At 66.2% G+C, this 57,671-nt stretch carries 46 protein-coding genes and 1 pseudogene (1 of these 47 running past the window's edge); 15 read left to right on the forward strand and 32 right to left on the reverse strand.

From position 1 onward, the window contains the following. Window positions 1-236: 236 nt before the first annotated feature. Window positions 237-1,796, reverse strand: coding sequence for a threonine ammonia-lyase, biosynthetic (ilvA, locus tag IRZ56_RS17815; protein WP_196146141.1), 1,560 nt, complete (start codon window positions 1,794-1,796; stop codon window positions 237-239). Window positions 1,797-1,977: 181 nt separating this feature from the next. Next, a complete protein-coding gene (locus tag IRZ56_RS17820) occupies window positions 1,978-2,424 on the reverse strand; it encodes a PACE efflux transporter (RefSeq protein ID WP_196146142.1) in 447 nt (148 codons plus the stop codon). A 310-nt stretch (window positions 2,425-2,734) separates the two neighbouring features. On the opposite strand from IRZ56_RS17820, the pseudogene wecB reads away from it, so the two are divergent. From wecB to IRZ56_RS17845, 5 genes and pseudogenes are all read left to right on the forward strand, one after another. Then, a pseudogene (gene wecB / locus IRZ56_RS17825) lies at window positions 2,735-3,646 on the forward strand (non-hydrolyzing UDP-N-acetylglucosamine 2-epimerase). After that, window positions 3,643-5,817: a cyclic di-3',5'-guanylate-activated glycosyltransferase NrfB gene (gene nrfB / locus IRZ56_RS17830; protein ID WP_196146143.1), complete on the forward strand. Its 2,175-nt coding sequence runs from the start codon at window positions 3,643-3,645 to the stop codon at window positions 5,815-5,817. The pseudogene wecB and the gene nrfB overlap by 4 nt, the downstream one beginning before the upstream one ends. Further along, a complete protein-coding gene (locus IRZ56_RS17835; protein ID WP_196146144.1) occupies window positions 5,814-8,810 on the forward strand; it encodes a phage receptor in 2,997 nt (998 codons plus the stop codon). The genes nrfB and IRZ56_RS17835 overlap by 4 nt, the downstream gene beginning before the upstream one ends. Next, complete coding sequence (locus tag IRZ56_RS17840; protein ID WP_196146145.1) at window positions 8,810-9,646, forward strand: DUF4434 family protein; 837 nt, start codon at window positions 8,810-8,812, stop codon at window positions 9,644-9,646. The genes IRZ56_RS17835 and IRZ56_RS17840 overlap by 1 nt, the downstream gene beginning before the upstream one ends. 74 nt (window positions 9,647-9,720) lie before the next feature. Continuing rightward, entirely contained in the window at window positions 9,721-10,812 is a 1,092-nt protein-coding gene (locus IRZ56_RS17845; RefSeq protein WP_196146146.1) for a sensor domain-containing diguanylate cyclase, read from the forward strand. A gap of 110 nt (window positions 10,813-10,922) precedes the next feature. Here IRZ56_RS17845 and IRZ56_RS17850 read toward each other — a convergent pair whose 3' ends face one another. Together IRZ56_RS17850 and IRZ56_RS17855 are read right to left on the reverse strand one after the other, a co-directional pair. Then, window positions 10,923-12,221 carry an ATP-binding protein gene (locus tag IRZ56_RS17850; RefSeq protein ID WP_196146147.1) on the reverse strand — a complete coding sequence of 433 codons (1,299 nt, stop codon included), beginning with the start codon at window positions 12,219-12,221 and terminating at the stop codon, window positions 10,923-10,925. A gap of 6 nt (window positions 12,222-12,227) precedes the next feature. Further along, on the reverse strand, window positions 12,228-12,929 hold the full coding sequence (locus IRZ56_RS17855) for a response regulator transcription factor (protein ID WP_196146148.1): 702 nt from the start codon (window positions 12,927-12,929) through the stop codon (window positions 12,228-12,230). Window positions 12,930-13,096: 167 nt separating this feature from the next. Here IRZ56_RS17855 and IRZ56_RS17860 point away from each other — a divergent pair, with 167 nt between their 5' ends. From IRZ56_RS17860 to mobA, 3 genes are all read left to right on the forward strand, one after another. Further along, window positions 13,097-14,272: an efflux RND transporter periplasmic adaptor subunit gene (locus IRZ56_RS17860; protein ID WP_196146149.1), complete on the forward strand. Its 1,176-nt coding sequence runs from the start codon at window positions 13,097-13,099 to the stop codon at window positions 14,270-14,272. Window positions 14,273-14,283: 11 nt separating this feature from the next. After that, a complete protein-coding gene (locus IRZ56_RS17865) occupies window positions 14,284-17,406 on the forward strand; it encodes an efflux RND transporter permease subunit (RefSeq protein WP_196146150.1) in 3,123 nt (1,040 codons plus the stop codon). A gap of 61 nt (window positions 17,407-17,467) precedes the next feature. Next, window positions 17,468-18,043: a molybdenum cofactor guanylyltransferase MobA gene (mobA, locus tag IRZ56_RS17870; RefSeq protein ID WP_196146151.1), complete on the forward strand. Its 576-nt coding sequence runs from the start codon at window positions 17,468-17,470 to the stop codon at window positions 18,041-18,043. Window positions 18,044-18,164: 121 nt separating this feature from the next. Here mobA and IRZ56_RS17875 read toward each other — a convergent pair whose 3' ends face one another. The 5 genes from IRZ56_RS17875 to peaA all read right to left on the reverse strand — a co-directional run bounded on the left by IRZ56_RS17875 (window position 18,165) and on the right by peaA (window position 24,490). Further along, the gene (locus tag IRZ56_RS17875) at window positions 18,165-19,835 is read right to left on the reverse strand and encodes an AMP-binding protein (RefSeq protein ID WP_196146152.1); all 1,671 of its coding nucleotides are present in this window, start codon (window positions 19,833-19,835) and stop codon (window positions 18,165-18,167) included. A 123-nt stretch (window positions 19,836-19,958) separates the two neighbouring features. After that, the gene (peaD, locus tag IRZ56_RS17880) at window positions 19,959-21,080 is read right to left on the reverse strand and encodes a quinohemoprotein amine dehydrogenase subunit beta (protein WP_196146153.1); all 1,122 of its coding nucleotides are present in this window, start codon (window positions 21,078-21,080) and stop codon (window positions 19,959-19,961) included. 32 nt (window positions 21,081-21,112) lie between these two features. Continuing rightward, window positions 21,113-21,436 carry a quinohemoprotein amine dehydrogenase subunit gamma gene (gene qhpC, locus IRZ56_RS17885; RefSeq protein ID WP_196146154.1) on the reverse strand — a complete coding sequence of 108 codons (324 nt, stop codon included), beginning with the start codon at window positions 21,434-21,436 and terminating at the stop codon, window positions 21,113-21,115. 1 nt (window position 21,437) lies between these two features. Further along, window positions 21,438-22,868, reverse strand: a complete 1,431-nt coding sequence (gene peaB / locus IRZ56_RS17890; RefSeq protein ID WP_196146155.1) for a quinohemoprotein amine dehydrogenase maturation protein — start codon at window positions 22,866-22,868, stop codon at window positions 21,438-21,440. 56 nt (window positions 22,869-22,924) lie between these two features. Further along, on the reverse strand, window positions 22,925-24,490 hold the full coding sequence (peaA, locus tag IRZ56_RS17895) for a quinohemoprotein amine dehydrogenase subunit alpha (protein WP_196146156.1): 1,566 nt from the start codon (window positions 24,488-24,490) through the stop codon (window positions 22,925-22,927). Between the two features lie 467 nt (window positions 24,491-24,957). Here peaA and IRZ56_RS17900 point away from each other — a divergent pair, with 467 nt between their 5' ends. Together IRZ56_RS17900 and IRZ56_RS17905 are read left to right on the forward strand one after the other, a co-directional pair. Next, window positions 24,958-26,451 (forward strand): aldehyde dehydrogenase family protein, encoded by a 1,494-nt coding sequence (locus tag IRZ56_RS17900; protein WP_196146157.1) that lies wholly within the window; start codon window positions 24,958-24,960, stop codon window positions 26,449-26,451. Between the two features lie 115 nt (window positions 26,452-26,566). After that, a complete protein-coding gene (locus tag IRZ56_RS17905) occupies window positions 26,567-27,886 on the forward strand; it encodes an alginate export family protein (RefSeq protein WP_230390439.1) in 1,320 nt (439 codons plus the stop codon). Window positions 27,887-27,967: 81 nt separating this feature from the next. On the opposite strand, the gene IRZ56_RS17910 is transcribed toward IRZ56_RS17905, so the two are convergent. The 4 genes from IRZ56_RS17910 to IRZ56_RS17925 are packed head-to-tail and all read right to left on the reverse strand — an operon-like array spanning window position 27,968 to window position 33,568. Beyond that, a complete protein-coding gene (locus IRZ56_RS17910; RefSeq protein WP_196146158.1) occupies window positions 27,968-29,260 on the reverse strand; it encodes an NAD(P)/FAD-dependent oxidoreductase in 1,293 nt (430 codons plus the stop codon). Then, window positions 29,253-29,930: a S8 family serine peptidase gene (locus tag IRZ56_RS17915; protein ID WP_196146159.1), complete on the reverse strand. Its 678-nt coding sequence runs from the start codon at window positions 29,928-29,930 to the stop codon at window positions 29,253-29,255. The genes IRZ56_RS17910 and IRZ56_RS17915 overlap by 8 nt, the downstream gene beginning before the upstream one ends. Beyond that, the gene (locus IRZ56_RS17920; RefSeq protein WP_196146160.1) at window positions 29,920-31,653 is read right to left on the reverse strand and encodes an ABC transporter ATP-binding protein; all 1,734 of its coding nucleotides are present in this window, start codon (window positions 31,651-31,653) and stop codon (window positions 29,920-29,922) included. Before IRZ56_RS17920 ends, IRZ56_RS17915 begins: the two co-directional genes overlap by 11 nt. Window position 31,654: 1 nt before the next feature. Then, window positions 31,655-33,568 carry a sigma-54-dependent Fis family transcriptional regulator gene (locus IRZ56_RS17925; protein ID WP_196146161.1) on the reverse strand — a complete coding sequence of 638 codons (1,914 nt, stop codon included), beginning with the start codon at window positions 33,566-33,568 and terminating at the stop codon, window positions 31,655-31,657. A 417-nt stretch (window positions 33,569-33,985) separates the two neighbouring features. On the opposite strand from IRZ56_RS17925, the gene IRZ56_RS17930 reads away from it, so the two are divergent. The 5 genes from IRZ56_RS17930 (at window position 33,986) to alkB (ending at window position 40,393) form a co-directional block, all read left to right on the forward strand. Beyond that, the gene (locus IRZ56_RS17930) at window positions 33,986-35,332 is read left to right on the forward strand and encodes a hypothetical protein (protein ID WP_196146162.1); all 1,347 of its coding nucleotides are present in this window, start codon (window positions 33,986-33,988) and stop codon (window positions 35,330-35,332) included. 32 nt (window positions 35,333-35,364) lie between these two features. Then, window positions 35,365-37,596, forward strand: coding sequence for an Ig-like domain-containing protein (locus IRZ56_RS17935; protein WP_196146163.1), 2,232 nt, complete (start codon window positions 35,365-35,367; stop codon window positions 37,594-37,596). A 15-nt stretch (window positions 37,597-37,611) separates the two neighbouring features. Beyond that, window positions 37,612-38,094, forward strand: a complete 483-nt coding sequence (locus tag IRZ56_RS17940; protein ID WP_196146164.1) for a curlin — start codon at window positions 37,612-37,614, stop codon at window positions 38,092-38,094. Between the two features lie 16 nt (window positions 38,095-38,110). After that, the gene (locus IRZ56_RS17945) at window positions 38,111-39,556 is read left to right on the forward strand and encodes a curlin (protein ID WP_196146165.1); all 1,446 of its coding nucleotides are present in this window, start codon (window positions 38,111-38,113) and stop codon (window positions 39,554-39,556) included. Window positions 39,557-39,748: 192 nt separating this feature from the next. Beyond that, window positions 39,749-40,393 (forward strand): DNA oxidative demethylase AlkB, encoded by a 645-nt coding sequence (gene alkB, locus IRZ56_RS17950; protein ID WP_196146183.1) that lies wholly within the window; start codon window positions 39,749-39,751, stop codon window positions 40,391-40,393. Between the two features lie 219 nt (window positions 40,394-40,612). Here alkB and IRZ56_RS17955 read toward each other — a convergent pair whose 3' ends face one another. The 19 genes from IRZ56_RS17955 to mnxG all read right to left on the reverse strand — a co-directional run. Continuing rightward, a complete protein-coding gene (locus IRZ56_RS17955; protein ID WP_084858975.1) occupies window positions 40,613-41,455 on the reverse strand; it encodes a CsgG/HfaB family protein in 843 nt (280 codons plus the stop codon). Window positions 41,456-41,483: 28 nt separating this feature from the next. Continuing rightward, window positions 41,484-41,903 carry a curli assembly protein CsgF gene (locus IRZ56_RS17960; protein WP_084858976.1) on the reverse strand — a complete coding sequence of 140 codons (420 nt, stop codon included), beginning with the start codon at window positions 41,901-41,903 and terminating at the stop codon, window positions 41,484-41,486. Beyond that, complete coding sequence (gene csgE / locus IRZ56_RS17965; RefSeq protein WP_196146166.1) at window positions 41,900-42,304, reverse strand: curli production assembly/transport protein CsgE; 405 nt, start codon at window positions 42,302-42,304, stop codon at window positions 41,900-41,902. Before csgE ends, IRZ56_RS17960 begins: the two co-directional genes overlap by 4 nt. Further along, complete coding sequence (locus IRZ56_RS17970) at window positions 42,301-42,828, reverse strand: type II secretion system protein (RefSeq protein ID WP_196146167.1); 528 nt, start codon at window positions 42,826-42,828, stop codon at window positions 42,301-42,303. Before IRZ56_RS17970 ends, csgE begins: the two co-directional genes overlap by 4 nt. Further along, entirely contained in the window at window positions 42,803-43,177 is a 375-nt protein-coding gene (locus tag IRZ56_RS17975) for a type II secretion system protein (protein WP_196146168.1), read from the reverse strand. Before IRZ56_RS17975 ends, IRZ56_RS17970 begins: the two co-directional genes overlap by 26 nt. Before the next feature lie 5 nt (window positions 43,178-43,182). Continuing rightward, complete coding sequence (locus IRZ56_RS17980; RefSeq protein ID WP_196146169.1) at window positions 43,183-43,656, reverse strand: type II secretion system protein; 474 nt, start codon at window positions 43,654-43,656, stop codon at window positions 43,183-43,185. Further along, on the reverse strand, window positions 43,653-45,524 hold the full coding sequence (locus IRZ56_RS17985) for a secretin N-terminal domain-containing protein (protein ID WP_328306126.1): 1,872 nt from the start codon (window positions 45,522-45,524) through the stop codon (window positions 43,653-43,655). Before IRZ56_RS17985 ends, IRZ56_RS17980 begins: the two co-directional genes overlap by 4 nt. Continuing rightward, window positions 45,521-46,030, reverse strand: coding sequence for a hypothetical protein (locus tag IRZ56_RS17990; RefSeq protein ID WP_196146170.1), 510 nt, complete (start codon window positions 46,028-46,030; stop codon window positions 45,521-45,523). The genes IRZ56_RS17985 and IRZ56_RS17990 overlap by 4 nt, the downstream gene beginning before the upstream one ends. Next, window positions 46,030-46,581 carry a type 4a pilus biogenesis protein PilO gene (gene pilO / locus IRZ56_RS17995; protein ID WP_196146171.1) on the reverse strand — a complete coding sequence of 184 codons (552 nt, stop codon included), beginning with the start codon at window positions 46,579-46,581 and terminating at the stop codon, window positions 46,030-46,032. Before pilO ends, IRZ56_RS17990 begins: the two co-directional genes overlap by 1 nt. Continuing rightward, on the reverse strand, window positions 46,568-47,110 hold the full coding sequence (locus tag IRZ56_RS18000) for a PilN domain-containing protein (RefSeq protein ID WP_196146172.1): 543 nt from the start codon (window positions 47,108-47,110) through the stop codon (window positions 46,568-46,570). Before IRZ56_RS18000 ends, pilO begins: the two co-directional genes overlap by 14 nt. Window position 47,111: 1 nt before the next feature. Beyond that, complete coding sequence (locus tag IRZ56_RS18005; RefSeq protein ID WP_196146173.1) at window positions 47,112-47,894, reverse strand: hypothetical protein; 783 nt, start codon at window positions 47,892-47,894, stop codon at window positions 47,112-47,114. After that, window positions 47,875-49,563, reverse strand: a complete 1,689-nt coding sequence (locus tag IRZ56_RS18010) for a GspE/PulE family protein (RefSeq protein ID WP_196146174.1) — start codon at window positions 49,561-49,563, stop codon at window positions 47,875-47,877. The genes IRZ56_RS18005 and IRZ56_RS18010 overlap by 20 nt, the downstream gene beginning before the upstream one ends. Window positions 49,564-49,631: 68 nt before the next feature. After that, entirely contained in the window at window positions 49,632-50,162 is a 531-nt protein-coding gene (locus IRZ56_RS18015; protein WP_196146175.1) for a response regulator, read from the reverse strand. 231 nt (window positions 50,163-50,393) lie between these two features. Continuing rightward, the gene (locus IRZ56_RS18020; RefSeq protein ID WP_196146176.1) at window positions 50,394-51,038 is read right to left on the reverse strand and encodes a SurA N-terminal domain-containing protein; all 645 of its coding nucleotides are present in this window, start codon (window positions 51,036-51,038) and stop codon (window positions 50,394-50,396) included. Window positions 51,039-51,050: 12 nt separating this feature from the next. Continuing rightward, complete coding sequence (locus IRZ56_RS18025) at window positions 51,051-52,520, reverse strand: ABC transporter substrate-binding protein (RefSeq protein ID WP_230390441.1); 1,470 nt, start codon at window positions 52,518-52,520, stop codon at window positions 51,051-51,053. 134 nt (window positions 52,521-52,654) lie between these two features. Beyond that, a complete protein-coding gene (locus IRZ56_RS18030) occupies window positions 52,655-53,320 on the reverse strand; it encodes an SCO family protein (protein WP_196146178.1) in 666 nt (221 codons plus the stop codon). Next, window positions 53,317-53,985 (reverse strand): SCO family protein, encoded by a 669-nt coding sequence (locus IRZ56_RS18035; RefSeq protein WP_196146179.1) that lies wholly within the window; start codon window positions 53,983-53,985, stop codon window positions 53,317-53,319. The genes IRZ56_RS18030 and IRZ56_RS18035 overlap by 4 nt, the downstream gene beginning before the upstream one ends. Then, window positions 53,982-55,958 (reverse strand): cytochrome D1 domain-containing protein, encoded by a 1,977-nt coding sequence (locus IRZ56_RS18040; protein WP_196146180.1) that lies wholly within the window; start codon window positions 55,956-55,958, stop codon window positions 53,982-53,984. The genes IRZ56_RS18035 and IRZ56_RS18040 overlap by 4 nt, the downstream gene beginning before the upstream one ends. A gap of 17 nt (window positions 55,959-55,975) precedes the next feature. Beyond that, window positions 55,976-57,671 carry the final stretch of a manganese-oxidizing multicopper oxidase MnxG gene (gene mnxG / locus IRZ56_RS18045; RefSeq protein WP_196146181.1) on the reverse strand. The gene runs 4,145 nt beyond the window's last position, so 1,696 of the gene's 5,841 nt are visible here — the last part of the coding sequence; the start codon falls outside the window, past its right edge; it ends in the stop codon at window positions 55,976-55,978.

Genomic DNA, 57,671 nt, shown 5'->3' on the forward strand with positions numbered 1-57,671 from the left:
CCCTCGCTCCGGCATTACTCCCGGTGGCAAGCGGCGAAGGGCCATCCATGGCCCTGCGCCGCTTGCCGGGCACCCACCTCCGTAACGCCTCCGCTCGGCCTCCTGACGTCGCGTTTGGCGGCGCCTGGACTATCGCGCATCGCAAGCGAAAGCAAAAGCAAAGGCCAGTCGGTTAATTTTGGGCCATCTCATTGGGGCTGCCATGCAGCCCATCGCGGGACAAACTTGCCCGACACCTAGCCCAGGAACAACCGATAAGCCGGGTTCTCGGTCTCGTCCCAATAGCGATAGCCCATCTCATCTAAGTTCTGGGGCAACCCGGCGAGCTCCTCGCCTGGAACCTCCAGCGCCGCGAACACCCGCGCCTCCGCCGCGCCATGGTTGCGGTAATGGAACAAGCTGATGTTCCACCGCTTGCCCAGCCGTTCGAGAAAGCCCAGCAGCGCCCCCGGCCGTTCGGGGAATTCGAATCGCAGCACCCGCTCCTGCGCCCCAGGTGCGGCATGCCCGCCCACCGTGTGCCGTACATGCAGCTTGGCCAGCTCGTTGTCGGTCAGGTCTAGCACGTTGTAGCCCTGCTCGCGCAGGCTGGCCAGCAGCGCCTGGCGCGGGTCGTGCTGTGGGTGGGTTTGCACGCCGACGAACAGCCGTGCCTCCTTGCCGGGGTAGTAGCGGTAGTTGAACTCAGTGATCTGGCGCTTGCCCAGGGCCTGGCAGAAGGCCCGAAAGCTGCCAGGGCGCTCCGGGATGGTCACGGCGATGATCGCCTCGCGCTGCTCGCCCAGCTCGGCACGCTCGGCCACATGACGCAGGCGGTCGAAGTTGACGTTGGCGCCGGAATCGATCGCCACCAGCGTCTGCCCGCTGATCCCTTCGCGGGCCACGTACTTCTTGATGCCAGCTACGGCCAGGGCGCCGGACGGCTCGGTGATCGAGCGGGTATCGTCGTAGATGTCCTTGATCGCGGCGCACAGCTCGTCACTGCTGACCGTCACCACTTCGTCGACGAAATGGCGGCACAGCTCGAAGCAATGGGCACCGACCTGGGCCACCGCGACGCCATCGGCGAAGGTCCCCACCTGCGGCAGGATCACCCGCTCGCCGGCGGCCAGGGCCGCTTGCAGGCAGTTGGAGTCCTCCGGCTCGACACCGATCACCTTGACCTCGGGACGCAAGTACTTGACATAGGCGGCGATTCCGGCGACCAACCCACCCCCGCCGACCGGGACGAAGATCGCATCCAGCGCGCCCGGGCGCTGGCGCAGGATCTCCATCGCCACCGTACCCTGGCCGGCGATCACGTCCGGGTCGTCGAACGGCGGCACGAAGGTCGCCCCCTCGCTGTCCGCCAGTCGCAGGGCGTGAGCCAGGGCATGGGGGAAGCTTTCGCCATGCAGCACCACATGGCCACCTCGAGAGCGTACGCCCTGGACCTTGAGCTCCGGCGTGGTGGTAGGCATGACGATGGTGGCGCGCATCCCCAGGTGCGATGCGGCCATCGCCACCCCCTGGGCATGGTTGCCCGCCGATGCAGTGATCACCCCTCGCGCCCGTTGCGCCGGGGTCAGCCGCGACAGCCGGGTGTAGGCGCCACGGATCTTGAAGGAGAAGGTCGGCTGCAGGTCTTCACGCTTGAGCAGCACCTGGTTGCCAAGGGCAGCCGACAGCGCCGGTGCCGGTTGCAGGGGTGTCTCGATGGCCAGGTCGTACACCGGGGCACTGAGAATGCGGCGAACCTGTTCCGACAGCAATTGCTGGGGCGAGGTCGTACGAGGGTTGACGCTGAGGCTGGTCATCGATGACTCCTGGTGATTTCAAGTACCCAGGAGCCGGAAAGAAAAAACCCGCCTCCAGGGCGGGTTCGGTGCACGTACGCGCTAGCCCGCCAAACGAATAATGGCGGTAATAATGCTGATGGCGCGACGCTGCGGGAATCTGTTCATGGGCAGGGAACTTATCCCGGCACCGGGCGCCACGTCAACACCCCTGCGAACTTTCCCGGGCCTCCTGAGCGGAGAGCGGCACGTCGAACACCTTGTCGAAGCCCCACTGGAACACGAAGGCATAGACGAAGAAGAACAGGAACAACGCCAGGTTGGTGAGCAAGGCCGCCCACAGGCTGATGTCCATCCAATACGCCACCAGCGGCAACAGGATCAGCACCAACCCGCCCTCGAAGCCCAACGCATGCAGCAGGCGGCGCAGGAAGGTGCGGCTGCGCTTGTCCTGGCGCGCCTCCCAACGTTCGAACACCCAGTTGTAGCCCATGTTCCAGCTCATGGCGATGGCCGACATGAGGATCGACAGCACCGTCGAATGGGCCATGCCGGCATCGAACATCAACGACAGCGCGGGTGCTACGCAAGCCACGGCGATGATTTCGTAGAGGATGGCCTGGACGACCTTGCGTGCCTTGCCTTGCATAGGGCAGCTCCTTGCTGATGAGGCCTACAAAGTTACAAGCAGAAGGCTACAAGTAAAAGCTAGTAATACATCTTGCGGAGAAAACGGAACAAAAGTACTAGAATAACCGATTCAGCAATTGATCACCCTTCCCTGGCATTCCGTGTCTCGTGGCCGATACGTGCCCTCTCCCGGATGCTCTGTCTGCCGCGCTCCGAACGTCTCGCGCCGGCGCGTGTCGATATTGGACAACACCACATTTGACTGCTTGTCTATGACGTGCTGCAGCGCGCGTCACTTCGTCCAGGGAATAGAACGGAGGATTCAAACCATGGCACATACCGTCATGATGGTATTCGGTACCCGCCCTGAAGCGATCAAGATGGCCCCCTTGGCCCGCGTACTGCGCCAATGGCCAGATATCGATCTGCACATCTGCTCCACCGGCCAGCACCGGGAAATGCTCGAGCAAGTCCTGACCGCCTTCGGCCTTGGCGTCGACCAGGACCTCAGGTGATGACCCACAGCCAGACCCTCAACGGCCTGTCCCGCGACCTGCTGGACAAGCTCGACAAAGCCTATGAACAGGTCAAGCCGCAGATCGTCCTGGTCCATGGCGACACCACCACCAGCTCCATCGCCGCCCTCGCCGCCTTCCACCGCCAGATCCCCATCGGCCACGTCGAGGCAGGCCTGCGCACCGGCAACCTCCGCCAACCCTGGCCGGAAGAAGCCAACCGCCGCCTGACCGGCGTGCTGGCCGACCTGCACTTCACGCCCACCCGCGACTCGGACGCCAACCTGATCCGCGAAGGCGTGCATCCCGACCAGATCGAAGTCACCGGTAACACGGTGATCGATGCCCTGTTGTGGATGCGCGACCACCTGGCCGCGCAAAACTGGCAACCCGCCGCCGATTCGCCGCTGATGAATCGGGCCGATGTGATCCTTACCGACTCCGGCGGCGTGCAGGAGGAAGCCCCGGCGCCTGGGCAAGCCGGTGCTAGTGCTGCGCAAGGTCACCGAGCGGCCGGCGGTGCTCAAGGGCGGCACGGTCAAGCTGGTGGGCACCGATACCGAGCAGATCGTCGCACAGACCAGCCTGCTGCTCGACGACCCCGAGGCCTATACACGCATGGCCCGGGTTTACACCCCCTTCGGTGACGGTCACGCCAGCGAGCGTATCGCCGAGCGCCTGAGCCGCTGGTTCGAAGAGCAAGCCGCCGGACGGGAAGACGCATGAGCCTGGCCTTCGTCGACTTCCTCGTCTATGTGCTGTTCGGCCTGAAGCTGCTGGCCATCGCCCTGGCCAGCCTGATGTTCCTGCTGGGCCTGGACGACCTGTTCATCGACATCTGCTATTGGGGCCGCAAGCTGATCCGGCGTTTTCGCATCTACGACCGCTTCGAGCCGGCCGACGAGAAACGTCTGTTCGAAGTGCCGGAAAAACCTCTGGCGATCATGGTCCCGGCCTGGAACGAAGTGGGCGTGGTCGGCGAGATGGCCCGCCTGGCCGCCTCGACCATCGACTACGAGAACTACCAGATCTTCGTCGGCACCTACCCCAACGACCCGCAGACCCAGGCCGACGTCGATGCCGTGTGCCTGCACTACCCCAACGTGCACAAGGTGGTCTGCGCGCGCCCCGGCCCGACCAGCAAGGCCGACTGCCTGAATAACATCATCGACGCGATCCTGCGCTTCCAGCAGGACGCGCGCATCGAGTTCGCCGGTTTCATCCTGCACGATGCCGAAGACGTGATCTCGCCCATGGAACTGCGCCTGTTCAACTATCTGCTGCCGAACAAGGACATGATCCAGATACCGGTCTACCCCTACGCACCGGAATGGAAAGGCTTCACCGCCGGGCACTATGTCGACGAGTTCGCCGAGAACCACGGCAAGGACGTGATCGTGCGCGAGGCGCTGACCGGCCAGGTGCCCAGCGCCGGAGTGGGCACCTGCTTTAGCCGCCGCGCCATCAGCGCCCTGCTCGAGGATGGCGACGGTATCGCCTTCGACGTACAGAGCCTGACCGAAGATTACGACATCGGTTTCCGCCTCAAGCAAAAGGGCATGAAGTGCATCTTCGCCCGGTACTCCATCACCGACCCAGCCCTGGCCCTCAAGCAGGAATGGCGCTGGGGCATGAGCCGGCGGTTCTCCCAGGTGATCTGCGTGCGTGAGCACTTCCCGCGCGACTGGCAACACGCCATTCGCCAGAAGTCGCGATGGATCGTCGGCATCGTGTTCCAGGGCACCAGCAACTTGGGCTGGAGCCGCAAGGGCGCACTCAACTACTTTCTCTGGCGCGACCGCCGCGGGCTGTTCGCCTACCTGCTGAGCTTTTTGGTCAACCTGTTGCTGCTGGTATTGCTGGCCATCTGGCTGGTGACCGCTATCGCCCCTGAGTCGTGGCGTTTCATGTCGATCCTGGGCGACAGCCAGCTGCTGTCCACCTTGCTCTGGCTCAACGGCCTGCTACTGATCAACCGCCTGTTCCAGCGCGGCTGGTTCGTCACCCGCTACTACGGCATCGGCGAAGGGCTGTTGTCGGCCCCGCGCATGATGTGGAGCAATTTCGTCAACTTCTTCGCCAACCTGCGGGCCCTGCGCCAAGTCATGGAAATGGGCGATTCGCGGCGCGTGGCCTGGGACAAGACCACCCACGAGTTCCCCGCCATCGCCTCGCCCGCTCGCACGCCCCTGGGCCAGCGCCTGGTGGCCAAGGGGCTGATCACCGACGAGCAGTTGCAACAGGCGATTACCAGCCCAGTGCGTCGGCGCCTGGGGCGCGAACTGCTGTTGCGCGGCTGGCTCACCAGCGAGCAACTGGTCGAAGCCCTGGCCGAGCAGTTGGACATGCCCTGGTCGCCACTGAACCCGTTCAAGGTCTCGCCGCAACTGATCGCTCAGTTGCCCCGCCGCCTGGCCACCCACTACGGCGTGCTGCCGGTGGCCGAAGAAGGCGATACCCTGGTGCTGGCCAGTGAAAGCCCGGTCAGCCAGGTCTCGCTAGGAGTCATCAGCCGCCAGCTCAAGCGCCCGGTCAGCAATCGCCTGGCCCCTCAGGGCCGGGTCGCCCTTGGCCTGCACCACCACTACCCCAGCCCCTGGCAGAAGGAAGAAACCCGGCAGATGCTCGCCGTGCTGGAGCGTAACCAGGACGATGCCGCACTGCTGGAGCGGGTATGCGTGCACCTGGTGATGCTCGGCGCCCTGTTGCAGGTACGCGGCATGGTGCCGGTGACCCTGTTCAACCAGGCGCTGATCGACTTCGACCCTGAGCACATGACCCTGGGTGAGCACCTGGTCGCCCGCGGCATCATCACCGAGGACGTGCTGCAGCAAGCCCTCGCCGAACAGGCCAGCGAGCAGCAGGCCGCCTATGACCTGACCCGGGAGGTGGCATGAAGCCCCGTCTTTCCCTGACCCTCACCGGCCTGTTGCTGTGCACCACCTCCCTGCCCACGCTGGCAGCGCCGATGAGCGACTTCCAGCGCTTTCGCAGCTTCCCGTTCATGGAGCGCAGCTACCGCGAAGCGCAGCGCGACAACTGGCAGGAGGTCGAACGCCTGACCCGCCACGTGCTGGAGCGGGTGCCCAACAACGACGAGGCCCGCGCCCTCCTGGTACAGGCCCTCACGCACCAGCGGCGCTACCAGGAAGCCGAGACACTGGCCGAACAGCTCGAAGATACGCCCGAGCATGCCGATGCCCTACTCGAGCTGCGCTTGAACTGGATCGAACAGGACTTGCCGCCTGCCGACCAGGTCGACGGTTGGATTGCCCACAGTGCCGGCAATCACCGGGTGCGCCTGCGGCAGGCCTATAGCCTTGGCCTGGCCAAGTCGCAGGGAGCGGCCCGTGCACTGGACTGGCTCAACCACCAGCCCCCCGGCGATGACGGCATGGTCCTGCGCCTGACCCGCGCCAATTTCGCCGAGCAGTTGCGCAACTGGAGCGAAACCATCGCCCAGCTGGAGCCTTTGGCCGAACAAGGCACGCTGCCCGCCGAGGACTGGCAACGCCTGGCCAACGCCTATGTGCACCAAATCGACGAACAAGGTCTGCAGAAGCTGTTGCCCAGCGCGCCGTCCGAGAAGGCAGCCAACCAGGCGCGCCTGGCCATGGCCAACCGTGCCATCGCCGTCGGACACAACCAGCAGGCGCAACGCTGGCTACAAACCCTGCCGACCGAGCAGCTGCAACAGCCCGAACAACGCCAGCAGTTGTGGGCGCTGGCCCGTGAAGGGGACGACGCCGCCTTGGTGCGCAAACTCAGCAATGAGCTGCAGCGGCCCTGCCTGGAAACCGTCGACTGGCTTTCCCGTCACGACCCGCAACAGGCCCGCGAACAGTTCGCAGGCTGCACTGCCAGCGCCGACCCACGCGCCCATGCGGTGCTCAAGCAGCGCCTGTATGGCGACCCGCCTGCGCCGCCCCAGCCACGCACCGCCGCGCAATGGGAACAGCGCTACCGCCAGACCGGCGACCTGGCCGCCCTCGAGCAGGCCAGCTACCTGTTGCTCGAACAAGGCCACCCGGACCGAGCCCGGCAATTGCTGATACCCGCCTATGACCGCCGCCATGGCCGCCTGACCCCAAACCTGCTGCAACGCCTGGGCAACCTCTACGCCCGCAGCGACGCGCCCTTGGACACCCAGCGCATGCTCGGCCTGGTGCCCCGAGTCGATGCCGGCACCCGTGCCCAATTGCTGGGCCGCCTGGCCGAGGCTGGCCAATGCGATGCCGTGCGCCAGGCCGTGCCGGCACCCACCGAAGCCGGCCAGTACCGCGCCCTGGGGCGCTGCGCCATGCCAGACCAGCCCGGGCAGGCGGTGGTCTACTACCAGGCCGCCGAACGCCTGGGCGACCAGGGCAACCGCCTGCCGCTGGCCTATGTCCTGGAGGCCGGCGGCGATTCCGAGGCCGCCGCGCCGATCTGGCGCAGCCTCCCCGCCGACGCCTGGAACGACAACGCGCGGATGACTGCAGCGCAGGGCGCGCTCAACGCTGGCGATGCCGATGCAGCCCGTGGCTATTGGGACGCAGCGGCCCACCAGAGCGCCGACGACTGGGCCCTGGGCGCCGCCATCGCCCGGCGTCAGGGCAACCCTGCCGAGGCCCTGGCGTTCCAGCGTCAGGCCCTGGCCCGTGCCCCCCGCGCCGAGCACTACTACGCGGCGGCCAACACCGCACAGCAGGCCGGCGACAGCGCCCAGGCCATGGCCTGGCTGGCCGAGGCCGTACGACTGGCCCCCGAGCAGCCACGCTACCGCGCCGACTATGGCATGCGCCTGGCGGGCTCGACCGACAAGCAGCAACGCCTGGCCGCCATCCCCTACCTGGAGCGGGTCACCCGCGACTTCCCCGAGGACTACCGTCTGGGCGAGACCCTGGCGCTGCGCTACGACGAAGCCGAGGACAGCGCCGCGGCACGCCGTGAGCTGCGCCGGGTCATCGACGTGGAACAGGTCCTGGTGGACGGTGACGACGAATACGGCAGCCTCGAGGCCCGCAAGTACCGCCAGCGCCGCGCCCATGAAACGCTTTCGCGGCGCGACACGATCACCCTGGCCAGCACCTGGTCGCCCGCCGGCACCTCGACCAACGACAAGTTCCTCGAAAACGGGGCGCGCAGCACCGAACGACGGGCTCGCTCGCAGAACGTACAGATCGCCATGTGGGACCATGCCCTGGGCGAAGAGCCCAGCCGCAACGGCAGCACCCTTTCGGTCTATGGCCGTGTGCTGTTCGGCGGCCAGAGCCGCACCGACTACGCCCAGAGCCTGGGCACCGGGGTCGGGCTGCGCTACAAGCCGTTCGGCCTGGCCAACCTCAACCTGTATGCCGAGCTCTATCACCAGCGCCAGGTCGACAGCGACCACTACAACGGGCTGAGCCTGGGCGAGCTGCTCAGCCCGGCCAAGGTGGGCGGCAACTGGGGCGACCTGCGCCACCATGCCGAATCGAGCAATGACCTGCTGCTGCGCGCCACCGCCTCGTTCCTCGACCAAGGCGACTGGCGCAACGACTGGCGGGTGGACGAGGACCAATGGAACGAGCGCTTCCTCTACCTGGATGCCGCCTGGTGGACCCGCGCCGGCGACCATGCGTGGTTGTCGCGCTACCAGCAAGGTCACGCCTGGAAGCTGCCCGGCAACTCGCCACAAACCGTCATGCCCTATGGTTTCCTCGAGTTCGCCAGCCAGGACCCGAGCAACGACTGGCGCCAGGACCTGCGCACAGGCGTGGGCGTGCGCTGGCAGTGGTGGTTCGATGACGACCGTTACAACGCCTACCGCGGTTCGCTGAAAGTACGTGCCGAATACCAGCAGTCGCTGGGCGGCAATCTCTACGAGCGCGCCAATGGCGTGCTGCTGGGTGTGGAGTTGACCTTCTGATGCGCACAATCCTGGCGATTTGCATGCTTGCCCTGTGCCTGCCGGCCGTGGCCGACCAGCGCCTGTTCTACCAACCACTCAACCGCGACGCCGCCTTGACGGCCAGCCAGTGGCAACAGCTGTGGCGGGATACCAAGGCCCACGGCGGCAAGACCCTCATCGTGCAGTGGACCGCTTATGGCGACAGTGACTTCGGCGGCGCCCGGGGCTGGCTGGCCAACAGCCTGCGTGAAGCTCGGGCCCAGGGGCTGGAACTGGTGCTGGGGCTGTACATGGACCCGGCCTATTACCAACGCCTGGAGGAACTCGATGGTGAAGGCCTGGCCAACTATTGGAAGGCCCAACTGGGTCGCGCCCTTAGCCAATACAACCAGGTCCGCCAGCATTGGGACCTACCCGTAGCGGGCTGGTACCTGCCCATGGAACTGGATGACCTGCACTTTCGCCAGGCCAGCCGCCGCGAAGCGCTGCATCGCCAGTTGCGGGCGTTCAACCGCCACCTGGACAAGCCGCTGCACTTGAGCGCCTTCAGCGCCGGGCACCTGGCGCCGCGAATCAATGCAGCCTGGCTGGACCAACTGGCCGACCTGGGCTTGACTGTGTGGTGGCAGGACGGCGCGGGTACCGGTCGCCTGCCTATGCAGGTACGCCAAGGCTACGAGCAGGCCTTGCCTTGCCGCGTCGGTATCGTGCGCGAGGCGTTCCGCCAGGTCAGCGCGCCAGACCAGCCATTTCGCGCCGAGCCGGCGCAGCCGGCGTTGGTCGGAGGGTGCCATGCCGAAGCGGTGTTTGCCTTGCGCTATCGGCCTTGGGCGCGCGCGCTGGGGTCGAACTGAGCGAAGGTCCATCTCGGAACAAGTCGGACCGCCGTACCGCAGCTCCCACAGGATCGAGGACCCCGCTGGCGATCATGTTCAAGACCATCGAAGCGCATGTGCGCAGGCAAGCGGTTCCGGCCGCCTTGCGTGCCGAGTTCCGCCAGCACGAATTCGAGGCCATGCAGCGTTTCTGCCTGCTGGTTTTCTGCATCAGCATCGTCATCTGGATGATCTTCGACCTGATCGTGAGCTACCTGGGCCAGCAAGGCTTCACCTGGCTCTCGGTGCTGTTCCTGGGCTTGCTGTGCGCCCTTACGGCGACACTCGGCGTCATCCGTAAAAGCCAGCATTTCGATTTGCTCAACGTGGCGTTCGTCGCCGCGATCACCCTGGCCATGCGCCTGGTGATCGACGGCATCCCCATCGCCTTGCGGCCGGTATGGCTGGTGCTGGGCGTGTCGACGGTGCTCTACAGCGTTTCGGTGCTGCCGGTACGCAGCTGGTCGTTCTTCTGCGCCATGGCGATCACTTGGGTGACACTCAACCCTTTCTACCACACCCGCATCGCTGTGCTGGAGCTCGAAGGCGCGATGCTGTTGAGCTATGCGGTGTTTCTTTGCGGCCTGGTCATCTACACCTACCTGCGCATGCGCCAAGCCAAGCTGTACAACTTCTACCTGTCCAAGGTATTGCTGGATCAGGCCTACCTCGACACCCTCACCGAGATTCCCAACCGCCGGGCCTTCATGGCCAGGGCCGAGCGCCACCTGCAGGGCGGCGCACCGGGGCAATACCTGGCGATGGTCGACATTGACAACTTCAAGCAGGTCAACGACCGATTCGGTCACGACACAGGCGACGAAGTGCTCAAACGCGTGGCCGGGCACATCCGCGCAACGATGGGACGGCATGAGTTCGCCCGGCTCGGCGGCGAGGAGTTCGCCATCTTCTTCCAAGGGTTGGAGCAGCTGGGCGCCGAGCGCGAGGTCGAAGCGCTGTGCCGTCAGGTGCGCGAAGATGCCAGCCAATACCCGGTGACCATCAGCATCGGCCTGGCCCGGGTCGACCATGGCGACACGCTGAGCATGGCGCTGGTGCGGGCTGACCAGGCCTTGTACGAGGCCAAGCACAGCGGCAAGGACCGCTTCGTGCTATGGACGGCTCGGCTGGCAAAAGGTGCCTAGCAGGCCCGGCCCAATCGCGGGGCAAGCCCGCTCCCACAGTACAACGCATAACTACTTGATTTTGCAGGCCCTTTGTGGGAGCGGGCGTGTTCTGCGATAGGGCGCTGCGGCTACGCCGCCGGCAAGCGAATCCTGAACTGCGCCCCACCCAGGGCCGACTGCGCCACGGTCAAGGACCCGCCCTGCCCTTCGATGGCTCTGCGGCTGATCGCCAACCCCAGCCCAAAGCCGCCGGTGTTGCGGTCGCGGCTGCGATCGAGGCGGTAGAACGGTTGGAAGATCCGCTCACGCTCCTCGGGTGGAATGCCGATGCCGTCGTCTTCCACGGTCAACAGGCACGCGCCATCGTCTTCACGGCGCAGCCGCAGCAGCAGGCTTTCATCGCAGTAACGCATGGCGTTGCGCACCAGGTTCTGCACCGCGCGCGCGGTCAGCCTGGGGTCCAGGACGAAGCGTGGCAGGTTGTGCTCAGCACGCACCTCCCACTGGATACCCCGGCCGTCGAGCTCCTCGGCGAACCCGCCGAGCACGCTGTCGACCAGTTCCAGCAACGACACCTCGACCCGTTCGCGCGCCTGGTCGGCATTCTGCAGCCGGCTGTAGGACAACAGCTCCAGCACCAGCTCATCCAGCTCACGCACATGCCCCACCAGCTCCAAAAGGCGCTTGCGGCTGGCCGGTGGCACTTCGTCGAACAGCAGTACCAGGCCGAAGTCCAGGCGGGTCAAGGGTGTGCGCAATTCATGAGACACCGCGTTGAGCAATTCGCGCTGTTGGTTGACGTGGCGCTCCAGGTCGCTGGCCATGGTGTCGAACACCCCCGCCAACTCACCGATGTTCGAGCGCGGCGAGATGTGCGTGCGTTCGGACATCTGCCCCTGCCCCAGGCGTCTGGCGGTTTCCTTCAGGCGCTCCAGGTCGCGCCAATGCGGCCATACCCACAGCAGCAAGCAGCCCAGCAGGGCCGCACCGATCAGCACCGTGACACCCCAGGACAGCAGGTTGATGTCGATCGGGTCGGGTGGGGTGTGCAAACTCACCAGCCATTGCGGGTCGAGCGGTGCCAAGGCCGTGTCGTAGTAGCCCCAGTCGCCGATGCGTATCACGTTCAGGCCATGTTCCAGGCGCGCCTGCTCCTCCACTGTAAGCCCCGCCTGGGCCATCGGCAGCAGCTTCACCTCCAGGGGGGCGAAGCTCTGCGCCAGGTCCTGCTCGACCGCTGGCCATTGATCGCGCGGCGCCTGGTGGAACTGGCGGACGATCAACGACTGCACGCCCTTGGTCTGCTCCAGGTTGTAGGCCATGAAGCGATCGTGGAACAGCGCGACGATGGAGTCCGGGATGAACAGGATCGCCCCGGCATAGGCGGCGATGATCACCAGGTACAGGCGCACCAGGATCTTGAGCATGGCGTATCAGTACTCCCACTCGACCCGGCTGAATAGGTAGCCCTTGCCCCAGACGGTCTTGATCTTGCGGGCTTCGCCAGCGTTATCGTCGAACTTGCGCCGCAGCTTGGAGATAGCCACGTCCACCGAGCGGTCGGTGCCGTTGAACTCGATGCCTCGCAATTGCTGGAGAATGCGATCGCGGCTGAGCACCTCGCCAGCGTTACGTGCCAGCACCACCAGCAAGTTGTACTCGCCGCTGGACAGCTCCACTTCATCGCCACGCCAGGTGACCAGGCGTTCGGCCAGGTCGATGCGCAGCCCGCCGACCTGGATCAAGTCGCTGTCCAGCCGGGGCTCGTTGACGCTGCTGCGACGCAACAGGGTACGCACGCGGGCCAGAAGCACCCGAGGCTCGCAAGGCTTGGTGACGTAGTCGTCAGCGCCCATCTCCAGACCCAGCACCTGGTCATGGCTGTCATCGCGGGCGGTGAGCATGAGGATCGGCAAGGTCTGCGACTCCTGGCGCAGCAAACGGCACACCTGCAAGCCATCCAGGCCCGGGAGCATGAGGTCGAGTACCACCAGGTCCGGCCGTTGTCGGCGGAACTCCTCCAGCACATGGTCGCCACGGGCGATCACCCGGACATGGAAGTCGTTGCGTTGCAGGTAGCTGGCGATCAGTTCGGACAAGGCGCTGTCGTCTTCGACCAAGAGAATGTTTGGCATAGGCGTAAAAGGCGGGAGAGCTAAGGATTGGCGATGAGGCAGGATATCGAATCCCACACACAGGCAATGCCGATTCTTACACTTTTTCACATTAGCCCTACAGAGCTTCACAGCCAGGCGCGCAGCGGTTGCCCTAGCATAGGCACTGTCATTTCTGGAAGATCCGTATGTCCATTTCCCTTCCCTTTCGCCTGCGCCCTCTGGCGCTCCTGGCGCTGCTGACCCTGTCGCTGGCCGGTTGCAACGACGCCGCCGACCAAGACGAACAGGCTCCCACCCCCCAGGTGCGGGTGGAAACGGTGCAGGTCCAGCCCCTGGCCATCAGCACAGAGCTCAGCGGGCGCATCCTCGCGCCGCGTACCGCGCAAGTCCGTGCCCGCGTGGCCGGCGTGGTGCTCAAGCGCGTGTACCGAGAGGGCAGCGACGTCAAGCAAGGCGACGTGCTGTTCCTGATCGACCCTGCGCCGTTCAAGGCCGACCACGACAGCGCCCGCGCGACCTTGGCCAAGGCCGAGGCCAACCTGTACCAGGCCCGCCTGCAGGAGCAACGCTACCGCGAGCTTGTCGACGACAAGGCGGTCAGTCGCCAGGAATACGACAACGCCCGTGCCGCCTATCTCCAGGCCAGCGCCGAAGTCGCCGAAGCCAAGGCGGCGCTTGAACGCGCCCGCCTGAACCTGGGCTATGCCACCGTCACCGCACCGATTTCCGGACGCATCGGCCGAGCCCTGGTTACCGAAGGCGCCTTGGTTGGCCAGAACGAGACCACGGCGCTGGCGATCATCCAGCAACTGGACCCGATCCACGCCGATGTCACTCAGTCGACCCGCGACCTCAACGCCTTGCGCCGCGCCATGCGCGCCGGCGAGCTGCAGCAGGTCGGCCAGGACCAGGCGCGGGCCACGCTGATCCAGGACGACGGCAGCGCCTACCCGCTGCCGGGCAAGCTGCTGTTCTCCGACATCAGCGTCGACCCGAGCACCAACCAGATCACCCTGCGCAGCGAGTTCCCCAACCCGGACCTGGACCTATTGCCCGGCAGCTACGTGCGCGTGCGCCTGGAACAGGCCGTGCAACCCAAAGGCATCAGCGTGCCGCAGCGCGCCATCCTGCGGGACAGCGCCGGGGTGCCGAAGGTGCTGGTCGTCGACCCACAGCAACGCATCAGCGAACGCCAGGTGGTGCTCGGCAGCGCCCAGGGCGACCGCTGGATCGTCAGCGACGGCCTGGCGCCCGGCGAGCGCGTGGTGATCGAGGGCCTGCAGCACGTCAAGACCGGCGACCAAGTCCAGGTCGCCCCGTCCCAGGATGGCCTGCCCATCGTCCAGCATAACGGCCAGTGAGGGCCTGATCCATGCCGCAGTTCTTCATCGACCGCCCGGTATTCGCCTGGGTGGTCGCACTGTTCATTCTCCTGGCCGGCGCCTTGGCCATACCGCAGTTGCCGGTGGCCCAATACTCCAACGTGGCGCCTCCCCAGGTGGAGATCTACGCCGTCTACCCGGGCGCCTCGGCGGCGACCATGGATGAAAGCGTGGTCAGCCTGATCGAGCAGGAGCTCAACGGTGCCGACAATCTGTTGTACTTCGAATCCCAGAGCAGCCTGGGCAGCGCCACCATCACCGCCACCTTCGAGCCGGGCACCCACCCTGACCTGGCCCAGGTGGACGTGCAGAACCGCCTGAAGGTGGTCGAGTCACGCCTGCCACGGCCGGTGACCCAGCAAGGCCTGCAGGTCGAGAAGGTGTCCACGGGCTTCCTGCTCCTGGCCACCCTCACCTCCGAAGATGGCAGCCTCGACGAGACGGCCCTGTCGGACATCCTCGCGCGCAACGTGATGAACGAGATTCGCCGCTTGAAGGGCGTGGGCAAGGCCCAACTGTATGGTTCCGAGCGCGCCATGCGGGTTTGGATCGACCCACAGAAGCTGATCGGCTTCAACCTTACGCCCAACGACGTGGCCACGGCCATCGCTGCGCAGAACGCCCAGGTGGCGCCGGGCAGCATCGGCGACCTGCCAGCGCGCAGCACCCAGGAAATCACCGCCAACGTGGTGGTCAAGGGCCAGCTGAGTACGCCCGAGGAGTTCGCCGCGATCGTCCTACGCGCCAACCCAGACGGCTCCACGGTGACCATCGGCGACGTCGCCCGGGTGGAGATCGGCGCCCAGGAGTACCAGTACGGCACGCGCCTGAACGGCAAGCCGTCCACCGCCTTCAGCGTGCAGCTGTCTCCCGGCGCCAATGCCATGGAGACCGCGACCCTGGTTCGGGCCAAGATGGAGGAGCTTTCCGGCTACTTCCCCGAGGGCGTGCGCTATGACATCCCCTACGATACCTCGCCGTTCGTCAAGGTCTCGATCCAGCAGGTGATCAGTACGCTGTTCGAGGCCATGTTGCTGGTGTTCGCGGTGATGTTCCTGTTCCTGCAGAACCTGCGCTATACGCTGATCCCGACCTTGGTGGTACCGGTGGCGCTGATGGGCACCTTCGCCACCATGCTGGCGCTCGGTTTCTCGGTGAACGTGCTGACCTTGTTCGGCATGGTCCTGGCCATCGGCATCCTGGTGGACGACGCCATCGTGGTGGTAGAGAACGTCGAGCGGATCATGGTCGAGGAAGGGCTGCCACCCAAGCAGGCCACGCGCAAGGCCATGGGCCAGATCAGCGGGGCCATCGTCGGCATCACCCTGGTGCTGGTGGCGGTGTTCCTGCCGATGGCCTTCATGAAAGGTTCGGTGGGCGTGATCTACCAGCAGTTCTCGGTGTCCATGGCGGTGTCGATTTTGTTCTCGGCCTTCCTTGCCCTGAGCCTCACGCCTGCCTTGTGCGCCACCCTGCTCAAACCGGTGGCCAAGGGCGAGCACCATGAGCGCAAGGGCTTCTTCGGCTGGTTCAACCGGCGCTTCGAAGGCATGAGCAACGGCTATCAGCGCTGGGTGGTGCACGCCCTGGCGCGCAGCGGTCGCTATTTGCTGGTGTACGCAGCGCTACTGGCGGTGCTCGGCTACGGCTTTAGCCAGTTGCCGACCGCGTTCCTGCCCACCGAGGACCAAGGCTACACCATCACCGACATCCAGCTGCCGCCCGGAGCCAGCCGCATGCGCACCGAACAGGTGGCCGCGCAGATCGAGGCGCACAACGCCGAGGAGCCGGGTGTTGGCAACACCACGCTGATCCTGGGTTTCAGCTTCTCGGGCAGCGGGCAGAACGCGGCGTTGGCGTTCACCACGCTCAAGGACTGGTCCGAGCGCGACGCCGACGACAGCGCCCAGTCGATCGCCGACCGCGCCACCGCGGCCTTCAGCCAACTGAGGGACGCGGTGGCCTACTCGGTGTTGCCGCCGCCGATCGACGGGCTGGGTGAATCCACCGGCTTCGAGTTCCGCCTGCAGGACCGTGGCGGCATGGGCCACGCGGCATTGATGGCGGCGCGTGACGAGCTGCTGGCCAATGCCCGCAAGAGCAAGGTGCTGGTCAACGTGCGCGAGGCCTCGCTGGCCGAGAGCCCGCAGGTGCAGCTGGAAATCGACCGCCGCCAGGCCAATGCCCTGGGGGTCTCGTTCGCCGACATCGGCGCGGTGCTCGATACCGCCGTAGGCTCCAACTACGTCAACGACTTCCCCAACCAGGGCCGCATGCAGCGGGTGGTGGTGCAGGCCGAGGGCGACCAGCGCAGCCAGGTCGAGGATCTGCTGAAGATCCATGTACGCAACAGCAGCGGCAAGATGGTGCCCTTGGGCGCCTTCGTTCAGGCCAAGTGGGTCAGTGGTCCGGTGCAACTGACCCGCTACAACGGCTACCCGGCGGTGTCGATTTCCGGCGAGCCTGCCGCCGGCTACAGCTCCGGCGAAGCCATGACCGAGATCCAGCGCCTGGTCGACCAGTTGCCGCCCGGCGCCGGCCTGGAGTGGACCGGCCTGTCATTGCAGGAGCGCCTGTCCGGCAGCCAGGCCCCCTTGCTGATGGCCCTGTCGCTGCTGGTGGTATTCCTGTGCCTGGCGGCGTTGTACGAGAGCTGGTCGATCCCCACCGCGGTGCTGCTGGTGGTCCCCCTGGGCGTGCTCGGGGCGGTCCTGGCGGTCACCCTGCGTGGCATGCCCAACGACGTGTTCTTCAAGGTCGGCCTGATCACCTTGATCGGCCTGTCGGCGAAGAATGCCATCCTCATCATCGAGTTCGCCAAGAGCCTGGTGGACCAGGGCCAGGATCCGGTAAGCGCCGCGGTACAGGCCGCCCGCCTGCGCCTGCGGCCGATCGTGATGACCTCGCTGGCGTTCATCCTCGGCGTGGTGCCGCTTGCGATCGCCACCGGGGCAAGCTCGGCGAGCCAGCAGGCCATCGGTACCGGTGTAATCGGCGGCATGCTCAGCGCCACCCTGGCGGTAGTGTTCGTGCCGGTGTTCTTCGTGGTGGTGATGCGCCTGGCCGGGCGACGCCAGGCCATGGACAGCCAGGCGCTGCCCCATCAACCCTGACTGGACAACGCCTGCGTGACATGGGAGGGTTCCCGGCATCGACTGCCTGGAACCCTTTTTCATGTCTACTGCCCTGCCCCCTTGCTCCACGCTGATTCTTGCCGGTGGCCGCGGCCAGCGTATGGGCGGGCGCGACAAAGGCCTGCTGCCCTGGCAGGGCGAGCCGCTGGTGGCGCATGTACAACGCGTGGTACGGCCGCTGTGCGACGACGTGGTGATTTCCTGTAATCGCAACCATGAGGCCTACCGGGCCTATGCCGACCAGTTGGTGTCCGACGCCGAGGCGGATTTCCCCGGACCGTTGGCCGGCGTGATCGCCGGGCTCGCAGTGGCGCGGCATGAATGGGTGATAGTGCTGGCCTGCGATGCGCCCCGGGTCGACCGAGCGCTGATCGAGGGCCTGCTGCGCTTGGCCGTCGAGCACGACAGCCCGGCCATGGTGCGCCAGGGTGGGTATTGGCAGCCGATGTTCAGTGTCTTGCCGCGCAGGGCGCTGCCCGTGCTGGAACAGGCCTGGCGAGAGGGTGAGCGCAGTCTGCAGAAGGCGCTGTTGCGCGGGGCGGTGCAAGGGTTCGAATGCCTCCAAGAGGATACCAGGTTGAGCAATTTCAACAGCCCCGAATGGCTGGAGGAATGAGCCGCTTGGGCGGGCCCAATCGCGGGGCAAGCCCGCTCCCACAGGGGGGACCAGCGCTAGGTTGCGGTGAGTTTGTGGGAGCGGGCTTGTCCCGCGATTGGGCCGCCACGACCCGCGCAGCTTACTGGCCGATTTCCGAGATACTGATCTCGCGCATCCTGAACTTCTGCACCTTGCCGGTCACGGTCATGGGGAATTCATCGACGAAGCGGAAATACCTGGGCACCTTGAAATGCGCGATGCGCGTCTTGGCCCACTCGCGCAGCGCATCCTCGCTGGCCGTGTGCCCAGGGTGGAAGCGGATCCAGGCGACGATTTCCTCGCCATACTTGCTGCACGGAATACCGATCACCTGTACGTCGGCCACTGCCGGGTGGGTGAAGAAGAACTCCTCCAGCTCCCGCGGGTAAATGTTTTCCCCACCGCGGATGATCATGTCCTTGCTGCGCCCGACGATGCGCACATGGCCCTGTTCGTCCATCACGGCGAGGTCCCCCGTGTGCATCCAACCGTCGGCGTCGATGCTTTCGGCCGTGGCCTTGGGGTTGTTCCAGTAGCCGAGCATCACGCTGTAGCCCCGGGTACAGAGCTCGCCGATCTCGCCGCGAGGTACGGTGGTGCCTTCGGCATCGATGACCTTGCTCTCCAGCCGCGGCTGGGTACGGCCCACCGTGGTCACGCGCAGTTCCAGTTCGTCGTCTGGGCCGGTCTGCAGCGACACTGGGCTGGTCTCGGTCATGCCGTAGGCGATCTGTACTTCGGCCATGTGCATTTCGCCGATTACCCGGCGCATCACCTCGATTGGGCAGGTGGCGCCGGCCATGATGCCCGTGCGCAGGCTGGACAGGTCGAAATCACCACGCTGTGGATGGTCGAGCTCAGCGATGAACATGGTGGGTACGCCATAGAGCGCCGTGGCCTTTTCCTCGGCCACAGCGCGCAGGGTGGCCAAGGGGTCGAAGGCATCGCTTGGGTAGATCAGGGTGCTGCCGTGGGTCAGGCATCCCAGGTTGGCCATGACCATGCCGAAACAGTGATACAGCGGCACCGGCACCACCAGGCGATCATGCTCGGTCAGCCCCAGGCTCTCGCCGACCATGTAGCCATTGTTGAGGATATTGTGGTGGCTGAGCGTCGCGCCCTTGGGAAAACCGGTGGTGCCGGATGTGTACTGGATGTTGATCGGGTCGTTCACATCCAGCTCTGCCTGGCGTTGGGCCAGTGCCTCGTGGGTGACTTCGCCTGCGCGCGCCTGCAGCGCCCGCCAGGCCAGGAACCCAGGCGGCGGTTCGTCGGCAAGGCTGACCACCCCGCGCAGTTCAGGCAGGCGTTCGCAGTCGAGCTCACCGGGGCGGCTGTCCTGCAGCCCCGGTACCAGGCCGAGCAGCATCGCGTGGTAATCGGACGTCTTGAAGGCATCGGCGCAGATCACCCAGCGGCAGCCGGACTGGCTCAGGGCGTAATCCAACTCGCTGCTGCGGTAGGCCGGGTTGATATTGACCAGGATCGCACCGACCTTGGCACTGGCGAACTGGGTGATGCACCACTGGGCACAGTTCGGCGCCCAGATCCCCAGGCGGTCGCCGGCCTGCACGCCCAAGGCCATCAATGCCCGGCCCTGGCGATCGACCGCCTCGGCCAGCGCGCGCCAGGTGTAACGCAGGCCCTGGTGACGGACCACCAGGGCTTCACGGTCGGGGAAGCGGGCGACGGTCGTGTCGAAGGCGTCGCCGATGCATTGGCTGAGCAGGTCCTTGTCTTGGCGACCTTGGGTGTAGCTTGGCGAGTTCATGGTGCGCTCTCTTGTTGTTCGCAGGTGTTCCTGCCAACCCAATCGCGGGGCCAGCCCGCTCCCACAGGCCGCTTGCCAGGAGCGGGCTCGTCCCGCGATGAGGTTGGCACTGCCTACACGTGGCTACCGGACGAATACCTGGGTCGTGGTGATGGCCATATCGCCCCCTGGCAGCTTGATGTTCTTCACCTTCTTCAGGGTCTGCGGGTCGAACACCGCGATGTCGTTGAAGGTTCCGGCCAGGTACAACTTGCTGCCGGCGCGGTCGAAAGCCACGCAGTAGTAAGTGTGGTCCAGGTTGGCGGCCTCGATCAGTTTCTGCTGCTTGATGTCGTAACGCGCCAGACGGTTGAGCACGCCGTACATCTGGTTGGGGTCCTTGGGCGAGCGCAGGCCGGTGAAATACAGCTCGGTAAGGTCGGCGAACTCCTGGGTGTGGGTCTTGCCGGTCTTGAGGTCCACGCTCAGGTAACCATACAGCAGCGCGGCTTCGTTCGGGTCCTGCTTGGCATCCTTGAACTTGGCCACGGTATAGAGCATGGAGAACTCGTGCAGGCCCGTCTGGTGCGGCCAGAAATACAGCACATCCGGGGCGCTGTAGCCTGGGCGGCTCCAGTTGCGCAGCGGCAGTGCCACCTGATATTTGCCGGTGTTCACGTCCATCTTGTAAATATCGGGCCCGGCGACATACAGGCTGCCATCGTCGGCAGCGCGCATCAGGTAGACCTGGCGTGGCATGGGGAAGCTACGCACGGGCTTGGCACCCAGGCCGTCGGCTGTGCGGAACACCTCCAGGCGCGGTGGCTTGACCACGTAGTGGTCGTTCAGGCGCTGGGTCGGGTTGACCGTGGCATACACCTCCTTGCCGTCGGGGCTGATGGCGAAGGAGAACATCGAACGGCCAATTTCACCGGCCACGCTGGACAAGTTGGCGTGGAAGGTGGTGCCACAGGTGTCCAGGTCGATGCCATAGATATCGCCGAAATGATTGTTCAGTACGTAGGCGGTGCGTTTGTCCGGCGCCATCATCGCCGTACCGGGGCCGAAGGCATCGGGCATACGGCAGGTCTTGTAGAGCGTGTCGCTGGCCACGTCCACCACGTGCAGGTTGTTCGGGTAGTTGGTGGCGATCAGGTATTCCTGGCCGCTCTTCAGGGCCGGCCCTGTGTCGGCGGCCTGGGCCGTCCAGGCGCCGGCACAGGCGGCGACGGTGAGCGCGAGCTGTGCGCAGAATCCAGCTTTCATGCGGTTTCCCCTTGTTGTTCTTGTCGGGCCTGTCACTTGTCTTTCGGGAACACGGTGCCGAGGTTGCGCCAGTCGTCCTGGGAGTTGGTCGCCTGGGCGTTCCAGTCCTGGTAGGTGCTCATCATGTCCGGCACCTGGGCCGGCCACCAGCAAGGGTCGGAGCAGCCATACAGGTCGGCCTCCATGGGCTGGCACAGCGAGGTGACGCCACCGAAGGCATCCACTTCCCAGCCCGGGTCGGTGGTGGCGGTGCAGCCGGCCACCGCGCTCATGGCCACCACCTCTTCGATACGGTCGTCGGCGGCGGCCTGTTCAAGGATTCGGGCCTTGTTGTTCAGGGGCTTCAAGTGCTTCATGTCAGTGCGCCTTCCGCGGAGTGATGTAGCGATCGATGAAGGCCGGGTTGGCGGCCATGATGCGGCTGTAGACCTCGATGCCGAAGTCCACCCAGTCGCGCATCAGTTCGCAGTAGTGGTAGGTCGGGTGGGTAGGGTCGCCGTAGCGCGCATAGCTCTCGTGGTAGCAGCCGCCGGAACACAGGTTGCGGATGCGGCAGCTGTCGCAACCTGTGCCGCTGCGGTCCAAGCGCTGGGACAGGAAATCGTTGAGCTGCGCCTGCTTGACGCCCTGGTGCACGTTGCCGAAGGTCGGCAGATTGGAGCCGGTGAAGCGGTGGCACAGGTTCAGCTCGCCTTCGTGGTCCACGGCTAACATCTTCAGCCCGGCACCGCATGGCAGGGCTTTTTTGTGCCCTTCATGGATGTCGGTGATCAGTTGGTGCAGGTTGGAAAAACCGATGTTGCGGTGCTCCAGCGCTGCCTCCAGGTACCGTCGGCCCAAGGCCTTCATGTTGGCGAAGACCTGCACCAGTTCCTCGCCGGTCAGGTTGAAGCTGGCCATGTCGCCCGACGTCACCGGGGCAAAACCCACCTCGGCGAAGCCCAGTTCGTTGAACAGGTGGTGCCAGATGGTCTCCACGTCGGTGATGCCCCGGGTCAGGGTGACCCGGGCGCCGACGGGGCGGCTGCGGTAGCGCGACAGCAGCATGTCGACCTTGCGCCGGACCACGTCATAGGTGCCCTGCCCGCCCACGGTGATGCGGTTGCGGTCGTGCACGGTCTTGGGCCCGTCGATACTCACCGACAGGCCGAAGCGATGGGCATCGAGCCAGTCGACGATCTCTTCGGTGAGCAGCGTGGCGTTGGTCGTCATGATGAACTCGACCTGCTTGCCCGCCTCGGCGAAGCGTCGCTCGCAGTAGGCGACCATATGCTCGATCAGGGGCCGGTTGGACAACGGCTCGCCGCCGAAGAACACCACGCTGTAGCGTTGCTCGTCGGGCGACTCTTTGAGCAGCATCTCCACCGAGGCTTCAGCAGTGTCGGCTCTCATCTTCTTGCCGGCGGAGGGTTTGGCCAGGTCTTCCTTGTAGCAATAGGTGCAGCTCAGGTTGCAGCCGGTGTTGACGTTGAGCACCACGGTGTTCAGAGCCGTGCGCTCGACCTTGCGCAGGGCGATCTCCGGGGTCAGCGGCGAGCCGTCGCTGACCAGCTCCAGGGCGATCAGCTCATGCAGGGTGTCCTCGATGTCCTGGCCGGCGAACTGCCGGCCCAGGCGCTGCACCAGTTCCTCGGCGGAGCAGCCCTGCTGGCGCAGGACATCGATGATGCCGCCGGTCACCGCGTCGGCGGCGAACAGCGAGCTACTGGGAATATGGAAGAGCATGCGGTCGGCATCGACCTGCACTTCATGCAGGTTGCGTTCGACCAGGTTCAATAGTGCGCCCATGGCGACCTCTCGATGATTCTTCAGCCCGTTTTCATTGCATGCGCGACAACCACCCTTTATGGCAAGGGCGGGTTGTTCCAGCGCTGCACGGTAACGATCATGTGGCCTTCACCCTTCTGGCCGCCGTCCTCGAGTTCAGCGATGACTTTCAGGTTGCCGGCGTTGTTGGTCATCATCTTGCGCTCGGGGTTGGGGCCGGCGCCGGCAGGCATGAAGATGCCGTCGGCCTGCATCTTGCCGGCGAACTTCACGTCCTCGTCTTCGGCGGCGCGTTCGTTGAACGGCTCGACCGTCCATTTGGCTGGCAAGTAGCCGATGCGCAGGGGCTTACCGCTGGCATCCTTGCCCCAGGCCTCGGCCTCGAAGCGGCCCTGGACCTTGGGCGTGGAGCCGCCGTTGTCGCCAATGCGGGCGATGGAGAAGGCAGGCACCACCTTGACCTCCTCGACCTTGTCGTAGACCGCCAGGCTTACGCCCTTGAGCGCGCCTACGGCCACCTCACGCTGACCCGGCGCGGCATCGGCCGCAGCCCGGGCCTTGACCCGCACCAGGGACGGTGTGGACTCCAGCACCTCGATCACCTCCACCCCCGCCCCTAACGCCGGCTTACCGGACAGGTCGCTGCCGACCAGGGTGATCTCGCTTTCGCTGCCGGCCTTGATGAAGGCCGGCTGCACCGCCAGCAGGCGCGCCTTGCCTGCCTTCACCGCAGTGAAGTCCAGGCCTCGCTCGTCGTGGTCGGCCTCGAACATGCGCCCCTTCATCTCGCCGTCCAGAGCGGCGAACACCTGTCGCAGGGTGCTGTCGCCGACCTTGACGTTGCCGCGCCATTCATAACCGTTGTAGAGAATCGCCGAGCCGCTGCCGTTGAATGGCGTGCCGTCGGCATAGGTGCCCTTGACCTCGACCTTGAAGGTGTCGTCTTTATCGGCGGTCACGCTCATCACGCCGCGGACATCGCCCTTGGCCAGCATGTGCCCACTGAACGCCCACTGGCCCGGCAACGCATCAGCCTTGGGCCGCGCCTTGAGCCATTGCGCCCAGGCCGGGTTGTCCAATGGATAGCGCTTGGCCAGATCCGGGACCATCTGCTTGAGCGCGATCTCCAGCCAGTCGCGGTCACGGGCCTGGGCCTGGTATTCGAGCGAGGGCCATTGCCCGAGGTGGAAGTTGACCAGGTGCTCCCATTCCTTGGCGGGGCGGCGCTGCAGGGCCACGCGCGCACCGGAATGGCAGCGGCCGCACATCTGGCTGGTCTGGTCGTCGAAGTGCTCGACGGTATTGAGCCGGCGCTCCATGGCGTAGCGCACGCCTTCGGTTTCGCTGGGCGCCAGGCCCTGCTTGTCGGCCAGGTACTTGACCAGCGTGCGTCGGTCATCGTCGCTGATCTGCAGGCCATGCATCACCTGCATGCGGGCGATACTCATCAGCCAGCCTTCCGGGGTTTTGCGCTGGTGGCTGATGCGGCTGTAGCTGTCATTGCCTTCGGGGATATGGCACCCCATGCACTTCGATTGCAACAGGCTCGGGCCCTGCTCGGCCGCCATGGCCTGGGTGCTCAGCAGTGCGGCGGCGACCAGCGCCAAGTTGCCCGCATGCCGCCGGAGTCGAGTCGTCTTCAAGGTCAGACCTCCACGGTGTTGTTCTTATCGTTTTCGCACGCTTAGGGACTGCAGGTGCATGTGGCCGGTATTGATACAGAAAGTGTGCCAGCGTCGGTAAAAACCTTTTGTTTCAGTGAGTTGGGTAGTTTTTGCGGTCAACCTCATACGGCTGACAGCGAGTTGGAACGTCCCAATTCGCGACAGGGTGTTTCAGCTTGAGACAAGGGCCATCGTGCGCCCCAATGGCGGGACAAACCCGCTTCCACAGAGACGTGCAGGAGCGTGCTTGTCCCCCGGTGGAAGTACCGGGCAATGACTGTTTCACCGCGTCTCATTCCGTCTCAATGTGCAACAGCATAGTCCCGCTTTTTCAACCCCGATGCCCAGGAAAACCCTTGTAGTTCAGGCCATTGGCAGCCGACTTCAGCCTTGGCATGCCGATTGCGCTTGTGCCCGTCACCCCACATGACAAGAGGCACCGAACCATGCATTGCGACCTGCCCCTCCTGCCCGCCACCCGCGCCTTCCTCGCGCGCAAGCTGAAGATGCGTATCGGCGCCGACTGGCAGGACGCCGTCAGTGGCCGGACCATGGCCTTGCGCAACCCGGCCACTGGCGAAATCCTCGGCGAGGTGCCTGCAGCCGACCTGCAGGACGTGGACCGCGCGGTCAAGGCGGCACGCCAGGCCTTCGACGACTCGCCCTGGAGTCGCCTGCGCCCGCGCGATCGGCAGAACCTGCTATGGCGCCTAGCCGACCTGATGGAACGCGACGCTCAAGTCCTGGCTGAACTGGAATGCCTGAACAACGGCAAGAGCGCCGCGGTGGCGCAGGCGATGGACGTGCAGCTGGCCATCGATTTTCTGCGTTACATGGCCGGCTGGGCCACCAAGATCGAGGGCAGTACCATCGAGCCCTCCCTGCCGCTGATGCCCGACGCGCACTTCCACGGTTTCATCCGCCGCGAGGCGGTGGGCGTGGTCGGGGCGATCGTGGCCTGGAACTTCCCGCTGCTGCTGGCGTGCTGGAAACTCGGCCCGGCACTGGCCACCGGCTGCACCTTGGTACTCAAGCCCGCCGACGAGACCCCGCTGACCGCCCTGAAACTGGCCGAACTGGTGAATGAAGCCGGCTACCCGGCCGGGGTATTCAACGTGGTCACCGGCACCGGCCTGAACGCCGGCGCGGCACTGAGCAACCACCCGGAGGTCGACAAGCTGACCTTCACCGGCTCCACCGAGGTCGGCAAGCTGATCGGCAAGGCCGCCATGGACAACATGACCCGCGTCACCCTGGAGCTCGGCGGCAAGTCGCCGACCATCGTCATGCCCGATGCCAACCTGCAGGAGGCCGCAGCTGGCGCAGCCACGGCGATCTTCTTCAACCAGGGCCAGGTGTGCTGCGCAGGTTCACGGCTGTATGTACATCGCAAGCACTTCGATAACGTGGTCGCCGACATCGCCGGCATCGCCAACAACATGAAGCTTGGCAACGGCTTGGACCCGACCGTGCAGATGGGCCCATTGATCTCGGCCAAACAGCAGGACCGGGTCACCGGATACATCGACCTGGGCCGTGAACTGGGCGCCACCATCGCCTGTGGCGGTGAGGGCTTCGGGCCGGGCTACTTCGTCAAGCCGACGGTGATCGTCGACGTCGATCAGCGCCATCGCCTGGTACAGGAGGAAATCTTCGGCCCGGTGCTGGTGGCCATGCCCTTCGACGATGTCGACGAGGTGGTGCGCCTGGCCAACGACAACCCCTACGGGTTGGGCGCGAGCATCTGGTCCAACGACCTGGCTGTGGTGCACCGAATGATCCCGCGCATCAAGTCGGGCTCGGTGTGGGTCAACTGCCACAGCGCCCTGGACCCGGCCCTGCCGTTCGGCGGTTACAAGCTGTCCGGGGTCGGCCGCGAAATGGGCGCCAATGCCATCGAGCACTACACCGAGCTCAAGTCGGTCCTGATCAAGCTCTGACGCTACCCAGCTCCCATAGGGCGATCGCCTTGGGAGCTGGCTTGCCCCGCGATTGGGCCTTACAGCCCCGGCAACGATTGCGCCAAACCAGAACAAGAAAAATGGAGCGTCCCCGATGATTCGAATCTCCCCCCTTCCCTTGGCCCTGCTGCTTACCACGGCCCTGCAAACCGCTACCGCCCACGAACTCTACAACCACAATGGCACCGTTCTCAATGCCGACCTCGAAGCCCTGTTCGGCATCTTCCACAGCGACGAAAGCTTCAACCAGGCCGGCAATCGCCAGCCCGGCAGCAGCGCCTGGCGCGAGGGGTACGTCAAGTATGGCTTGAGCGCTAGCCAGGCCCTGACCGACCGTGGCACCGCGTACGGTGCCTTCAGCCTGCTCAGTTCCGCCACCTGGGGCGATGGCGATGCGGCGGGCCTGACCCTGGGCGACGAGCGACGCACGGCCGTGGAGGATGCCTACCTCGGCTGGCGGTCCGGCAACCTGTTCCCGGCCCTGGGCGAGGACGGCATCGATGTGTCCGGTGGGCGCCAGGTGGTGACCCTGGGCGACGGCTTCCTGATCCAGGGCGACCCGGTCAACCTCGGCAAGGTCGACCTGGGCGCCAACTTCAACCGGGGCGGTGCGTACTACCTGGCCGCCCGCAAGGCCTTCGACCGCACCGGCGTGCTGCGTGTGGGTGGCAGCCAGGGTTGGCGCGGCGACCTGATGTGGCTCAAGTCCGACAACCACCACCAGGCCGACACCGCCCTGGCGGTGGGCAACCTGGAGCATGTCGGCGACATCGGCACCGTCGGCCTGAGCTGGATCCGCGGGCTCGACGTCGACCAGCGTTATGCCCGGATCATGGGCCTGGAGCACCGCGACGGCATGGACACCTACAGCCTGCGCGGGCGCGGCAGCCTGGGCGTGAAGGACCTGGAAGTGGCCGCCGAATATGTCACCCAAGACCGAACCGGTGGGCGCGAGGACGCCTGGTACGTGGAAGGCAACTGGACCTTCTCCGCGCTGCCCTGGTCACCGACCGCCACCTACCGCTACAGCCGTTTCTCCGAGGACTTCGACCCACTGTTCTTCGGCATGAGCCGTGGCTATGGCACCTGGTTCCAGGGTGAAGTGGCCGCCAACTATGCCGGGCCGTTCAACAGCAATACCCAGGTGCATCACCTAGGCCTCAAGGCCAAACCACGGGACAACGTCACCCTCGGGGCGCTGTATTTCGACTTCGATACCCTGGAAACCGAACAGGGCAACTTCGGCGGTCGTGAGATAGACCTGTACCTGGAATGGATGGTCAACGACCACCTGCTGATCAGCCCGCTGGTGGGGTTCTATACGCCTGAACGCAGTGCCGACAACGGTGGCGTGCAGCTGGGCGGGCGGGATACCGGCACCTATCTGCAGGTGGTCGTCGGGACGTTCTTCTAGCCAGCCAGGGGACCGCTGCGCGGACTTTCTGTAGGAGCGGCCTTGTGCCGCGAAAGGGCTGCAAAGCAGCCCCAGCCCCCCTCACCGGTACCCCTGCTCACCCAACCACCGCAGAACCATCGCCCGCTGCTGCGCAGGTACGCTGCCCAATACCTGTTCCACCGATGCCCCCGACTGCAATCCTCGCACCACAGAGGCCAGCTCGATGCCGTGCAGGTGCCAGATCCCTAGCGGCTGGTCCGCCGTCACCACCACCTCGGCCTGCGCCACCAGCCCATCGCGCAGCACCGGTCGGCGCTCGATGCGTACCGCCTGCCACTGCGCGGCAAGATGCATCGGCTGCGCATCCGGCCACGTCCGACGCCGTGCCCAGAAGCCACGGCCCGCCTTTTCCAGCTCCTGGGCATAGAAGTCCCGCCCTGTGCGGGCAAAACGCAGGAACAGTTGCTCCACCCGCGTCTGATGGAACTGCCGGGCCAGGGCCACCCGCACAGGCTCGCGCAACAGCGTGTTGATCACCACCGGCGCCTGCATCGCCGACGACAGCGACTGGAAGATCCCATTCCCCGACAGTGGGTCCACGGCCATGGCCGCGTCTCCTACCCGTACCCAATCCGACCCCACGCAGTCGCCGGCCAGGATCGCCGTGCTGCTGCGGGCGTGCACTTCGCTGGGCCGTAAGGCCTGCTCGTCGAACAGCTGCGCCACCAGCGCCGAACGCCGCCTGCGCTCGGCGCAGTATTCGGGCAAGGCAGCCTTGCCAGGCAGGCCGTCGGCATCCAGGGTCACCTGCCAATAGCAGCGGCCATCGGCAAGCCGTGCCATCCAGGCCCAGCCGTCATCCAGGCTCTCTACCGCTGAGGCGGGCTCGCCCGGCGTGGACTGCCAGAGGTTCAACAGGCTCACGGTCTCCGGGCCGCGCAACCGGTCCGCGGCCAACGGCGCCTGGCGGCCACGGGCCTCGACCAGGAACTGCCCGTGCAGCACCTGGCCATCGGCCAGGTGCACGTGGCAGCCGTCTTGGTGCTGCACTTCTCGCACCCGGCCTTCGACGAGCGTCACCCCGGCGCGATGCAGGTCGTCACGCAACGCATGGTCGAAACGCTGGCGGTCGAGCAGATACTCCTGGTTCATTCGCAACTGTTCGCCGTTCCAGCGCACCTGCCGGGTCGCCGGCACGGCTGCCTGGCGCAAGGCGTCGACCAGCCCGGCATGGCGCAGCCCTTCGAGCACGCGCTGGGACACCCCCTCCACTGCGGCGAAACGACGCCAGTCGGAGATCACCGTGACCGGATAGCCAAGCCGACGCAGCCCAAGGGCCGTCGCCGCACCGGCAGGGCCCGCGCCCAGTACCAGCACCTGTGGCTCAGCCATCACCGAGGCGCCTGTGCTCTGGCCCGGTATAGGCCGCACCGCCCCGCAGGTGCGCCAACACCTGCTCGCGCCCGAGCCCCGGATGCGCAGCCAGCCAGGCCGCGATCCGTCCACTGAGCGCGGCGCAGGCCAGGCTCGCACCTGCCATGGCCTGCCCGCCCACGGGGCCGCCCAGGTCAGCCTGGGCGCTGCCCAGCCAAGACCACTGCGCCGCCGTGCAACGGGCGTCGCCGGTGATGCGTATCACGCCCGGATAACGGGCCGGATATACCGGGCCGCCCTGGGCCGGGCTGGAGGCGCACAGCACCACGCCGGCCGCCTGGGCCTCGGCACAGGCCTGGCGCAACACCGGGCGGTCCTGGTGCAGGCCCAGGCTGAGGTTGATCAGGGTCGCGCCCTGTTCCACCAGCCACAGCAAGGCTGCGGCCACCTGCAAGGCACTGGTGCGCCATTGCTGGTCGAAGACCTGAGCCATCAGCACGGGCAACTCGCCCGTCTGCGCCTGCACACTGGCCAACACCGCGCTGCCGTGACCCAGGCGATCGGGCAACGGCACCCCTTCGCGCAGCATGCCGTCCTCGAGCCAAAAACGACGTGCCGCCACCAGCTGGCCGGCCTGCTCGAGCGAGCAACCGCTGTCGATCACGCCGACGCGCACATCACTGGCCATGGCCCGCCACCTCCCGAGGCAAGATGCGCAGTTGGCCCTCGTGCAGATGCAAGTGCAGGTCGGCATCGGCCAGGGTCGAGGCGCGGTGGCTGATCAGGATGCGGGTACGCCCGACGAACAGTTGGTCGATGGCGGCGATCACCTCGCGCTCGGTGGTTTCATCCACCGCCGAAGTCGCCTCGTCGAGTACCAGGATCGCTGGGTCTTGCAACAACGCCCTGGCGATGGCGATGCGTTGCTTCTGGCCGCCGGAAAGTTGCTGGCCGCGCTCGCCGAGCAGGCCGTCCAGGCCCAGCGGCAGGCTTTGCACCAGGCTGTCCAGCCGGGTCAGGCTCACCACCCGCTGCAGGTCGGCCAGGCTCGCCTCGGGTGTGCTGTATGCCAGGTTCTGCGCCAGAGTGCCGCGAAACAGCACGATGTCTTGGCTGACCACCGCGATGCGCCGACGCAAGGCCGACAGGTCCAGCTCGCGCAGGTCGATGCCATCAAGCAGGATGCGCCCGGCATCGGGGTCGTAGAAACGCTGCAGCAGGTCGATCAGGGTCGACTTGCCCACGCCCGAGGCGCCGCTGACGGCCACCTTCAGGCCGCCTGGAATATGCACGTCCACCTTGCTCAGCACCGCGCCCTGGCGCCCGGTATGGGCAAACTCCACCGTCTCTAGGCGCAGCTCGCCCGGCCCTTGCGGCATCGGCTGCGGGGTGTCGGCCTCGCGCACCGCCACCGGCGCCTGCCTGAGCTCCATCACCCGCCCCAGGCTCACCGCCATGCGCTGCACCGCGACGTACAGCCCAAGCAGGCTCTGCACCGGGCCCACCGCCATGCCCAGATAAGTGGAAAAGGCGATCAGCGCGCCCAGTTGCCAGGTGCCCTGGATCACCCACCAGCCCCCGACCAGGAAGGCGCAGGCGCGGCACAGCGAGGTCAGCGTACCGGGCACCGCCTGGGTGAAGAATTCGGTGACCTGAACCTTGAGCAGTTGGCCCATGTAGCCCTGCCCGAGCCGATCCAGGCGCGCGGCCTCGCGGTCCTGCTGGCCGGCCGCCTGAATGAACTTCATCGCCGGCAGCGTCTCGACCAGGAACGACGACACGTCCGCCGAGCGCTCGCGCAGGCTGCGCACCTCGCGTTCGACCTTGCGTCGCATCCACCGCAGCCACAGCACTTCGATCGGAACCAGCAACGCCAGCAACAGCGACAACTGCCAGGACAGCATTAGCATCAGGCCGACCGCGCCGACCAGGCCGATCACGCTGGACACCGCCGAGAACAGCGAGTCCACGGCAAAACGCTGGATCTCAGCGACGTCACCGTCTAGCCGGGAAAGGATATCGCCAGTGCGCCGTTGCCCGTAGAACCCCGGCGAGAGCTGCTGCAGGTGGCGGTACAGGTCGTCGCGCAGGGCGAACAGGATGCGCCCGGACAAGCGGGTGTGCAGGTAGCGGTTGATACCCGACAGCAAAGTGCCGAGCAGCCCGGCGGCGATCATGATCGCTGCCATGTGCCAGAGGGTGGTGTAGTCCCGGGCCAGCAGGCCTTCATCGATCAGCGTCTTGACCAGCCAGGGCTGGGCCAGGGCCAGCAGCGACGCCGCCAGAGACAAGCCCAGCAATACGGCGATGGCGCGCCGTTGGGGACGCACGAAGCCATACAGCCAGGCCAGGGCCTGGCGCATCAGCACGGGGTCGCTGGTTTCCACCAGCCGCGCGAACAGGCCGCCCATGTCAGCCGCGCAGTTGCTTGAGCTTGCGGTACAAGGTCGCCCGGCTGATGCCTAAGGCTTCGGCCGCCGCCGAAACGTTGCCTTGGTGCCGGGCCAGGGCCCCGCGAATCAGCTCCAGCTCGTTCTCGCGCAGGCTGCCCGACGGCGGCGCGCCGCTGGCCAGCTCGTCCAACAAGCAGTCGGTGAGGTGGTCCAGGCCCAGTACCTGCTCGCCGTCCTCGCGCATGGCCAGAGCGGTGCGCAGCACCATTTCCAGCTGGCGAATGTTGCCCGGCCAGTCGAAACCGTCGAGCAGCTCGGCCAGAGCCGGGTCCAGGGTCACACCCTTGGCGCCGAACTTGTACAAAAGGCCCTCGACGATACCTGCCAGGTCGTCCCGCTCGCGCAGCGCCGGCAGGCGCAGGGAGACGCCATTTACCCGGTAGTACAGGTCCTCGCGAAAATGCTGCTCGGCGACCAAGCGCTTGAGGTCGCGGTGGGTGGCGCAGATCAACGCCACATCGATCTCCTGCTCTTCGCCGGCGCCCAATGGCGCCACTCGCCGCTCCTGCAATACGCGTAGCAAGCGGGCCTGCAGCGCCAGGGGCATGTCGCCGATCTCGTCGAGAAACAGGGTGCCGCCATGGGCCTGCATCAACCGCCCGACCATGCCGCCCCGGCGCGACCCGGTGAAGGCGCCCTCGCGGTAGCCGAACAGCTCCGACTCGATCAACCCTTCCGGGATGGCCGCGCAGTTGACCGCCACGAAGGGCTTTTCCGCACGCGGGCTGGCCTGGTGCAAGGCGCGGGCCGCCACTTCCTTGCCGGTACCGGTTTCGCCGAGCAGCAGCACCGGCAGCCCATTGATCAGCCCCTGGCGCGCCATGCGCAGGCCGCGGGCCAGACGCGGGTCGCCTCCGGCCAGCGCCTCCAGGGCGAGCGACTGGGCGGCCTTCGCAGGCTTGCCAGGCGCCACGGCGCCGTTGAGGCTGCCATGACGCGGCAGTTGCAAGGCGCGGAAGAAGAATTCGCCCTTGGCGGTCTGCACGCTGCTCACCCCGCCCTGCCACAGCCGGGCGATGAACGCTGGCGAGCGCTCGCCGAGCAGGTCGCTGCTGCGCCGGCCGATCAGGGCCTGGCGCGATACCTGCAACAACTGGCAGGCGTTGTCGTTGGCTGCCACCACTTCGCCGTCCAGGCTCAGCGCCAACAGGCCTTGCCAGGCACTGGCCAGGTATTGCGGGCGGCTGTGGAAGGCTAGCACCAGGTGCTCAGGGTGGCACAGGCCGAACAACCGGCCCTCGATGTTGCCGGCCGCGAGCATCAGCGCGGTGAGGTTGTCCTGGGGCTGGGTCATCACCCCTTCGCGGGTGATATCGAGCACACCGATCACTTCGCCGCGCGGGTCGCGCAGCGGCACCGATGTACAGGAAAACGGACTCAGGCGATCGAGGTAGTGTTCGCCGCAGTTGATCAGCGTGGGCCGGCCTTCGACCACCGCTGTGCCGATAGCGTTGGTGCCGCGCAGCGACTCGCTCCAGCAACTGCCCGGGTGCAGGTCGCGCAGGCCCTCGCGACCAAGCACCTGGGCCTGGCCTTCGATGGCCAGGACGTTGGCTTGGGCGTCGCCGAGTATGACGATGCCACTTTTGCCTTGGCGCTTGACCAGGTAATCGAGGTCGGGCGTCACGGCGTCGATCAGCAGGCGGTTGTGTTCGAGCAGCGTGCGCAAGTCATGGCCGGGGCGCGAACCCAGGCCTACCTGCTCATTCTGCAGGCAGTCCAGGCCGTGGCCAAGGCTACGCCGCCAGGAAGCGTCGATTTCCTCACGCAGCATCCCGGAGGGCAGCTCGCCTTCATTGGCCAGTTTCAGGCGGGCCTGGCGGGATTCGTGTAACGGGTCGCAGGCGTCTGTTATTGGTAATTGTCGCGCCATCGTTTACTCCAGCTGTGCTCCTACAGTCAGGAGCAACGGGCTTCGGGACTCGTTGCAGTGTGCGTCAGAATCCGCGCGCCGTCATCCGGCTGGGGTGGAGCGTGGCATAAAGTTTACGTTTACGTAAAGATCGAAAGCTCTGAAGGCCTTCCCTTCGACTGGCACAGCCTCTGTGGGAGGGCGGGATCATCTCCCATCGGAAAGGGGGAGACTCTACAACGGGTGATGTTGCCCCCGGGCATTCCCCAATGCTGGGGCCCACAGCCCACCGCCCTTCCCTGCAAAAGCAATTCGCAGCCGCGCCAGAACCACCGCCCTAGAGCCCTTCAAGCGACATATCAAAAAACTGGCACGGCTGTTGCCGATCCCTCATCAGACGCCCCAACCCATGGGCCCGTTTGCAGGAGGGTTTGACTCATGCACCGATTGACACCCCACCCGCTGGCAGTGGCGATCTTCGCCAGCATGCTCCAGCTTCCGGCCCAGGCTGCGCTCAACGCAGTCGACCAGGGCACCTATCTACCCGAGAACGGCGGCTTTGCCGCCTGGTACCAGGACAGTCACGGCCGCACGCTCGATCTGTGCCTGTCCAAGGCGGTGAGCTCCAGGGCACCCGGTGCTCCCGGCGCGCCGTCGTACATGTGCACCTTGCTGCCAACACCCGGGGTATTCGACGACACCCGGCCGATCGCCTTCCCCAGCAACTTCCCCGACGAAGCCTTCTGGTTCACCGGTGACGCCTCCATCGTCGATGCCGCCCGGGGCATCGACCTGGGCTACGTCTCGGCGATCGAGGCGGCGTTCGGTGCCGAGGAGCCCAAGGAAGGCGACCAGATCAGCTTCGCCCGGATACGCATTCGGGTCGACGTGCCGACCGCCGGGACCTATATCATCACCCACCCCTACGGCGTCGAGGTGTTCGACGTGACCACCCCGGGTACGCGGGCGATCAACATGACCCGCGACATCGGCATCGGCTCGCCGGGCAACTTCACCGGCGCGCTCAAGGGCGATGTCGGGCCGTTCCTGCGTAGCGTCAACGGGCCCTATACCGAGACCAACCCGGAAACCGGTGCGAGCGAGCAGTTCGTGGGCGACCCCAACCTCGAAGAGCGTGTGACCGGCAGCCCGTTCAACACCAACTACGTGCGCATCGAAGGCCCCAACGGCCTGGACCTGCGCACCGAGCTGTTCGCCGTGTCCGGCAAGCTGTCCACGGTCAACCTGCCGACGCCGCTGCTGCCACAGCGCAGCACCTATTCACGGCATTTCGAGAATGGCGACCTGCGCGCTCAGCAGGATGTCTTCGTCATGGCCCCACCACCACCGGCCACGGTCACCCTCACCAGCCAGACGCCCAACCTGTCGCTGACCGAAGCCAACGGCACCGGTGCCTGGTACGCCCAGTCGGCACTCGACCCATCGATACCCGCCAACCTGACGATCAGCGCCGACAACAGTCTGGCCATCCCCACCAGCACGGCCACCAGCGCCAACCTGCCCCTGACCGACCTGGTCACGATCACCCGTGCCGAGTACAGCCTGGCCAGCGGCCAGTTGACGCTAGTGGCCAACAGCAGCGACGAGACCTCGCCGCCGGCCATGACCGCCAGTACCGGCAACGGCGCGCAGATCGGCAGCCTGTCCGGCGACGGCGCAGTGAAGACATTGACCACCGGGCTCTCGCCCATCCCACCGGCCAAGGTGCAGGTCACCAGTGCCCATGGCGGTAGCGACAGCGAAGACGTGGTGCTGGTGCCATGAACAGACAAAGGCTTCGCCTTCAAGGAGGCAGCATGAACACTTGGCCACGCCGGGCGCTGTACGCCGCCGGGTTCTCCCTCACCCTCTCCAGCGCCGCCTGGGCAGCGCTCAGCGAAGTCGACCCGGGGCCCTACACCCTGGCCACCGGTGGTTATCCGATGTGGTACAAGGATGCCGGCGAGCTGTCCCTGGAGCTGTGCCAGTCGCGCGCCACCAGTTCGCGCGCCCCCGGCGCGCCAGGGGCCCCGGCCTACATGTGCACCCTGCTCCCGGAGCCTGGCGTGTACGATGACACCCTGCCCTTGGTGTTCCCTGACAACTGGCCGCCAGAAATGTTCTGGTTCCTGGCCGAAACCGAGATTCCGGCCGTCGGCAACAGTGGCTACGAGCTGGAAGTGTATGTTGCCGGTGTCGAGGCGGCGTTCGCGGCCGAGAACCCGGTGGACGGCGACCAGCAGAGCTTCGCCCGCATCCGTATCCGCGCCTCGGTGCCAACCGCCGGGACCTACACCATCACCCACCCCTACGGTGTCGAAAGGGTCGAGGTCACCACCCCAGGGCGCCGAGCGATCAACATCACCCGCGACATCGGCATCGGTGCCCCAGGCGATTTCAGTGGCGCACTCAATGGCGACATCGGGCCGTTCCTGCGCAGCGTCAACGGCCCTTACACCGAGGTGAACCCCGACACTGGCGCTACCGAAACCTACGTCGGCGACCCCAACCTCACCGAGGCGGTCATCGGCAGCCCGTTCGGCACCAACTTCGTGGCCATCGATGGCCCCGCCGGGCATATCCAGACGAATGTCTTCACGCTTTCGGGCAAGGTCCTCGACCCGCGCGCCCAGACCCCGGCGACCCTGGAACGCGCCACGTACCAGCGCAACGGCAACGGTACCCGCGTCGAAGTGTTCGCCAAGGCGCCCAACGACGCCAGCCTGTGCATGCGCCATGGCCTGGCCCTGGTCGGCACACCGCCCTCCCCTTGCCAGTACACTCTGCTTTCGGACAACAACGGGCTGTTCTTCAGCCATCAGCTGAGCCAGGACCCACCGCCACCGGTGATCGTGGTCACGGCCAGCAGCAGCGCCGGTGGTACCCGACCGACGTCCTTGTCGAGCAAACTCACCGACGTGGTGAAAGTCAGCACCGCGCGCTTCGACTGGGCCACCAAACGCCTGGTGATCGAAGCCAGCTCCAGCGACGAAGTGCAGGTGCCCGACCTGGTTGCGCAGGGCTATGGCCGCCTGTCCAAGGCGGGCACCGTGCAGACCCTGACGGTCAATGACCTGCCCCAACCGCCCGCCAGCGTCACGGTGAAGTCCGCCGCCGGTGGCAGCGATGTCGAGCCGGTGGTGGTGGTCGGCAATGCCCCGGTCGCGGCCGAGAACCAGCCACCACTGGCCCAGGCCGATGTCGCCAGCACCAGTGTCGGCGTCCCCATCACCCTTAGCCTGCTGGAGAACGACAGCGACCCGGACGGCAACGTGCCGCTGGTCATCGCCGACCTTACCCAGCCCGGCACCGGCCTCGGCTCGGTCGTGACCAACGGCAGCACGGCGGTCACCTATACCCCGCCATCCGGCGCTACGACTGCCTTCACCGCCACGTTCAGCTACCGCGCCCAGGATGCCAAGGGCCTGAAGTCGGAACCGGCCACGGTGACTGTCAACGTCGCCCCCAACCAGGCGCCAACCGCTGTCGCGGACAGCGCAGCGACCCTGGGCGTGCCACTGACCATCAACGTGCTCGCCAACGACACCGACCCGGAGAACAACCTGCCGCTGGCCGTGGCCAGTGTCGGCCAGCCACCTGCAGGCCAAGGTACGGTCAGCACCGATGGCAGTACCGTCACCTATACGCCCCCGGCCACGGTCACCGCACCTTTCACCACCACGTTCACCTACGTGGCGCGTGATGCCCTGGGCGCCTTGTCCGGTAACGGCACGGTCACCGTGCAGGTGTCGCCACGCCCGGCCCAGGAAACCTTCACGGTGACCACCGCGACAGTCACGGCGCGTTCCAACAACCGTTTCAACTGGGATTTCGGCGGCACGTCCTCGGTGACCACCGGCAATACCGTCACGGTGCAAGTGACCACGCCAAACGGCCTGGTGACCCTTGGCAGCGTGCCTGTACCGCTGACCGGACGCTGGCGCCTGATCGTGAGCAACAGCACCACCATCGTGCCATCAGCCAACCCGACGGCGACCATCACCACCAGCCAGGGCACCACGCGTACCGTGCCGGTGGTCGTGCAGTAGCCCAGGGAGGACGCCATGAAACCCCTGAACCCCTTGCTGCTCTGCCTGGCCCTGGCGGGCCAGGCCCTTCAGCCCGGCTGGGCCGAAGACCTGATGGACAACGCTGACCTTGCGGTCGGCAGCGACCTCGGCGAACCGGTGATCGTGCGCCTGCTGCCGGCCGGCGCCGGCCAGGTGGCGGTGATCGAGCAGCAGGGGTCGGGCAACCGCGCCGCCCTCGACCAGAACGGCCAGGCTCTGCTGGGCCGCATCGTCCAGGCCGGGGGTGCGCAGGAGGCGTACATCCTGCAGGAAGGCAGCGACCTGATGGCCGCGATCGTCCAGCAGGGCCAGGGCAACAACGCCGCGATCCGCCAGAGCGGCAGCAACAACAGCGCGTCGATCGAACAGATCGGCAACTACAACAACGCCAGCATCGAACAACGCGGCACGGGGCTGACCAGCGCCGTGACCCAGGCCGGCAACGGCCAATACGTTCAGATCACCCAATACCGATAGACCTGGAGGCACCACCATGTTCAAGCTCGCTCCCTTAAGCGCCGCCATTGTACTGGCGGTCGCCGGCCAGGCCATGGCCGCTGACAGCATCTCGGAACAGTCCCAGCAGGGTACCGAGAACATCGCCGAAGTACTGCAGAACCTGGCACCGAGCGCCACGATCATTCAGGACCAGACCGGCCTGGGCCACAACCACATGGCGGTGCAGGACACCAGCACCAGCCAGATCGAGCAGACCGCCACCGGCTCCTACAACGCCGGCTACGGCGATCAGATCTTCGAGAACGGCAGCAAGCTCACCCAACAGTCCGGCGGCAGCGGCAACGACAACTTCGCCAGCCAGTCCCTGGGCGCGGAGAACCAGTCGACGCAGATCCAGGACGGGGTCGGCAACCGCTCGCAGGTGTTCCAGGACTCGCAGATGGGGGCCAAGGCCACCACCGACCAGAAAGGCAGCGGCAACGATGCGGTGGTCGAGCAGTTGTTCAGCGGCAGTGGCAACAAGAGCCTGATCAAGCAGGAAGGCACCGGTAACAGTGCCGCCGCCGAACACATGTTCCACGAGAACGGTGAAATCAAGATCCAGCAGATCAACAGCAACGCCAGCTGGGCCTATGGCGACCAGCGCGACGGCCTGGGCGGCGTGCTGGAGATCCATCAGGTCGGCACCGCTCACAACGCAGAAGTCTGGCAGGACACCCAGATCGCCAGCAGCGCCAGTGTCTACCAGCAAGGCCAGAACAACGAAGGCTACATTGACCAGAGCTTCGGCCAGGGCAACAGCGCGAGCCTGTCCCAGAGCGGCCAACGCAACGCCAGCTGGTCAGATCAGTTCGAGACCAACCAGTCGGTCACCAGCATCACCCAGAACGGCAACGACAACCTGCACTTCACCTACCAGAACGGCGATAACCACCGCCTGGTCATCAGCACCACCGGCAACGGCAACAAGGTCCAGGCCAGCAACTGGAAAGGCGACCGCGAAGGCGGCCAGTTCGGCATGGGCCAGCAGGCGCAGATCACCCAGAACGGCTACGGCAACACCGTCAACATCACCCAGAACGGCATGGAGCAATTCGCCAAGCTCGGCCAGAAAGGCACCGACAACACCATGTTGACCAACCAGGCCGACAGCAACAACGAACTGTATTTCGAACAGAACGGCACCGATAACCTGCTGATCGCCGATCAGCGCGACAACAACTATGCCGCAGGCCTGAGCGCCGGCAGCGACAACAAGGTCACCCTCGACCAGTCCGGCCAATACAACCAGAGCTACACCTACCAACTGTACGGCAGCGGCAACGAAGCCACCATCAAGCAGGTCGACAGCGCCAATGTCGCCTACGTGACACAGGGAGGCACCAACAACCAGGCCTTCGTGGACCAGAGCAGCATGAACCAGAGCGCCACCATCACCCAGTACGGCACCGCCAACCTGGCCACCGTCACCCAGCAATAACCCCCTCCCCCTTTGGACCGCGGTGTTCCCTCTCCCTGGCGCCGCGGTTCTTTTTTCCTGCGATTTCTGTGGTGTCTGTGCGATCGAGCGCCGCCCGTGCGGCGCTCGTTCTCACAGACACCAAAGCAATTGAGGCAAACCTCTTCGCGCAACGACGTTACAATGGCCGCACACCCAACCGACACAGCCACCATGATCCAGTCCGACCTCGACCTGTTCGGCCCCCAGCCGCAACTCCTGGCCAGCCATACCGTGCTGTTGCCCGGTTTCGCCCTGGCCGAGGTCGAGGCGCTGCTCGATGCCCTGCGCCCGGTGCTGCGCGCCGCGCCCTTCCGGCACATGCGCACCCCTGGTGGTCTGCACATGGCCGTGGCCCTGACCAACTGCGGTGCCCAGGGCTGGGTCAGCGACGAGCAAGGCTATCGCTACAGCCCCACCGACCCCATGACCGGCAAGCCGTGGCCGGCAATGCCCCAGGCACTGCTAGAGCTCGCAACACGCGCCGCCGATGCAGCCGGTTTCGAGGGGTTCGTGCCCGATGCCTGCCTGATCAACCATTACTTGCCCGGCACCCGCCTGACGCTGCACCAGGACCGTGACGAGCGCGACTTCGGCCAGCCGATCGTGTCGCTGTCACTGGGCTTGCCGGCGGTGTTTCTGTTTGGCGGGCTGCAACGCTCGGACCGGACCCAACGGATACCCTTGAGCCATGGCGATGTGCTGGTATGGGGTGGCGAGGATCGCCTGCGGTATCACGGGGTGATGCCGATCAAGCCTGGCGTGCACCCGAGGATGGGAGAGCGGCGGATCAACCTGACCTTGCGCAAGGCCAGGTAAGACGTCGCGGGACAAGCCCACCCACCTGTCCTGCGCTGTTTTCAGAGAAAACGGCCATGCCTGTGGGAGATTCTATGGTTGTGGGCAAGCCGGCTCTCACTGGTGCAGCGCCGACCACACCCTGTGGGAGCCGGCTTGCCAGCGATAGCGCCGGGGCAAGCCACCCAAGACAATTGCTCCCAGTAGAATCGGACAGTCATGCGATTAACGGGGTCCCCCTCACTGCTGCTGATACTGGCTCAGGTACTTGTCCAGCACCGCCTTGTCGCCGCTGCCATCGCCCGCCACCTGCCACAGCCGGCGCTCGATGCCCTGGGCCAGCAGGTGACCCACCGCCGCCTCGATGGCCGAAAGCACGCACAGCTGGGCCGGCTCGTTGGTGGTGTAGCCGACCTCGGCCTCCAGCAGTTTCTTGAACTCGATGAACTTGAACACCCCGGCACTGCGCCCGACCGAGTAGATGGTCTTGCTGGTCATCACGTTGGCCAGGACCTGACCGCTGCGCACGTCCACCGCCCGCAGGTTGACGGTGACCTGGTCGACCCGGTACTCACGGGAGATATCGATGCCCAAGTAGCGGGCACCCTCACCGCCGCTGCGCACGTTGGTGTCGTAGGCGATGATGCCGCCTTCGAGCATCAGGTTGGCCGCCTGCAGGGGCGGCAGTTCACCCTGGATGTTCAGCGGTACGTCCGGTTTCTTCTGCGAGGCGCGGATGATCTTGCGTTCGGTCAGCAGGTTCTGCAGCCCCTCGCGCTCGAGTACGACGAACCAGCCACTGGCATTGAGCGCATCCATCAGCATGCTGGCCGCCCCCTGGGTGACGCTGGTGGAGAACGAGCTGGCCGGGGTCGGTTTGTACTGGCCTGTCTGGTCGCGGAAGCCGTACACCACCGCCATGAGCCGGCCCTTGGGCCGTGGCATGTTGATCAGGTCGTAGTAGGTGGAGGCGCGCGGTGTCAGGGTCGGTATCGCCCCGTCCTGTTCAGCGGGCATGGGCTCGCGCAGGCCGCAGCCTTGCAAGGTGGCGAGGATCAGCAGTGTGCTCAGCAGGCGTTTCATGGTCGTTCTCCCCTATCGGCCTTCCCTCTCAGGGGTTAAGGCCACTGACCTCGATGATCGAGACTTCCCCTGTCGCACGGTCGGTGACCTTGATGCTCAGGGCCCCGGAATCGTCGATCACGTCGATCAGGAACGAGTCCGTGGACATGCTGCCGGTGGTGCCGTTGCTGATATTGTCCAGCAACTGCGAGAGCAACCGCGATTCGAGCTGGTTGCTGAAGCGCTCCAGGGCGGAGGTGCCGGCAAAGGCCGACGCGCGGTCCTTGAGGTCCGGGTCCTCATGGTCGTTCTGCGCCTGGGCGTTGTTGAGCAACCAGGTCCCATTGAGCGGGTTGCCGCCGAACGCCGGGTTGACCGGGGTGTACACCAGCTCCGTGGCCTGGATGGGGCCGACGAAGGCGCCGGCCAGCAGGCAGGCGGCAATACAACGGGGCATGCGCGTGTTCATAGCTCGTCCCTCTCCAGATCAGTGGTGTCCTGCAGCAGGCGTTGCAGCTTGCGCTGGATGATTTGCTGCTTGACCAGGTCCGCCGCCGCGACGGCCTCGTCTTTGAGTTGCGTGGTGTTGGGCGGCAGGAAGCGCCGGTACAGCACTTCGCGTTCGTACTCCACCGTCACCAAGCTGCCCCAACGGGCATCGGGGCGTTCGCGCACCACCAGGTTGAAGTCCAGGCGGCTCGTGGCGCGCAGGCGGTCGGTGAAGTCGTTGTAGAAGTCATGGCCGATGTGCGAAATAGTGTTGTCGACGATGAACCCCATCATTTCGTCCTCGGCGCCGGCCTGGGCCTGCGTGGGTACCCAGGCGGCCAGCAGCAGGCACAGGCAGCACAGAGCGGCGCGCGTGTTCATGGCGTGTCTCCTGGGCCGGCGTGGGTGCGGGCGCCACCGCCGGCCTCTGCGAAAGGCTGCTCGGCGACGAACTGCCAGTCGCTGTAGTGCTCCAGCCCTTCGAAGCCGGACCACTGGGCATCGAAGCCGCTGCGCTTGAGCGGCGCGGCATCGGAGTTGCTGTAGACGCCGGTGATGCGGCCATCCACCGAGCGCAGCAGGCCCCATTCCTGACCGTTGGTGATCGGGTCCGGGTAGAGCCTGCGGATGTGCCGCTGTGGCGATGGGAAGCGGTTGTCCTCGAGCAGGTCCTCAAGGGCCTGGGGGTATTGGGCCAGGCCTGGCGAGGCGCGGTAATAGCTGCGCAGGGCCTGGGCATACTGCCCGCCGACCCATAGCAGCTGGCGCTCGTGCTCGCGCTGGGCGTTGGTAGCCCACAGGGTCCCGGTGGCGGCCAGGGCCATGCTGCTGACCGCGATCAGGAACAGCACGCCCAGGTAGGTAAAGCCCGCGCAGGCCTTACCATTCGGCATAGAGGCTGCCATCACGCGCCCTCCCTGTTGCTCCGCTCTTGATATCGGCCACGCCGCCGCTGACCCCTTCCGGCGGCGGCACCAGCTTCCAGGCGTCGCTGCGCTCGGTGAGCGGGTCGACCGGGGTGTTGCGCAGGTAGCGCTGTTCGACCAGCTGCTCCAGCGACTCGGGGTAGCGGCCGGTGTCGCCGTAGTAGTGGTCCAGGGCCTCGCGCAGCACCGCCAGGCTCTGGCGCAGGGTCGCCTCGCGGGAGGCCTCCAAGCTGTTGAAGTAGCGCGGCATGGCGATGGTCATCAGGGTGGCGATGATCGCCATGACCACCAGCAGCTCGATCAGGGTGAAACCGCGGATGCGTTTCATGGTCGTCACCATTGCCCGTAGGGGATGCCGTTCAGGCCATTGCCGCTGGCCTTGGAATACACGTCGAAGACATCGCGGCCTTCACGTGGGTTGTCGGCACTGCTGTCGTAGGCGCGCAGGCCCCAGCCGCCTTCGTCCTCATGCTTGGCCGCCACCAGCGGGTCATGGGGGATGCGGCGCAGGAAGTAGAACTTGGCGCCCTTGGCACTGCGCACATCGCGCACGCCTTCGACCAGCACCTGCAGGCTCGGCGGGTAGCCGCTGCTGTCCAGGCGCTTTTCGATGTAGCCGGCGTCGAAGGCACGCTTGTAGGCATCGATGGCATCGCGGATCTGGTACAGCGCCTCGCGCAGTTGCTGCTCCTTGCCGCGACGCACCACGGTCTCGGTCAAGGGCGCGGCCATGGTGGCCAGCAGCCCGAGCAGCGCCAGGGTCAGCACCACCTCGATCAGGCTGAAGCCCTGCTGTTGGCGTTTCATGGCAGCGGGTCCACTTGGCGAGTGACGGCGGCCGGCACAGTGGCCACGGTGCCCTGCGGTTGCGATGCGTCCGGTTGCGAGGTTTCAGGCTGCGCCAGCGGTGCCATCATCTGTTGGCGCACCTGCAGGCTCGACTCGGTGCCGGTGGCGAACTCCATGTCCGACGGGCTCTGGTACGGCAGGTTGCGCACGATACGCGGGGTGATCGCCAGCACCAGCTCGGACTTGCTCTTGTCGTCGCGGTTACTGCCGAACAGCCTGCCCAAGCCAGGGATGTCGCCGAGGCCAGGGATCTTGTTGCCGCTGGAGGTCAGGTCGTTGCGCACCAGGCCCGCCAGCACCTGGGTTTCGCCGTCGTGCAGGCGCAGGCTGGTCTGGGCGTTGCGGGTATCGACCTGTACCGGGATGGTGCCTTGGCGGGTCGGCTCCAGGGGCGTGGCGTTGCTCACTTCCAGGGCCACCTTGATCGCTACTTCGTTATTCAGGTGCACAGTGGGCTGCACTTCGAGCTTCAGGCCCACGTCCAGGTAGGTGACGCTCTCGGTGATTACCGGGCCCTGGGTCGATGGCACCGAGGTGGCGCTGATGATCGGCACCCGCTGGCCGATGTGGATGCGCGCCTGCTCGCGGTTGCTCACGCGGATCACCGGGCTCGCCAGCGTATTGATGTCCTTGTCGGCGGCGTTGATCTTGGCCTGGGGCGCCGGGGCGATACTGATGCGGCCCGAATCGATGCCGCGCAGCTGGTCGAGCACGCTGACCGGGTTGCCTTCGTCATTGAGCACGCCGAAGGTATTAGGCCATTGCAGGCCGAGGTCGAGGATGCGCGAACGGGCCACCTCCATTACCTCCACCTCCAGCACCACTTCCGGGTTGGACTGGTCCTGGGACTGCAGCAGCTTCTCGGCCATGCGCACGGCATCGGGGGTGTCGCGCATGGTCAGGGTGTTCAAGCGCTCGTCGACGAACACGTCGCGGGTCTTGAGCATGGTCTTGACCATGTTCAAGGCAGTGTTGGCGTCGATGCTGGTCAGGTAGAAGGTGCGCATGACCAGCTCCTGGTAGTCCTTGGTCTTCTGCGGCGAGTCGGGGTAGATCAGCAGGGTGTTGTCGTTGACGATCTTCTGGTGCAGCTGGTTCTGCTCCAGCAACAGGGCCACGGCGTCCTCGATGCGTACGTCGCGTACGAAGATGGTGGCTTTCATCTCTGGGCGCAGGTCCTTGTCGAAGATGAAGTTGATGCCGGCGACCTGGGCCAGGACCTCGAAGATGGTCTTGAGGTTGGCATCCCGAAACTCCAGGGTCACCGGCCGTTCCAGCTTGCTGCGCAGCTGCGGGTAAGGCTGGGCGGTACGTGCCTGGACGTTCTCGATGTCGCTGCGCAAGGCGATGCCCTTCTGGTTCTGCGGGTCCAGGCGCAGCACGTCGCGCATGTAGCGCTCGGCGCCGAACAGGTCACCCTGGCGCAGCGCGGCCTGGCCCATGGCCACGCGCTCGTCGAGGTTGCGTACCAGCTCCAACTGGCGGATGCCTTCCTGGGCTCGGCGGTTGTTCGGTTCGATGGTCAATATCCGGCCATAGCCCATGCGCGCACTGGCGAAATCGTGGCGGATACGGTCGCTGTCGGCCTGGGTCAGCAAGGCTTCCACTGCCTGCTGGCGCCCGTGGGCCAGGGCAATGTTCAGCTCGGTATCACGCGGGTCCTCGCGCAAGGCCTGCTCCAGCATGGCGATACCCGCCTCGTACTGCCCTTCTTTCATCAGCTCGGCGCTGTCCTGGCGCGTGGCGTTCGAGCCGCAGCCGGCCAGGGCCGCGCAAAGGGCCAGAAGCATGAACGGAGCAGGCTTGCACAACTTCGACGGCTTCATGGTGCGCTCCCGACAGACAAGGTCTGTGACTGGTGCAATGGCAGGTAGACCAGGTTCAGCTCGGTAGCCGAGACCCGGTCGAGGCGGTAGGTTTGATCGATCACATCGCCCTGGCGTACGACGTAGAGCTTCTCCCCGCTCTGCAGGAATACCTGCTGGTCGTCGCGGTCGCCCAGGCGGCCGATGAACTGGAACGGCAGCACCGGGGCGGTGGGTTCAGCCGGTGCCACGGGGATAGCGGCGGCGGGTTTCTCGGTGACGGTGGCGAGGGTCTTGGCTGGGGTCCATTGCTGGGGTGGGAACAGGTCCCTCGAGGGCTGGGCTGGCTTCGTCGCCGGCAAGCCGGCGCCCTCTTGGGTGGCTGCACCTTGTATTTGGGTGGGGGCCGGCTTGCCGGCGAGTGGAGCCACCTCATCCTGCTGCCCGAACCAGTGCCCAGGGGCCCACGCCAAGGCGCCTGAAAGCCCGAGGAAACCCGCCCACATCACCGTGCGCTGAATGTTCATCACGACCTCGACAGGTAAAGGGTCATGCGCAGGCGACCATTGAGCTCGCGGTCACCGATGCGCTTGCGCTGTAGCTCTAGGTCCTCGAGAACCAGGGTCGGCAGCTGGCCGAGCAGCGCCTGGAGGAAACCGCGGATCTGCGGATAGCTGCCCCGCACCGGCAGCACGATCTGGTAGCGCGCCAGTTGGGTCTTGGGGTCGACCCCCAGGGCGTACTCACCACGGGCCAGGCTGATACGCTCGGCACTGGCCAGGTGGTACAGGCGCTCGATCAGTTCGCTGGCCTGAGGCTGGCCGGGCAGTTGCTGACGCAGGCTGTCGAGGGCCTGCTGCTCGGGCTTGGCGGCCACCTTCAGCTCGCCGCGCCTGACCCGCTGCACCTGTACGCTGGCGTCAGCCTCGCTGGCGCGCAGTTCACGTACGCCCTGCCACTGCGGCAAAACCCAGGCGAAACCGACCAGCACGGCCAGGCCCGCCGTCAGCAGCGCGGCGCCGCCGACACGGCCCAAGCGGGCCAGGTGTTCATGAAGGATCAGGCTAGGGACGCGCATGGCCGGTCTCCCACGTGGCGGTCAAGTTGAAGCGCACTGGGTGCTCGGGCTGGCCGGACACCACCTCGTGGTTGAGCAGCGAGACATCGCGTAGCGCCTCGCTGCGCTCCAGGCGCTGGTGGTACTGCAGCATGGCTTCCAGGTTGCGGGCCTCGGCGGCGATGCGCACCTGGCCCTTGCGTGCATCGGGGGTCAGCGTCAACAACGCCACGTCTTCCTGGGGCTGGGCTTCGAGCATGGCGAACAGTTGCTGCCAGGGGCGTTGCAGCTGTTGCGAAACGCTGCGCATCTGCGCCAACTGCTCGGCCTGTTCGCGGCTGGCGGCGCTGCCCTGCGGCGCGCTGTCCTGCGGGCGACGGCCCAGTTGCTGTTCAAGCCGGTGAACCCGTTCTTCCAGGTCCAGCCGCTCACCTTCGAGCTGCTGCTGAACCAGCAGCAGCGCGGCCAGTACGGTGCAACCCAGGGCCAGTGACGCCCAAGCCATCAGGCTGCTGCGGTGGGGCTGGAATTCCAGGTCGAGGCGGCGCATGTCAGGCCACCGCCCGCCACATGGCGCACAACGGGTCGTTCTCGGCGGCCGGCTGGCACAGCTGTACCGCCGCCAGCTGCGGCGCGTCACCCCGGCCAGGCGCATGCAGGTACACCCGTGGCAGGTGTTCGCCATACAGCTCGCAGGTGCGCTCGATCAATGCCTGCAAGGCCTGGTCGTTGTCGGCGCAGCCCTGGCTCAACACCTGTTGCCAGGCCCCGCCAGCAGCCAGCAGCAGCACGCTGCGCCGCGGCTCGGCCAGGACGAAGAGGAAGTCGCCCTCCTCCAGTTGCGCCGAGCAGCTGTTGTAGGCAGCCATCAGGTAAGGCTGCACCGAGCGCAGGACCAGGCGGTTTTCCCGGCCTAGCGTCTTGAGCGCCTGCAGCAGTGCCTCGGGCAGCGCCGTGGCGATGCGCGCGGCGCCGGCCGCTTCAGGCGAGAGAACGATGCGCCAGTCGTCCAGCGGCTGCCCGTAGAGGTTCTCGAAGCAGGCCCGAGCATAGGCATCGAGCTCGCGCGGGTGGCCGATGGCATCGCTCCAGGGCACCAGGCAGAAGCGGCTGTAGCGGGCAGACAGCAGCACCTGCAGCCGGGCGCCGCGGGGCGCGTGCTCGGCCAGCAGTTCGGCCAGGGCGGCGACGGCCGGTGCCCAGGCCGGTTGCCCGGCTTCGCCGGTGAATGCGCGGCTGCCCAGCCACTGGTGTTGGTTGGCGTGCCAGCGACCCAGGCCGACACCTTCGGCGCCGAGGACGGCGCAATAGTTATCAGGCGATAAATGTGACACGGTTGATCTCCTCAAGCGTGGTACGGCCCTCGCGGACCAGGTCCAGGGCAGATGCGCGCAGCAGCCGCAGGCCGCGCTGGCAGGCCAGCGCCTTGATCTGCGACAGGGGGCGGCGTTCGACGATCATCTGCCGCAGGTCGTCATCCAGGTGCAGCAGTTCGGCAATGGCGCTGCGCCCGCGATAGCCGCTGCCGCGGCACTGGCCGCAGCCTTGGGCGCGGACGAAGGTCCAGCCGGCGACGCCTTCGCGGGTCAGCCCGGAGGCTGTCAGGGTTTCGTCGTCCGGCTCGGCACTGACTGCGCAGTGCGGGCAGGCCAGGCGGATCAAGCGCTGAGCCAGCACGGCGTTGAGCGCCGAGACGAAGCTGTAGGGGTCGACCTGCATCTGGCTGAAGCGGCCGATCACATCGAAGACGTTGTTGGCGTGGATGGTGGTGAACACCAGGTGCCCGGTGAGCGCCGACTGCACGGCGATCTGCGCGGTATCAGGATCGCGGATCTCGCCCACCAGGATCTTGTCCGGGTCGTGGCGCAGGATCGAGCGCAGGCCGCGGGCGAAGGTCAGGCCCTTCTTCTCGTTGACCGGAATCTGCAGCACGCCGGGCAGCTGGTACTCGACTGGGTCCTCGATGGTGATGATCTTGTCCACGCCGTGGTTGATCTCGCTGATCATGGCGTAGAGGGTGGTGGTCTTGCCGCTGCCGGTGGGGCCGGTGACCAGAATCATGCCGTAGGGCTCGGCGGCCAGCCGGCGCAGCGCCAGCAGGGTGTGCTCGGCAAAGCCCAGGGCCTGCAGCTGCACGCCGCTGACCCGGTCGGACAGGTCCTGCTTGTCGAGCACCCGCAGCACCGCGTCCTCGCCGAAGATGCTCGGCATGATCGAGACGCGGAAGTCGATCTGGCGCTCGCCCACGGCGACCTTGAAGCGGCCGTCCTGCGGCACGCGTTTCTCGCCGATGTCCAGTTCGGCCATGACCTTGATGCGTGAGATCACCTGCTCGGCGAACGCGCTGCCGCTGGCCTTGCCGGCACCGGTGAGCACACCGTCGATGCGGTACTTGATGGTCAGGCCCTGGCCGGTCATGCCCAGGTGAATATCGCTGGCATGCTGCTTGAGGGCATCGTAGAGGGTGGCGTTGACCAGCTTGACCACCTTGCTCTGGTCTTCGCTGATGCTGGCCAGGGACAGGCGCTGCAGCGGGTCGGCCTCACTGCCAGGCTCGGCGTCGTGCTCCAGGGCATCGACGGCATGGAAGCTTTCCTCCTGGCGGGCCAGGAAGGTGGCGATGTCGGCGGCCTGGGCCAGGTACAGCGGCGCGCCTTGCAGGCATTCATCGATCCAGGCCAGGCGGGCGTGGTCGAAGGGGTCGGCGAACACGCCGATGATCTGGCCCTCGTGCTGCACCAGGACGAATTCGCGTTTCAGGCACAGGGCCAGGCTGGCCCGCTCGAACAGCGGGGTGCTGGTCAGCAGCGCCTGGCTGTCGAGCACCGGGTAGCGCAAGGTGGCGCCCAGGCGGCGGACGAACGTGGCCGGCTCGTCACAGGCCAGACGGGCCAGGCAGTCCAGCAGGCGTTCGTCACCGGCCTGGAGGCGGGCTTGGGCAAGCAGTTCGCGGGAATAGCCCGTGGCAGGGATCGGGTGGGCTGCAACAGAGGCTTCTGACATGGCCTGCGACTCCGCTCAGGGGCGCGTCGCAGGCTGGCTCGGGGATGCCGGGGTGGCTGCGGGCGCCGCTATTCCCCGGTGAGCAGGTCGTCTTCAGGTGCGGGAGGCTTGGCGCCGTCACGTCGGCGGTCGGCCAGTACCCAGCTGCCATCGTACATCTGCAGGGGGAACGTCTGGTTCCTGTTCTGGCGTCGTTCGACGAAACCCTCGGCCTGTTGCTCCGCTGCCCGCGGCTGGCGCTCCGTGCCGGTCAGGTCGGATACCGCGCGGGCCAGTTCCAACAACGGGAACGGCTTGAACAGGACATGGGTCACGCCAAGTGTGGCGGCCCGCTCACGGACCTCGGCGGTCGGGTGGGCGGTGATCAGCACGAAATGGCACTGCCTGTTCTTGCGCACGGTCTCCAGGACCTGGAACCCCTCCATGTCGGGCAAGCGGTAATCCAGCACGATCACGTCCGGTGCCAGGCTTTGAGCCTGGGCGATGCCACTGGCACCGTCGTGGGCGACATGGACTTCCAGGCCTTGCGTCTGCAGGTAGGCCTGCAGGTTTTGCGCAAGGGTCTGCTCGTCATCGACTACCAATACTGTGTTCACCAAGGTCGACTCCCAAGAACTGCCCGGTTGCCCGGTCTCTGGAGTTCAGCCTTGTACAGGCTTGAGCATCCTTCGTGCCAGGCGTGAATAGTCATGTCGCACCACTGTAAGTCATTGATTCCACTAAACCAGCCAACAGGTGCCTGCAGGGCCTCCCCAAATACGGGGAAACTGATGGCATTTGGCCCCCTGCGTAATTCCCCAGGAGTGGGGAAAACCCGCGCGCCGGTGAGGCTAGTCATCCGCTCGTTCAACCTTCGCCCCTTCACGCAGGCGGTGGCGCACCGATTGGCGTGCCTGGGCTTGCATCTGGCCGACGAGCGCAGCCCTGGCCCAGGCCAGGCCCTGCTCACGTTCGACCGGGATTTCATGATTTTGGTTCTGCATCCCTTGCATGCTTTCCTTGTTGGCCTGATAGAAGGCCTCGACCTGTGCCTCGGTGGGTTCGTCGATAGCCGTGAGCTGGGCATACACCTGTTGCGCGGCCATCTCGTGACGAGTGTAGTCGGCGTACCCGGCCCTATCGAAACCGGCATCGGCCAGGCGGCGTTCGAACACCGTGGGGTTGCCGAAGGCCTGTTCGACCTCGCCGACCCGCGCCGCCACGGTTTCGTCACTGACCACGATGCCACGACGCAGGGCTTCCTGCCACAGCAGTTCCTTGTCGATCAGCTCGTCCAGGGCCTGTTCGCGCAGGCGCTTGTACAGGCTCGGGCTGCGGATGCTGGTCACCGCCCGCCCCTGGTCCTGTAGGTACTCGGCAAAGTAGCGTTCCAGGCGCGTGACGCTGATTTCCACGCCATTGACCCGCGCCGCGGCGAGGTCCGCCTGGCTGACCGGGGCCAGCCCCAGGAGCAGGCACAGCAACAGGATTCGCATGACAACCTCCGTTCAGGGTGTATCCGGCATCGAGCGATACGCCGCCGCGGTATGGAACTGCGGCCCGGGCAACGCCACTTGCACCACATGGGCCCCGGCCAGGCCCTGGCGCCGACCCGGGCCGAAACCCAGGGCCGGGGTCAGGCCGGTCTCGACGTCATGCAGCCCTTCCAGGGCCTGCACCAGCTGTTCGCGGCTGGCGTCGCGGCCCACCTGCTTGAGGGCCTCGGTCATCAACACCAGGGCGCACCGGGTGCTGACCTGCAACGATGCCTGGCGACCATCCAGGCCTTGTCGCTCACGCAGCCCGGCCAGGGTGGCGAGCCCTTGTGAAGTCCAGTCCGCCGGGACAAAGGGATAAGCCAGGAACACGCGCTCGGACCACTGCGCCGGCAGGCTCGGCAAGGCGCCGGCCACCTGGCTGGAGGCTGCGAACAGATAGGGTGCGCGACCAGCCGCCTGCAGTGCCGCGGCCAGCTCGGCAAAGGCCTGGGCGCGGCCTAGGAAGACGATACCCTGGCCCTGCACCGCCTGGCCATCGAATGCCTGCACCGGGCCCGATGCCCAGCCTGCGGCCTGCAAGCGCTGGCGCACGGCTTCAGCCTGTGCGGCCTGCCCCGGGCCGGAATAGACCACTTGCAACGCCTCGGGCGGCAGGCCCAGGCCGGCCCGGGCATACCCAGCCAGGCTCAGCAACTGCTCGGGCAGGCCGGGCAAGGGGTCGAAGATCTGTGGGCTGGCGCCGCTGCGGGGTGTACTGCCGACCAGCGGCACGTCGCGTTGTTCGAGTGTCGCGGCCAACTCATCGTCGAGCATGGGGGCCAGCGGACTGATCAGGGCGAAAACCTGCGCCTCGTCCAGCAAGCCATCCAGGGCCTGCCTGGCGCCCTGCGGGTCGACGCCAGGGTCGCGCACCACCAGTTCCAGACGCCGCCCATGAATACCGCCCTGCTGGTTGAGTTGCGCCAGGCCGTCCTCCAGCACCGCACGCACCACCCTGCCCGCCTCGGCCAGCGGCCCGCTGGCCGGCAACAGGGTACCCAGGCGCAGTACGTCCGGCTCGACACCGGGGTCGCGCTCCTCGCCCAGGCGCTTGAGGTATGCCGTGAGGTTGCGCTGGTCGGCCAGGGTCAGCTCGAAACGTGGCATGGCCGGGTCCAGGCGGTTGCCCGCAGGGTCCACGCCCTGCTGGATGGCCCGGGCCAGGCTGGCCTCGGCATAGGCCGGGTAGCGCCTGCCATTGGCCTGGCGCTCGCCCTGCCCCATGGCCAGGCGCTGCCAGTCCAGGCTTGGCGGGCGCACCCCACCCTCGGCGCGGCCACGGCCGTCGTTGCCATGGCAACTGGCGCAAGGCAGCACACTGGCCGGCACGCTCATGTCGCTGGCGCCTACCCGGGCCAACAACTGGGCATCGCTGCTCGACAGGCCTTCGCGGTACAGGCGCTTGCCAGCCTGCTCCTGCTCGGTCAGGTCCAGGGCCATGGCCGTAGTGGACAACAACCCCACCAGGACCAACCACCCCCCTGTAGGCGCGGCCTTGCGCCGCGAACGGCCGATCGCGGAGCAAGCCCGCTGCCACAAGGCGTGCATAAGTTGCGTGGGCGAGCACATGGCGCTCACCGGCCTGCCAGGGGTTGGGCCAGCAACTGCATGCGCTGGGCGATGGCCGTAGGCGGCGCGTCGGGGCGGATCTTGCTCCAGCGCTTGCCGGCCACGTCACCGGCGATCAGTTGGGTGGAATGCTGCTCGGGGCTGGGCAGGAACTGCCCCAGGCGCCCTAGCACCAGGTCGACATTGGCCTTGTCGCCGGTCAGGAACAGCCAGTTCGGGCCGTCCACGCCCTGTTTGCGAGCAAAGGCCTTGAGCGCGGCCGGGGTGTCGTTGAGCGGGTCGCTGCTGACCGAGACGAAGGTTACCTGGCTCGCCAGCTCCGGCCCCATGGCCTCGCGCACTTCGCGCAGCTTGCGGGTGATCAGCGGGCAGGCGTCGTTGCAGTGGGTGAAGATGACGTTGAGCATCACCACCTTGTCCTTGAGCACATCACTGTAGAAGCGCAGCTCGCGGCCGTCCTGGTCCTTGAGCACGGTGTCGGTGAACCAGGCCTGTGCGTCCCGAGTACCGCCGCCACTGACCATCGGCTGCGGCGCCGGTTGCGGGGCCGGCCCGGCCGAGGCATGGTCTTCGTGGGCCATGGCCACCGAGGCGAGGATCCACAGGCAGCCGACCAGGGTCAGCCAATCGAGGCCGCGCATGCCGAGGCGGCGGGTGCTGGTGGTGGTCATGGCTGCACCTCCTGCTGGCGATCCGGCCCGCCGGCGATGGCGGTGCTCTTGGCGTGTACGCGGCGGGCGCTGAGGCGGTTGATCTCGGCGACCAGCACGGTCGGGTCGGTGAAGCCGTAATAACGCGTCCAGTGGCCGCTGCGCCCGTCACCGACGAGAATCAGCGGCGGGTGTTGGCTCAAGTCGGCGCTGAAGCTGCCCAGGCCCTTGAGGGTCTCGGTGATGGCGTAGGGCGAGCCAGTCAGCCAGCTCCAGCCTGGGCCATGCTGGAACGCCTTGGCGTAGCCGAGCAGGCGCTTGGAGTCGTCGCGCTGCGGGTCGACGCTGATCGACACCAGCTGGATCTCCTCACCGACCCGCCCGCCCAGCTGCTGCTGAACCTTGGACATGATCGACGACACCACTGGGCAGACCGTGGTACAGCTGGTGTAGATGAACCCCATGACCACCAGATGATCCCCAACCAGGTCTTTTTCCAGGCGCACCGGCATGCCGTCCTGGTCGAGCAGCGAGACATCGGCAAAGCGCACGCTGGCCTTCTCCTGGCGGGCCGCTGGCGGTTGCTGGGCATGGCCGCTGTGGTCATGCCCGGCGTGGGCCTGGGCCAGTTGGCTGGCCAACAGCAGGCTCAGGGCGATCAGGTTGCAAGCAAGCTTGGCGTTCATCGCACACTCCTGGGTTTCCCTTGGGAAGCGGTAGAGGCTGCGGCCGGCAGGACACGCAGGCTGGTGTAGTTCTCTTCGGCGAACTTGCGACCGAGGGTCGGCGACTGCACATGCAGGTACCAGGCCCCGGCCTCGGCCAGTTGTAGCGAACCCTGGTACACGCCATCGCCCACTTCTTCGAGCGGCAGGCTGCGAGGCATCGAGGATGGCGCCAGGAAGTAGCGCAGGCTCAGGTCACGCAGGCCCAGGCGCGGCTCGCCGTCGTCGCCGAGGATGCGGACCCGGGCGACGAATACGCTGTGCTGCAGGGCCGGCTGGCCGTTGCCGAGGAACTGGGCGTGTACGCCCTTGCGCTTGGGCGCATCCGGCGATGCCGCCACGCGGGTGCTGAAGCAGTGGATGATCTGCGGCTGGTTGAGCAAAAAGGCCACGTCGAAACTGCCCGCCGCCGGCAGCTTAACCGTCGAGCCATACACCCCAGGGGCCAGCTCGCGTAGGCTGCGGTCGATGACGATGGCCGCACGGGCCTGGTGGCCACGGTTGTTGTAGCCGGACATCGGCGCGTTCATGCCTTCGGCATAGAAGTAGGTGGTGTTGTCCACAGGGTTGACCACGAACACCGAGTTGTCGTCCCGGGCCACCGACAGCCCTTGGGCCAACGGCAGGTCGCCGGCCTGGCGGGGCGCCGCGGGGCCAGCCTCGAAGCCCTGGACGATCGGCTCGCGCCCGGCCCCGAGGCTCGACAGGTTGATCATGCTGACTTTCGGTGAGGCCAGGCCACGCACGTAGGCATAGCCCTTGGTGAAGGTCAGTTGGTACGGCTCGGCCGCCACCGGGATACGGTGGATCAGTTGGTCGTTGCTGGCATCGATCACCAGGGCCTGGTTCTCCAGAGTGTTCAGCACGATGCCGTAGCGGCCGTCGTCGCTGAACTGCATGGGCCCAAGGCCGGGCTCGGCCTTGACCGTGTGGCGCAACTGGTGGCTGCGGGCGTCGATCACACGGACCGAGCCCTCCTTGCCATCGGCCACGTACACCGCCTGGGACAGCGACGAGTAGGCCACCGACAACGGATGTGGGCCGACCTGCAGGGTCTTGGCCAGGCGCATGTCGGCGGCATCGATGATGCTCAGGGTGCCTGCGTCGCGGTTGCTGACGAAGGCGTAGCGCGAGTCGTTGCTGAAGGCGATCTCGTGGTGCCCGGAGCCGGTGATGAACGACTTGAGCATGCCACGGCTGGGCACGTCGATCACGGTGACCCCACCCTTGGCCGGGTCGCTGCTGTTGTTGCCTACCCACAACCGGCGTTGGTCCGGTTGCAGGGCCACGCGCAGCGGCTGCTCGCCCGCCTCCAGGTTGGCCACACGGGTGAAGGTCTCGGTATCGATCACCGCTACCTGGCCCTGATCAGGCATGGAGACGAACACCTGCTTGTCGTCGCTGGTGGCCACCCAGTCCATGGGCCGGCCCGGTAGGTCGATGCGCGCCAGGGTGCTGGTCACCCCGCCCACCGAGACCGTGGGGTCGATCACCGTCAGGCTGGGGTCTTTGTTCAATACCAGCAGGAAGTAGCTGTTGAGGTCGAGCAAGGGGCGCGCGCCGATGCTGCTCTTGAGGAACAACGCCACCCGCGCCTTGCAGCTGCTGTCGCGGTCGCCGGTCGGGGCCGACTGCGCCGGGTCCAGCCAGGCCCCCGGGGCCATGCCCGAGAGCGGCTGGCCACTGGCCTGATCGCTGACCTTGAAACGGATGTTGGCGAAGCTGCCTTCGCGCAGCACGCCGCCATCCAGGGGCCGCGCCTCGAACTCCACGGTCACGCCATCGCGGCTGAGCCGGTGCAGGCCCTGCGGGTCGGCAGGCTCCTGCAGCAGCTCGCGGGGGTCGCACCAGAGCTTGTCGTAGGCAAGCCCCAGTCCGATCAGCGCCACCCCCAGCATCACCCCCAGGTACGCGGGACGATTTTTCTTGTTCATGCGCGTTCCCCCTTCTCTCATTGTGCCGGGGCGGTGGCCGGTGGCGCTTCGTTGGTGACCCGCAGGAGGCCCCACAGCCCCGAGAGGTTGCCGTAGGCGCCGTAGTCGCGGAACAGATAGTCCCCCGGCACGGCGTTGGCCCCACCGGCGCTGGGCAGCATGAAGCTGAAGTGCGCCGCTGGCAGTACGCTTTCCTGGGAACCCACGTAGATCGCCATCGGGTTGTAGCCAAAGCGCACCGAACCGACCCCTGGCAGCCCCATGGGGTAGCCACTGGCATCGCTCTTCTCGGCTTGGTAGGCATGCAGCGGCCACAGGTGCCCGTCTAGCTGGTAGATCATGCCGCGGCTGCCACCGCCAGGCATGAGCACATGGCTGCGCAGCGGTTGGCCGGGTTTGGCCCAGAGCACCGGGGTCTGCGGGTCGCCGCCGACCAGTTCATTGCTGTAGGCCATGTGGGCGTTGGGCACGTCACCGAAGCCCAGGCCAGCGGCGCGGCCGAACGGCGAGTCGGGCGCCATGCCGAAGCGCAGCCACAACGGTTCGGTCTTGTAGTTGACCGCCATGTTGCCGTTGTCCTGCGGGTCGGCGGCCGCGCCGTTGCCCTCGGTATTGATGCCCTCCACCGGCCGGCCATCGGCCCAGCGCATGTTCAGTGCGCGTTGCCACACCGTGACGAAGTCGCGGTATTCCGGCTGCCCGTTGGCCTTGACCGTGGCCTGGGCGCGGCTGGCGCCGTCCTCGGTCCAGGTCGCGCCCTGGGGCAGGATGCTCATGGCCCCCACCAGGCCCTTCTGCGGCTGCTTGATCAGGTCCGCCGGGGTCAGGTTCAAGCCGCCGAACTCGATGGCGGTGGTGTTGATGTTGTCCACCGTGCGCCCCAATTGCAGCACCGGCTTGCCTTCACGCTCCAGGTGCCCGGCATAGTATTGATACACCTTGGTCGGGTAGGCACCGCTGTTGCCGGCTCGTGGCGGTACGGTCTGCACCGGGTTCAGGCCCACGTTGGTGCCATCGGACTTGGTGATGTCGTAGGCCAGCAGTTGGGCATGCAGGCCCACATGGCTGGATGGGCGCATCTGGTTGTTGTTGAAGGCTGTGGAACCTTCGCTGTCGTTGCGGTCGCGCTTGACCACGCCATGCATCACCGCGGTGCTGGCCAGGTCCGGCATGACCAGTGGCAGGCGGTTCTCCAAGGTAATGCTGATGCAGTCACCTGAGTTGGCGCGCAACACCAGCGGCTCTACCGGAACCCCAGGCTTGAGCTTGCCGGTGGTCGGGTCGAGGTCGGCCTTGCGCACGTAGAGGATCGCGGTCGGGTCGTGCAACGGCGCGCTGTGGCCACCGATGGTGAAGGTCTCGCCATCCTCGGGGTCGACCCCGCTGACCAACGGGATGCTGGTGCGGCGGCTGTTGAACACCAAGGTGCCGCCATTGGCCTTGAGCGGGCCGCCGACATGCTGGCCGACCCCGGCCGGGTCGACGATGCTGACGCCGTTGCGGTTCTCCAGGATGTCGTTGGCCAGCGCCGCGACCACTTCATAGTTGCGCTTGACCGTCGGCCGGCTGCCGATGCCGGTGGGGTTGGCGGTTGTTTTCGGGCAGATGCCGTCGAACGCCACGGTGTTGCGCATGGCCACCGGCTGCGGGTTGTTCGGCAGCGGGAACAGGTCCGGACGCTGGGCGGTGTAGTTGCGCATGATGCCCCAGATA

Source organism: Pseudomonas guariconensis (assembly GCF_015680235.1).
Lineage (GTDB): Bacteria > Pseudomonadota > Gammaproteobacteria > Pseudomonadales > Pseudomonadaceae > Aquipseudomonas > Aquipseudomonas guariconensis_A.

Excerpts from the sequence above, each read along its gene's own strand:
- IRZ56_RS17900 (WP_196146157.1), top strand. The coding sequence starts at position 24,958 with ATGCATTGCGACCTGCCCCTCCTGCCCGCCACCCGCGCCTTCCTCGCG.
- qhpC (WP_196146154.1), bottom strand. The coding sequence starts at position 21,436 with ATGAAGCACTTGAAGCCCCTGAACAACAAGGCCCGAATCCTTGAACAG.
- IRZ56_RS17940 (WP_196146164.1), top strand. The coding sequence starts at position 37,612 with ATGAAACCCCTGAACCCCTTGCTGCTCTGCCTGGCCCTGGCGGGCCAG.
- IRZ56_RS17985 (WP_328306126.1), bottom strand. The coding sequence starts at position 45,524 with ATGAAGCCGTCGAAGTTGTGCAAGCCTGCTCCGTTCATGCTTCTGGCC.
- IRZ56_RS17945 (WP_196146165.1), top strand. The coding sequence starts at position 38,111 with ATGTTCAAGCTCGCTCCCTTAAGCGCCGCCATTGTACTGGCGGTCGCC.
- IRZ56_RS17855 (WP_196146148.1), bottom strand. The coding sequence starts at position 12,929 with ATGCCAAACATTCTCTTGGTCGAAGACGACAGCGCCTTGTCCGAACTG.
- IRZ56_RS17910 (WP_196146158.1), bottom strand. The coding sequence starts at position 29,260 with ATGGCTGAGCCACAGGTGCTGGTACTGGGCGCGGGCCCTGCCGGTGCG.
- IRZ56_RS17835 (WP_196146144.1), top strand. The coding sequence starts at position 5,814 with ATGAAGCCCCGTCTTTCCCTGACCCTCACCGGCCTGTTGCTGTGCACC.
- IRZ56_RS17920 (WP_196146160.1), bottom strand. The coding sequence starts at position 31,653 with ATGGGCGGCCTGTTCGCGCGGCTGGTGGAAACCAGCGACCCCGTGCTG.
- IRZ56_RS18030 (WP_196146178.1), bottom strand. The coding sequence starts at position 53,320 with ATGACCACCACCAGCACCCGCCGCCTCGGCATGCGCGGCCTCGATTGG.
- IRZ56_RS17850 (WP_196146147.1), bottom strand. The coding sequence starts at position 12,221 with ATGCTCAAGATCCTGGTGCGCCTGTACCTGGTGATCATCGCCGCCTAT.
- IRZ56_RS17905 (WP_230390439.1), top strand. The coding sequence starts at position 26,567 with ATGATTCGAATCTCCCCCCTTCCCTTGGCCCTGCTGCTTACCACGGCC.
- IRZ56_RS17840 (WP_196146145.1), top strand. The coding sequence starts at position 8,810 with ATGCGCACAATCCTGGCGATTTGCATGCTTGCCCTGTGCCTGCCGGCC.
- IRZ56_RS18040 (WP_196146180.1), bottom strand. The coding sequence starts at position 55,958 with ATGAACAAGAAAAATCGTCCCGCGTACCTGGGGGTGATGCTGGGGGTG.
- IRZ56_RS17925 (WP_196146161.1), bottom strand. The coding sequence starts at position 33,568 with ATGGCGCGACAATTACCAATAACAGACGCCTGCGACCCGTTACACGAA.
- peaD (WP_196146153.1), bottom strand. The coding sequence starts at position 21,080 with ATGAAAGCTGGATTCTGCGCACAGCTCGCGCTCACCGTCGCCGCCTGT.
- IRZ56_RS17990 (WP_196146170.1), bottom strand. The coding sequence starts at position 46,030 with ATGAACATTCAGCGCACGGTGATGTGGGCGGGTTTCCTCGGGCTTTCA.
- IRZ56_RS17820 (WP_196146142.1), bottom strand. The coding sequence starts at position 2,424 with ATGCAAGGCAAGGCACGCAAGGTCGTCCAGGCCATCCTCTACGAAATC.
- IRZ56_RS17865 (WP_196146150.1), top strand. The coding sequence starts at position 14,284 with ATGCCGCAGTTCTTCATCGACCGCCCGGTATTCGCCTGGGTGGTCGCA.
- IRZ56_RS17915 (WP_196146159.1), bottom strand. The coding sequence starts at position 29,930 with ATGGCCAGTGATGTGCGCGTCGGCGTGATCGACAGCGGTTGCTCGCTC.
- peaB (WP_196146155.1), bottom strand. The coding sequence starts at position 22,868 with ATGGGCGCACTATTGAACCTGGTCGAACGCAACCTGCATGAAGTGCAG.
- IRZ56_RS18020 (WP_196146176.1), bottom strand. The coding sequence starts at position 51,038 with ATGCGAATCCTGTTGCTGTGCCTGCTCCTGGGGCTGGCCCCGGTCAGC.
- IRZ56_RS17975 (WP_196146168.1), bottom strand. The coding sequence starts at position 43,177 with ATGAAACGCATCCGCGGTTTCACCCTGATCGAGCTGCTGGTGGTCATG.
- alkB (WP_196146183.1), top strand. The coding sequence starts at position 39,749 with ATGATCCAGTCCGACCTCGACCTGTTCGGCCCCCAGCCGCAACTCCTG.
- IRZ56_RS17960 (WP_084858976.1), bottom strand. The coding sequence starts at position 41,903 with ATGAACACGCGCATGCCCCGTTGTATTGCCGCCTGCCTGCTGGCCGGC.
- IRZ56_RS17930 (WP_196146162.1), top strand. The coding sequence starts at position 33,986 with ATGCACCGATTGACACCCCACCCGCTGGCAGTGGCGATCTTCGCCAGC.
- ilvA (WP_196146141.1), bottom strand. The coding sequence starts at position 1,796 with ATGACCAGCCTCAGCGTCAACCCTCGTACGACCTCGCCCCAGCAATTG.
- IRZ56_RS18000 (WP_196146172.1), bottom strand. The coding sequence starts at position 47,110 with ATGCGCCGCCTCGACCTGGAATTCCAGCCCCACCGCAGCAGCCTGATG.
- csgE (WP_196146166.1), bottom strand. The coding sequence starts at position 42,304 with ATGAACACGCGCGCCGCTCTGTGCTGCCTGTGCCTGCTGCTGGCCGCC.
- IRZ56_RS17860 (WP_196146149.1), top strand. The coding sequence starts at position 13,097 with ATGTCCATTTCCCTTCCCTTTCGCCTGCGCCCTCTGGCGCTCCTGGCG.
- pilO (WP_196146171.1), bottom strand. The coding sequence starts at position 46,581 with ATGCGCGTCCCTAGCCTGATCCTTCATGAACACCTGGCCCGCTTGGGC.
- mobA (WP_196146151.1), top strand. The coding sequence starts at position 17,468 with ATGTCTACTGCCCTGCCCCCTTGCTCCACGCTGATTCTTGCCGGTGGC.
- IRZ56_RS18035 (WP_196146179.1), bottom strand. The coding sequence starts at position 53,985 with ATGAACGCCAAGCTTGCTTGCAACCTGATCGCCCTGAGCCTGCTGTTG.
- nrfB (WP_196146143.1), top strand. The coding sequence starts at position 3,643 with ATGAGCCTGGCCTTCGTCGACTTCCTCGTCTATGTGCTGTTCGGCCTG.
- IRZ56_RS18025 (WP_230390441.1), bottom strand. The coding sequence starts at position 52,520 with ATGGCCCTGGACCTGACCGAGCAGGAGCAGGCTGGCAAGCGCCTGTAC.
- IRZ56_RS17845 (WP_196146146.1), top strand. The coding sequence starts at position 9,721 with ATGTTCAAGACCATCGAAGCGCATGTGCGCAGGCAAGCGGTTCCGGCC.
- IRZ56_RS17955 (WP_084858975.1), bottom strand. The coding sequence starts at position 41,455 with ATGAAACGCCTGCTGAGCACACTGCTGATCCTCGCCACCTTGCAAGGC.
- IRZ56_RS17935 (WP_196146163.1), top strand. The coding sequence starts at position 35,365 with ATGAACACTTGGCCACGCCGGGCGCTGTACGCCGCCGGGTTCTCCCTC.
- IRZ56_RS17980 (WP_196146169.1), bottom strand. The coding sequence starts at position 43,656 with ATGAAACGCCAACAGCAGGGCTTCAGCCTGATCGAGGTGGTGCTGACC.
- IRZ56_RS18010 (WP_196146174.1), bottom strand. The coding sequence starts at position 49,563 with ATGTCAGAAGCCTCTGTTGCAGCCCACCCGATCCCTGCCACGGGCTAT.
- IRZ56_RS17970 (WP_196146167.1), bottom strand. The coding sequence starts at position 42,828 with ATGGCAGCCTCTATGCCGAATGGTAAGGCCTGCGCGGGCTTTACCTAC.
- IRZ56_RS17875 (WP_196146152.1), bottom strand. The coding sequence starts at position 19,835 with ATGAACTCGCCAAGCTACACCCAAGGTCGCCAAGACAAGGACCTGCTC.